This window comes from Mesorhizobium sp. CA7 (genome assembly GCF_020165015.1).
Lineage (GTDB): Bacteria > Pseudomonadota > Alphaproteobacteria > Rhizobiales > Rhizobiaceae > Mesorhizobium.
In genome coordinates this window covers 112,649-154,147 of sequence record NZ_JAIUHH010000014.1, presented here as the reverse complement: position 1 = coordinate 154,147, position 41,499 = coordinate 112,649, and the positions used below count along the sequence as shown (strand labels likewise).

The window sequence follows — 41,499 nt, the reverse complement described above, 5'->3', positions numbered from 1 at the left end:
CGACCAGGATTCATTCGGTCTCCTTCCCACTTCAACCATACACCAGAACCAACACACAGGATTCCAGGGTCTGCGCGACGGAGCTTCGCTCCTGCTTCGCCCTGGAATGACGACGTCAGCGCTTATCGCGCTACCTAACCAGAATCGCCCTCAGATCATTCACATTCGTGCCGGTCGGCCCGGGGACGAACAAATCTCCGACCGCATTGAACGCCGTCCAGGCATTGTTGCCGGCAAGCATCGCCTTGGCGTCGACGCCTGCCGCGCGCATGCGCGCCACGGTCGAGCCGTTGGCGAAGGCGCCGGCATTGTTCTCCGAGCCGTCGATGCCATCGGTGTCGGCAGCCAAGGCATCGATGCCGTTCACGCCGTCGATGCCGATGGCGAAGGCGAGCAGGAATTCGGAATTGCGGCCGCCCTTGCCTTTGGCGCGCAATGTCACCGTCGTCTCGCCGCCGGAGAGGATCAGCACCGGCTTGGCGAACGGGCGATTGCGCGTCGCCACCTCGCGTGCGATCGCGGCATGGACGCCGCCGACCTCACGCGCTTCGCCTTCGATCGCGTCCGAAAGGATGACGGCCTCGATGCCTTGCCGCTTCGCTTCGGCGGCGGCGGCTTCCAGAGAGACGCCGGCCGAGGCGGTCAGGTGCACCTCGTTGCCGGCAAAGCGCCGATCATCGGGACGCGGCGCGTCGGCGGCGGTCGAATTGATGTGGGCCATGACCGCGTCCGGCAGTTTCATGCCATAGGCGGCGATCGAGGCCAGCGCATCGGCGCGGCTGCCGGTGTCGGGAACGGTCGGTCCCGAGGCAACCAGCGCCGGATTGTCGCCGGGGATATCGGAGACGACCAGCGACACCACCCTCGCAGGATGGGCAGCGGCGGCCAGGCGCCCGCCCTTGATGGTCGAGACATGCTTGCGGATGGTGTTCATCGCCGCGATCGGCGCGCCGGAGGCAAGCAGCGCTTCATTGACGGCGATCTCATCGGCAAGCGTCAGCCCGGGAGCCGGCGACGGCAGCAAGGCCGAACCGCCGCCGGAAATCAGCGCCACCACCAGGTCGTCAGCGGTCAGGCCCCGCACCTTCTCCAGCAGCCGGCGCGACGCCTCGAGGCCAGCGGCATCCGGCACAGGGTGCGCCGCCTCGATGATCTCGATGCGCTCGCATCTGGCGCCATAGCCATAGCGGGTGACGACTAGGCCATCGATGGGACCGTCCCAGACCTTCTCGAAGGCCGCCGCCATCTGCGCCGACCCCTTGCCAGCGCCGATGACGACGGTGCGACCTTTCGGCTTCGCCGGCAAATGATTGCGGATCGTCTTTTCCGGGTCGGCGGCGGCGACGGCGGCGTCGAAGATCGAGGTGAGAAAGCTTTTCGGGTCAGTCATTTTTCTTCCTGCGGCAGCACGAGCGCGCTCGCATCGATGCCAAGATGCGCGCAAAGCGCGTCGACCACGACGCCATGATCCTCGCGCTCGGGCAGGCCCGAGACGGCGATGACGCCGATGACGCCGGCACCCTTGACGGTGACCGGAAAGCCGCCGCCGGCGAGCACATAATCGGCAATGTCGAGCGCTTCCCCGACCTTGAAAGTGCGGTCCGGGCGCTGCTGCTCAAGCACCAGGCGATAGGTGCTTCTGAGATAGCGCTTCACGACGTTGATCTTGCGCCGCGCCCAATCGGGATTGGAGGCGTTGGAACCCGGCATGGCCGCATAGAAGAGCGGCCGGTCGAAAGTCCTGATGTCGACGATGATCGGAAGATCTTCCTTCAGTGCCCGATCCCTGATGGCAGAGCCGATCTCGAAGGCGACGGCCTCGTCGAAGGCGGGGAAGACCAGCGTAGCTTCCTGTTTCTTGATCAGAGCGATGTCGTCGGCGGTGGCCATGTCTCTTTCTCCGAAAATCGACACCGTCGTTTGTACGACAAGCTCTGTCTGGTCAAGCACTCGTCGCGGGCGCGCCAGGGTCGACCCCCACTCCGTCGAGCTTCGCTCGACACCTCTCCCCCGATCGACGGGGGAGGAAAGGCGCGAAGCGATTCAAGCTGGCGCCTTTCCAGTTGGCCCCTTTCCTTTCCCTCCGGAGGGGGGAGAGGTGGCGCCGCGAAGCGGCGACGGAGTGGGGGAACCACTTGGCAACCAGGCGCAGTCATCATCTTGCCCTACTCGAAGATCTACCCCATTGTCGGGACTTATCCCGCCACAATCGCGCTCTTCGCCGGCCGCCCCGCCACATAGACCTCGCGCACGGCACGATCGTCGCCCAGCGTCTGCAGCAGGAAGAGCTCTTCCGCCAGCGTCTCCACAGTCTCCATCCTGAGCCGCATGCCCGGCGTCGCATGGGCGTCGAGCACGACGATGTCGGCGTCCGTGCCTTCGTCCAGCGTGCCGACCTTGTCGGCCACGGACAGCGCCTCGGCATTGCCGCGCGTCAGCTGCCAGAAGGACTGGAAGGGGTTCAGCTTCTCGCCGTTCAGCGCGATCACCTTGTAGCCCTCATCCATGGTGCGCAGCATCGAATAATTGGTGCCGCCGCCGACATCGGTGGCCGCGGCGATCCTGAGCGGCTTCTCGCGCCGGCGATAGCGCTGATAGTCGAACAGGCCGGAGCCCAGGAAGAGATTTGAGGTCGGGCAGAACACCGCGACCGAGCCGGATTGCGACAGCGCGTCCGCCTCGCGCTCCGACAGGTGGATGCAGTGGCCGAACAGGCTCTTCTTGCCGAGCAGGCCGTAATGCTCATAGACGTCGGTGTAGTCGCGCGACCAGGGATAGAGCTCCTGGGTGAAGGCGATCTCGGCGTGGTTTTCCGACAGATGCGTCTGCATGTGGAGATCGGGATGCTCGCGGCAGAGCACGCCGGCCATTTCCATCTGCTCGGGCGACGACGTGATGGCGAAGCGCGGCGTGATGGCATAGAGCTGGCGGCCCTTGCCGTGCCATTCGGCGATCAGCGCCTTGGTATCGTCATAGCCGGTCTGCGGCGTGTCGAGCACGCCGTCCGGGGCGTTGCGGTCCATCATCACCTTGCCAGCGATGTTGAGCATATTGCGCTCGTGCGACTCGGCAAAGAAAGCTTCGGCTGAACACTTGTGCACCGAGCAATAGGCGACGATGGTCGTCGTGCCCTGGCGCAGCATCTCGTCGAGGAAGACCCTGGCGATGCGGCGGCCATGCTGCGCGTTCTGGAATTTCGACTCTTCGGGAAAGGTGTATTTGTTCAGCCAGTCGAGCAGCTCGGCGCCGTAGGAGGCGATGATCTGCATCTGCGGCACATGCACATGCGCGTCGATGAAGCCGGGCAAGATGAGATGCGGACGATGGTCGATCGTCTCGACACCGGCAGCCGCCTTCTTCAAGACCTCCGCATAGGAGCCGGCGGCGACGATCCTGCCGTTCTCGATCAGCAGACCGCCATCCTCCTCGTAGCGCCAGGCGGAATGGTCGTCGATCGCTTCGGGCCAGCGCAGGAAGGAGAGTGTGCGGCCGCGCAGAATTTTCGCTGTCATGCTTACTTTCCGGCGCCTTCGAACCAGGCGACCAGAAGGGCCCGTTCCTGGTCGGTTATCTGGGTGACGTTGGCGGGCGGCATGGCATGCGCCCGGCCGGCCTGGATGTAGATCTCGCGCGCATGCTCGGCGATGCGCTCATCAGTGTCGAGCAGCACGCCCTTCGGCGCATGGTAGATGCCTTCATAGACCGGCTCCTCCGTATGGCACATCGAGCAGCGGCCCAGCACGGTGTCGCGCACGGCCGGGAAATGCGCCGAGGCGATGTAGACCTGCGCGGCGGCGGATGCGGCGGAGATCTTCGGCTCGCCGGTCAGCACCTTCGGTACCGTCGACAGCCAGATGATGATCATGAACAGCACGGCGGCACCCAACCAGGTCCAGGTCGGGTTGCCTTTCCTGGCATGCACCGTGTTGAAATAATGCCGGATCAGAACGCCGATGATGAAGACCAGCGAGGCTATGACCCAGTTGAACTGGGTGCCGAAAGCCAGCGGGTAGTGGTTCGACAGCATCAGGAACAGAACCGGCAAGGTCAGGTAGTTGTTGTGCAGCGAGCGCTGCTTGGCGATCTTGCCGTATTTCGGGTCCGGCTTGCGGCCGGCGATCAGGTCGGTGACGACGATCTTCTGGTTGGGGATGATGACCATGAAGACATTGGCCGACATGATCGTGGCGGTGATGGCGCCGAGATGCAGGAAGGCGGCGCGGCCGGTGAAAAGATGCGTCAGCCCCCAGGCGATGAACACCAGCACGCAATAAAGCACCAGCATCAGCCCGGTGTCGCTTTTGCCCAGCGGCGAGCGGCAGAGCAGGTCGTAGACGATCCAGCCGACGCCGATGGTGGCCAGCGACAAGAGAATGCCGACCGGCACCGAGATGTTGAGCACGTTGGGGTCGATCAGGAATAGATCGGCGCCGGCATAATAGACCACGCAGAGCATGGCGAAGCCCGACAACCAGGTGGCGTAGGATTCCCATTTGAACCAGGTGAGGTGCTCCGGCATCTCGGCCGGTGCCACCAGATATTTCTGGATGTGGTAGAAGCCGCCGCCATGCACCTGCCATTCCTCGCCGAAGGCGCCGGCGGGCAGGCCGGGCCGCTGGCGCAGGCCAAGGTCGAGCGCGACGAAATAGAAGGACGACCCGATCCAGGCGATGCCGGTGATGACATGCAGCCAGCGGACCGCGAAGCTCAGCCAGTCCCAGAAAATCGCGAAATCCATCATTGCACTCGTCCCTGCCGATGAGAGCGACTTTACGGTCTGGCGCGCAAACGAAAAGAGGCGAGGTGCGCGATGACTTTCAAAAAAAAATGGAAAATACTAAGGTTGCCCCGCTCAGCCTTTTGAGAGCCACACATGGCCTATCTCGACAACATCGCTGTCTTCGTCCGCGTCGTCGAGCTCGGCAATTTGTCGGCGGCGGGGCGCGACATGCGCATTTCGCCGGCGGTCGCCTCCAACCGCATCAAAGAGCTGGAGAAGCATCTTGGGGTGCGGCTGTTCAACCGTACGACAAGGCAGTTGATGCCGACCGAGCATGGCACCGTGTTCTACACCGGCGCCAAGCAGGTGCTGGACGCGATCACTGAGGCGGAAGCGGCGGTCGCGGCGCTCTCCGGCCAGCCACGCGGGACCATCAGGGTCACGGCGCCGCTCGGCCTCGGCCGGAGGCTGATCGCGTCAGGCATCCCGGATTTCCATGACAAATATCCCGATATCGAGGTGCGGCTTCGGCTCTCCGACCACAATGTCGATATCATGAAGGAAGGCATCGACGTCGCCTTCCGGCTCGGCATCATCGAGGATTCGAGCCTCAGGATGCGCGGCATCATGGAATGCGAGCGCGTGCTGGTGGCGGCACCGAAATATCTGGAAGCGCGCGGCGAGCCGACCGAGGCGCAGGAGCTGATCGGTAAAAAGCACGACTGCCTGATGCTGCGCTATGCCGGCGCGCGCGAATATGTCTGGACGCTGCAGACGCCGAACGGACCTCAGAAATTCGAGGTGCACGGTCCCTATGACACCGACGACGGCGACGTTCTGACCGGCTGGGCACTATCGGGGCGCGGCATCATCAACAAGCCGCGTTTCGAGGTCGAGCCGTTCATCCGCGACCGGCGGCTGAAGGTGATCCTGCCCCAGGCGCCACCGACGCCGGTGCAGTTCGCCGCCGTCTATCCGCACAAGAAGCTGCAGGATCCGAAGGTGCGGCTGCTGCTCGACTTCATGGCCGAGCGCTGCCAGCGGCTGATCAAGGACCTCCTGGCCGGGAAGTAACGGCCGGTGGCGTCGCCATTCCGGACGGAAGGCTACGGCGAAAAGCGCCGACCCTAACCGCGGCGCATTTTTCTGGAATTGCTTCGGATCAGTCCATTAGCCTGGCCGTTCCGGACACCCTGATCGAGCTGCCCGGCGCCGGCGGAATGTCGGCGTGAAGCCGCGAGCGCATACCCATATCCTCGCCTTGGACGATGTCGATGGCGCCGCCATGCGGCCAGCCGAGATCACGCAGATAGCCGGCAAAGGCAGCGGTCGCAGCGCCCGTCGCAGGATCCTCGTAGACGCCGCCGGACGCGAAGGGATTGCGCGTGTGAAAGAGGCGCGGTGTCTCGGCATAGGCGAGCAGGATGGTGACCAGGCCTTCGCGCCGCATGAAGGACTGGCCCTGCTTCAAGTCATAGGCCATGGCGGCCAACGCCGCGCGCGACTTCAGCGCCAGCACGAGATGATCGGCGCCGCCATGGATGAGCGCCGGTGGAATGGCGGGATCGAGATCGCCCGGCTGATAGCCAAACAAGGCGAGAGCCTCCTCGACGAGTTCGGCCGATGCAGGCCTGCTGCGCGTCGGTGGCGACTGCAAGGCGGCGGCAAAGTTGGCGCCATCGCGAAAGCCTTCGACGGTGATGTCCGCCTGGTTGAGGGTCAGCTTGAAGATGCCGTCGCCGAACTTTCCGACCAGCGCCGCGCCGAGCGCGATCGTGGCATGGCCGCAGAACGGCACTTCCGATTCAGGCGAAAAGTAGCGCACGCGCCAGCCGCCGCCCTCGGGCGCCGCGAAGGCAGTTTCGGAAAAACCGATTTCGGCCGCGACGCGCTGCATGTCGGCCGCATCCGGCAAGGCCCCGCCCATCATCACTCCGGCGGGGTTGCCGCCGGTGTTCCCGTCCGAAAAGGCTGCGATCTTCAATACGTCCATGTTCCTGACCCCGTTGTCCCGCGAGGCGCAACAAACACGTTTCGAGCCGCTTTGGGAAATGAAGAAAGCAGCAAACAGCGGTGAGCGCCAGTCACACCTGCAGTCGGGGATGGTGCCCCTCGATCCAACGCGGAACGAAATTCTGGTCATCGCCGTTCTGACGGTTGGCGGTCGTTCGGGCCGCCTTCAGCTTTCATCATGCGACGCAGCGGGACAGGAGCCGACCATGGACGCCATCGTCACCAAGAACGACCTCAAATCCGATGCCAAGAAGGAATCGATCGATCTGCTCAACGCCAGGCTTGCCGACGCCATCGACCTGGCGCTGATCACCAAGCAGGCGCATTGGAACGTCAAGGGCCCGCAATTCATCGCCATCCACGAGATGCTGGACGAATTCCGCGAGGAGATCGACGGCCATGTCGACATCATCGCCGAGCGCGCCGTGCAGCTCGGCGGCACCGCGCACGGCACCTCGCAGGAAGTGTCGAAGGCGACCAAGCTGAGGCCTTATCCGACCGACATCCACAAGACCAAGGATCATCTGGCGGCGTTGATCGACCGCTATGCCACGGCCGCCAAGCTGACCCGCGAAGCAATCGACGAGGCCGACGACGCCGGCGATCGCGATACGGCGGACATCTTCACCGCCTATTCGCGCTCGCTCGACAAATTGCTGTGGTTCCTCGAGGCGCACACGCAGGAAAAAGAATAGCCAGGCGCTTCCCGGCTTTCACAACATGGCCGGCAGGTTAGCCCGCCATCGTCTTTTCGGGCGTGGCCGAAGCAGCCGGCTGGGCGCCGTGCGACACCAGCGCCGTCATGATCTCTGCGGCGGCGAGCGCTGCAATCACCGGCGGGCGCTTGTCCTTCACCGCATTGCCGCCGATCGGTGAGATGAGCCGGGCGAACTGCGCTTCGCTGCCCTCGGCGGATTTCAGGAACCAGTTCCTGAAGGTCGCCTTCTTGGTCTTCGAGCCGATCATGCCGACATAGGCGCTGTCGTCGCGCTTCAGCGCCTCGGCGACGATCAAGAAATCCAGCGCATGATCATGGGTCAGGATCGCGAAGGCCGCGCCCGCCGGCGCATCGCGCACCACGGCTTCGGGCATTGGCGTCAGCCGCGTCTCCACCGTTTCCGGCATGCCTTCCAACGCCTCGGATCGGGTCTCGACGACGAAGACATGGATCGGCAGCAGCGCCAGCGACGCGGCCAGCGCCTGGCCGACATGGCCGCCGCCGAAGAGATAGACATGCGGCAGATGCGCCTCTTCCGATTCAGCCTTGGCGATCAGTTGCTGCTCCAGCGAAGCATCGACGAGGCGGATCGACACCTCGACCCGGCCGCCGCAGCATTGGCCGATTTCCGGACCGAGCGGGACGTCAAGCGTGGCGCAGATCTCATCGACCTCGGTACGGGCTTCACCGGCCGGAGATCGCGACCGCTGCCCTGCATTCAATACCTGCCGCGCCTTGTCGATCGCCATGTATTCGAGCTGACCGCCGCCGATGGTGCCGAAAATCGACGATGCCGAGACAAGCATGAAGGCACCGGCTTCGCGCGGCGTCGAACCCTTCGTCGCCGCCACCTCCACCAATGCAGCCCGGCCGACCCGGCCGAGGAATTCCTTCAGCTGTTGCGCCTTCGAGTTCATCGTCTGCATTTCCACTTGGGAAATATAGGGTTTTTCGGCCCGAATTGCACGTTTTAGGCCGGCTTCGCGGCTTCCCGCTTCAACCTCTCGATCGCCATCAGCACCCGTTCCGGCGTCGCCGGAGCATCGAGGCGTGGACAAATCTTATGATCCGCGACGCTGGCCACCGCGTCCGACAGCGCATGCAGCACCGACATGCCGTGCGGCAGCGGCGGCTCGCCTACAGCCTTGGAGCGGTGGATGGTCGGTTCATAGGCAGACGACCAGTCGGTCAGCTTAACGTTGAAGATCTTCGGACGGTCGGACGCGAGCGGAATCTTGTAAGTCGACGGCGCATGCGTGCGCAGCCGGCCGCTGTCATCCCACCACAGCTCCTCCGTCGTCAGCCAGCCCATGCCCTGGATGAAGCCGCCCTCGACCTGGCCGAGGTCGATAGCCCGGTTCAGCGAACGGCCGGCGTCATGCAGGATATCGGTGCGCTCGACGACGTATTCGCCGGTCAGCGTGTCGACCGAGACTTCCGAGCAGGCCGCGCCATAGGCGTAATAGTAGAAGGCATGGCCGCGGCCCTTGCTGCGGTCCCAATGGATCTTCGGCGTCTTGTAGAAGCCGGCCGCCGAGAGCTGGATGCGGTTGATATAGGCCTGCTTGACCAGATCGTTGAAGGCCACTTCCTGATTGCCGATGCGCACGCGGTTGGGCAGGAACACGACCTGGTCCAGGGGCACCTGATATTTGTCGGCTGCGAAATCGGTCAACCGCTTGCGGATCTGGCGGGCGGCGTCCTGCGCTGCCATGCCGTTGAGGTCGGCGCCGGAAGACGCGGCCGTCGGCGAGGTGTTCGGCACCTTGGCGGTGGTGGTGGCGGTGATCTTGACCCGGTCAAGATCGATCTGGAACTCTTCCGCCACGACCTGCGCCACCTTGAGATGCAAGCCCTGGCCCATCTCGGTGCCGCCATGGTTCATATGAACCGAGCCGTCGGCATAGACATGCACCAGCGCGCCGGCCTGATTGGCCTCCGTCTTGGTGAAGGAAATGCCGAACTTGACCGGCGTCAAGGCCAGGCCGCGCTTGATGAAACGGCTGTTGTTGTTGAAGGCGCTGATCTCGCGGCGTCGCCGCGCATAGTTCGCGCTTTCCTCCAGCTCGGCGACGATCCGCTGGATGATGCAATCCTCGACCTTCTGGTGGTAGGGCGTGACGCTTCGCTCGCCGATGGCCTCCATCGGGTCGTAGAAATTGAGCTTGCGGATTTCGAGCGGATCCTTGCCGACGGCGAAGGCCACCTCGTCAATCACGCGCTCCGCGCCGACCATGCCTTGCGGACCACCGAAGCCGCGGAAGGCGGTGTTGGAGACGGTGTTGGTGTAGAGCGGCGCCGACTTTGCATGCACCGCCGGATAGAAATAAGCGTTGTCGCAGTGGAACAGCGCGCGGTCGCCGACCGGACCGGAGAGGTCGGCGGAGAACCCGCAGCGCAACGCATAGGTGAAGTCGACGCCCAGGATATTACCCTCGTCGTCGAAGCCGACCTCGTAGTCGATGGCGAAGTCGTGCCGCTTGCCGGTGGCGGTCATGTCCTCGTCGCGGTCGAGCCGGATTTTCACCGCGCGCTTCAGCTTCTTGGCGGCGATGGCCGCGATGGCCGCGCACTGATTGGCCTGCGTCTCCTTGCCGCCGAAGCCGCCGCCCATGCGGCGCACTTCGACTGTCACCGCATGGCTCGGCACGCCGAGCGCATGGGCAACCAGATGCTGCGTCTCGCTCGGACCTTGCGTCGAGCAATAGACGACGACCTCGTCGTCCTCGCCGGGGATCGCCAGCGAGACCTGGCCTTCGAGATAGAAATGATCCTGGCCGCCGAGCCACATGCGGTTCTTGATGCGGCGCGGAGCGGCGGCAATCGCCGCGGCGGCATCGCCGCGCTTCAGGATCAACGGCGTGGTGACCTGCTTGTCGTTGACCGGGTCGAGGTTCCAGATGTCGATGACGGCCGGAAGCTCGTCATACTCGATTTTTGCGAAACGCGCCGCGCGGCGCGCTTCCTCACGCGTCTCGGCAACCACGGCGAAGATCGGCTGGCCATAAAACTCGACCTTGCCTTCGGCAAGCACCGGATCGTCATGCATGTTGCTCGGCGAAACATCGTTCTCGCCGGGCACGTCGGCATAGGTCAGCACATCCACCACGCCCGGCGCCGAGCGCACGGCAGACAGGTCGACGCTCTTCAGCGTGCCGTGTGCGACCTTCGACAGGCCGAGGCCGATATGCAGCGTGCCGGCAGGCTCCGGCATGTCGTCGATATAGACGGCGGCGCCGCTGACATGCTTGTGCGCGGAATCGTGCCGCTGGTCGGTGGCGACACCGCCGGCGATTTTTTCCGCCTTGAGGTTGGGAGTGGCGTGCTTGTTCATCAGGCCGCCTCGTCGCGCGAGACCTGGAACGGCGCTTTCGTTCCGGTCGTCTCGATATAGAAGCGCAGCAGAAGGTTCTTTGCCGCCAGCGCCCGGTATTCGGCGGTCGCGCGCATGTCGGTCAGCGGCGTGAAGTCGCTGGCGTATTGCGCCATCGCGGCCTCCACTGTCGCTTCACTCCAGGTTTTGCCAATAAGCGCCTTTTCGACTGCCGCGGCGCGCTTCGGCGTCGCCGCCATGCCGCCATAGGCGATGCGGATGTCGGCTACCGCGCCATCCTTGGCCAAGGTCAGGTTGAATGCCCCGAGCGTCGCAGTGATATCCTCGTCGCGGCGCTTGGTAACTTTGTAGACGGCAAACTTCGTGTCCTTTGCCGGCACCGGCACATGCACGGATTCGACGAATTCGCCGGGCTGACGGTCCTGCTTGCCATAGGCGATGAAGAAGGTTTCGAGCGGTATGGTGCGGCGGGCCTCGCCCTTGCGCAGCGTGAGCTGCGCGCCGAGCGCGATCAATGGCGGCGGCATGTCGCCGATCGGCGAGCCGTTGGCGATGTTGCCGCCGATGGTGCCCATGTTGCGCACCTGCTCGCCGCCGATGCGGTCGACGAGCGGCCCCAATGCCGGGACACGCTTCGACAGCGTCTCGAAGGCTTCGGTGTAGGTCACGCCGGCGCCGATGGTGATGACGCCGTCTTTTTCCGAGGTCGTACGCAAGCCGTCGAGGCCGCCGATGAAGATCGCCGGCGAGATGTCGCGCATATGCTTGGTGACCCACAGGCCGACATCGGTCGAGCCGGCGACAATGGTGGCGCCCGGTTCCTTCTCGAGCAAGGCTGCGAAATCGTCGACGCTGGCCGGCACGATCAGCCGCGCCTTGCCCGACCCGATCTCGACCCTGGCGCCATCGCGCAGTGCCTTCAGCCGCGCGGTGATGTCGTCGCGCTCCACGGCCAGCGGATCCTTAGCCGCCCTGCCGTAGCTCGAAATGGCGTGCGCGGCGCGCATGATCGCCTCATAGCCGGTGCAGCGGCACAGATTGCCCTGCAGAGCCTTTTCGATCGCCGCGTTGGACGGGTCGGGCGTCTTCATCCACAGTCCGTAGAGCGACATAATGAAGCCTGGCGTGCAGAAGCCGCATTGCGAGCCGTGGAAATCGACCATCGCCTGCTGCACCGGATGCAGTTTTTCACCGTCGCCGCGCAGATGCTCCACGGTGACGACATGGGTGCCGTCGAGCGAGCCCACGAAGCGGATGCAGGCATTGACGCTTTCATAGACGAGACCTTCGGTGGAGAGCTTGCCGACCAGCACCGTGCAGGCGCCGCAATCGCCCTCGGCGCAGCCTTCCTTGGTGCCGCGCAGCGAGCGGTTGAGCCGCAGCCAGTCCAGCAAGGTCACATCGGGCGCGACGTCTTTCAGCGCCACGTCGCTGCCGTTCAGGATGAAGCGTATTTCGTTGCGGGTCTCAGCCATGTCTCAGCTCCCCCGATAGGTCGAGTAGCCGTAAGGCGAAATCAAGAGCGGGACGTGGTAGTGCCGTGCTTCCGCCATGCCGAAGCGGATCGGCACGATGTCGAGGAAAGCAGGTTGCGGCAGGTCGATCCCCTGGCCGCGCAGATAGTCGCCGGCGGCGAAGACCAGTTCATATTCGCCGGTGCGGAAATCGGCGCCGGCAAGCAGCGGCGCGTCGCAGCGCCCGTCATCGTTGGTGGCGACGGTCTTGAGGTGCGTGCGGCCCTGGCCCTCGATGCGAAAAAGGCCGATCGACAGGCCCTTTGCAGGCCGGCCGGCCGCGGTGTCGAGCACATGGGTCGTCAGGCGCCCGCCATCGGCTTTCGACGTCTCTGCCACTGGCCGCCTCCCATCCCGGTTCAGTTTCAGGTCAATTGTGCGCCAATTAAAGGCTATGCATAAGCCCCGGTCGAGCGGAGCGTGGCAAAAAGCACTTTCAAAAATTTTCGGGGGAATGCATGCGCACTCCTTTCGATATCTTCATCTCGACCATCGGGCAGGAGCGGCAATGCGTTACGATCGGGACATGCGCGGTTACGGGGCAAATCCGCCGGATCCGAAATGGCCCGGCGGCGCGCATGTCGCGGTGCAGTTCGTCGTCAACTATGAAGAGGGCGGCGAGAACTGCGTGCTGCACGGCGACAAGGCTTCGGAGGCCTTCCTGTCGGAGATCGTCGGCGCCGCGCCATGGGTCGGCCAGCGCCACTGGAACATGGAATCGATCTATGAGTACGGCGCGCGGGCCGGCTTCTGGCGGCTCCACCGGCTGTTCACCGAAGCACAAGTGCCGGTGACCTGCTACGGCGTCGCGACCGCGCTCGCGCGCTCGCCCGACCAAGTGGCCGCCATGCAGGAGGCTGGCTGGGAGATCGCCTCGCATGGCCTGAAATGGATCGACTATCGCGACCACTCGGCCGCGGACGAGCGGCGCGATCTCGAAGAGACGATCAAGCTGCATTACGAGGTGACCGGCGCACGGCCGACCGGCTGGTACACGGGCCGCACTTCGGTGAACACGGTGCGGCTCGTCGCCGAGGAAGGCGGCTTCGACTACGTCTCCGATACTTATGACGACGAGCTGCCCTACTGGTTCGACCGCGACGGGCTGGAGAAGCCGCAGCTCATCATCCCCTACACGCTCGACGCCAACGACATGCGCTTCGCGACGCCGCAGGGCTTCAACTCCGGCGACCAGTTCTTCGCCTATCTGAAGGACAGTTTCGATACGCTCTATGCCGAGGGCAAGGCGGGTAGGCCGCGCATGATGAATATCGGCCTGCATTGCCGGCTGGTCGGCCGTCCCGGACGGGTCGCGGCGCTGAAGCGCTTCGTCGACTATGTGAAATCCCATGACAAGGTGTGGCTGACACGGCGCATCGACATCGCCAAACACTGGCGCGAAACGCATCCCTACGAGGCGCCGGCGCTGCGGCCGTCGCGGATGGGGTTCGAGGAATTCGTGCATGCCTTCGGCGGCGTGTTCGAGCATTCGCCCTGGATCGCCGAGCGCGCCTACGAACTGGAACTCGGGCCCGCGCATGACAGCGCGGGCGGCCTGCACAATGCGCTCTGCCGCGTCTTCCGCGCGGCGAGCGAGGCCGAACGGCTTTCCGTGCTCAACGCCCATCCGGACCTCGCCGGCAAGCTGGCGGCGGCCAAGCGGCTGACGCCGGAATCGACCAAGGAGCAGGCCTCCGCCGGGCTCGACGCGCTGACCGACAAGGAGCGCGAGCTGTTCTCGAAACTCAACGCCGCGTATGTCACCACCTTCGGCTTCCCTTTCATCATCGCGGTCAAGGACAAGACAAAGAACGAAATCCTGGCGGAGTTCGAGGCGCGGATCGGCAACAGCCGCGGCACCGAGTTCGAAACCGCCTGCAAACAGGTCGAGCGCATCGCACTGCTTCGCCTGAAAGACATGCTCCCACTCTAATGTTTGTTTTTCACGCAATTCCGTATGGAAGGCCACGGCGAAGCCGCCGACCTAACCGCTTCATACTTTTCCTGGAATTGCTCTGAGGGCCAGGACCGATGGATATGATCAAGACTGCCGAGCGAACCTATTACGCCCCGCATGGCGGCCATCCCGGCCAGAACGAGCTTCTGACCGGCCGCGCCGTCTTCACCGAGGCCTATGCGGTCATCCCCAGGGGCGTGATGCAGGACATCGTCACCAGCCCACTGCCGTTCTGGGACGAGACCCGGGCCTGGATCATCGCAAGGCCGCTCTCGGGCTTTGCCGAAACCTTTTCGCAATATATCGTCGAAGTCCTGCCGGGGGGCGGCAGCGACCGGCCCGAACTCGACGCCGGCGCCGAGGGCGTGCTGTTCGTCGTCGAGGGCGAGCTCACTGTTTCGCTTGCCGGCAAGAAACATGTGCTTGCCCCCGGCGGCTTCGCCTTCCTGCCGCCTTCGAGCGGCTGGAAGGTGCGTAACGAGAGCGGCAGCGCTGTCCGCTTCCACTGGATCCGCAAGGCCTATGAGGCGGTCGATGGGCTCGACGCGCCGGAAGCCTTCTTCTCGAGCGACCATGACGTGGCGCCAAGCCCGATGCCGGGCACGGAAGGGCGCTGGGCAACGACCCGCTTCGTCGATCCGGCCGACATGCGCCACGACATGCATGTCACCATCGTGACGCTGAAGCCGGGTGCGGTCATCCCCTTCGCAGAGACCCATGTCATGGAGCATGGGCTATATGTGCTGGAAGGCAAGGCGGTCTACCGCCTCAACCAGGACTGGGTCGAGGTCGAAGCCGGCGATTTCATGTGGCTGCGCGCCTTCTGCCCACAGGCCTGCTATGCCGGCGGCCCCGGCAATTTCCGTTATCTGCTCTACAAGGACGTCAACCGGCATGCCAGGCTAGGCGGCTATCTTGGGAGCAGGGCGCGGTGAGCCGTATCGTGGCCCAGCCGCTGACCCGCGAGAACTTCGCGCCGTTCGGTGACGTCATCGACATGGGCGGCGACAACCGCTACCCGATCAACGGCGGCAAGGCGATGCGCTATCACGACCTCGCCACGGCGGAAGCCGCAGGCCCGAATGCGCGCGTGCTGATCTCGATGGTGCGCGGCACGCCCTATGAGATGCCGCTGAAGCTCACCATGGTCGAGCGCCATCCGCTCGGCAGCCAGGCCTTCATCCCGCTGTCGCCGCGGCCGTTCCTGGTGGTCGTCTGCCATGACACGAAGGACGGCCCGGGTGAACCGCATGCCTTTCTCGCCGGCCCTGGACAAGGCATCAACTACCGCCGCAATCTCTGGCACGGCGTGCTGACGCCGATCGGCGAGGAACAGGATTTCCTCATCGTCGACCGGGGCGGCGACGGCTCCAATCTCGAAGAGTTCCATTTCTCGCATCCTTACGAGATCCACCTTCCCTGAAAGCTCGCGATTCCCATGACCGACATTTCGCTGATCGACCGCCTGCTCGATGTGATCGAGCACGACATCGTGCCGAAGACGGCGCAAGGCGTCGCCCATGGCAACAAGCTGTTCGGCGCCGCGATCCTGCGGAAAGACGACCGTTCGCTGGTGCTGGCCGAGACCAACAACGAGATGGAAAATCCGCTCTGGCATGGCGAGGTGCACTGCCTGAAGCGCTTCTACGAAATGCCCAAGGCCGAGCGCGTCGACACCAAGGATGCGCTGTTCGTCGCCACGCACGAGCCCTGCTCGCTCTGCCTGTCGGCGATCACCTGGACCGGTTTCGACAATTTCTACTACCTCTTCAGCCATGAGGATTCGCGCGACAGCTTCGCCATCCCGCACGATCTGAGAATCCTGAAAGAGGTCTTCACCCTAGATCCAGGCGGCTACAATGCCGAGAACGCCTATTGGAAGAGCTTTTCCATACGCAGGCTGGTCAGGGCTTTGCCCGACGCTGAGCGCAAGCGGCTGGAGGCTCGGATCGGCAGAATTTCGGCGCGCTATGACGAGCTGTCGGAGGCCTATCAGGCAAGCAAGGCCGACAACGACATTCCGCTGAACTGAGCAATTTTCGAATCTTGATTTGCCACCTTTATGGTGGCATATTGACGTATGGAGAAGCGCAGACCGACTTACGATCTTGATGCGATCAAGACGACGTTTGGGTCTGCCGATACGCTGGCAATCACGATATCAGCGCTGCGCGATGCCATTGGTCTCGGGTTCGATCGCACGAGTGTCGTCGAGGTGATTGGCACCATGACACCAAAGATGTTCGTAAAATCGATGACAACGTTCGCGAATCATCGGGTCTGGCAAGATGTTTACCATGTCCCAGCGCGCGACCTGATCCTCTATGTGAAATTTCAGGCGGATGTCGTGACTGAATTCACGGTTGTGGCATTCAAGGAGAAATAGCCATGGCAAAAAAAGAGAGGCCTGAAACGATGACCTCCCCGGAAACAGGAGAGACGCTGACGCGCGGGGTTCGTCCATTCGCCGTGACCTACAAGGGCGAGAGCATGACGGTCGACCTGCCCGGCTATTATCCAGCTTCGGATGGTGAGAGCGTGCATGTCGGGGATGACATGATTGCTGTCGATGCGGCGCTCCGCCTTCTCAAGGAGAAGACGGATGGTGTTCCTGCCCCGGCCACAATCCGGCGTATGCGCACCAAACTAAAGCTATCGCAGCGTGAAGCCGGGTCTCTGTTCAAGGTCGGCGAGAATGCCTTCGACAAATATGAAAGAGGCCTCATCGAGCCGAGCGGCCCGACCATTCAGCTGATGACGTTGCTGGAAAAGCACCCCGAATTGGTAGATGAATTGCGCTAACGACCCAGGTCGCATTTTTTGATGCTCCAGTCGCGAATGGCGATTGAAAGTCGGCGCACCGCGTAGCGTTATGCGCCCCATGAAAACCGTCACCGAATTCCCCCGCAAAGTCGTCGAATTTCCCGATATGGGCATCGTCATGCCGGATGGCTGCCGGCTGTCGGCGCGCGTCTGGATGCCGGAGGACGCGACTGACGATCCGGTGCCGGCGATCCTCGAGCACCTGCCCTACCGCAAGCGCGACGGCACCATCTTTCGCGATCAGCTCACCCATCCCTATTTCGCCGGCCACGGCTACGCCTCGATCCGCGTCGACATGCGCGGCAATGGTGATTCCGAAGGGCTGATGGACGACGAATATTCCGAGCAGGAATTGCAGGACGCCTGCGACGTCATCGCCTGGGCGGCCGCGCAGCCCTGGTGCAACGGCAATGTCGGCATGATGGGCATCTCGTGGGGCGGCTTCAACTGCCTGCAGGTGGCTGCCAAGCAGCCGCCGGCGCTGAAGGCGGTGATCAGCCTGTGCTCGACCGTCGACCGCTATGCCGACGACATCCACTACAAGGGCGGCTGCCTACTCTTGGAAAATTTCGGCTGGGCCTCAACGATGCTGTCCTATTCGTCGCGGCCGCCGGATCCGGCGATCGCCGGCGGCAACCGCTGGCGGGATTTGTGGCTTAACCGGCTGGAGAACCAGCCTTTCCTTCTGCCGCTCTGGCTCAGCCACCAGCATCGCGACGCCTATTGGAAACGCGGCTCGATCTGTGAGGATTTTTCGGCGGTGAAAGCGGCCGTGCTGTCGATCGGCGGGTGGCATGACGGTTACCGCAACACGATTTCCCATCTCGTCACCAACATCCGGTCGCCGGTCAAAGGTATCGTCGGTCCCTGGATCCACAAATACCCGCATTACGCCGGACCCAAGCCGGCGATCGGCTTCCTGCAGGAAGCGCTGCGCTGGTGGGACCGCTGGCTGAAGGGCGCTGAAACCGGCGTCGAGGCCGATCCGGCCTACCGCGCCTATGTGATGGACAGCGTGCGCCCGGCGCGCTGGCATCCCGAGCGGCCGGGCCGCTGGGTGGCCGAGCAGACCTGGCCGTCGGCCAACATCAAGCTTGAGACGATCGAGCTCATCCCCGACGGCGCCAAGCACGCGATCGTCGCGTCGCCGCAGACCTGCGGACTTGCCGGCGGCGAATATTTTCCCTTCACCTTCGGGCCGGAACTGCCGGGCGACCAACGCCCCGATGACGCGCTGTCGGTTTGTTTCGATCAACCCGAGCTCGGCGAAGCGATCGACATAGTCGGGGCGCCGGAGCTCGATGTCCAGCTTGCCTCCGACCGGCCGCAGGCCAACATCGCGGTGCGGCTCTGCGACGTGCATCCGGACGGCGCCTCGGAGCTGATCTCCTATGGCGTGCTCAATCTCACGCACCGCAACTCGCATGAATTCCCCGAATCGTTGGTTCCCGGGCAGACGGTTTCGGCGCGCGTCGTGCTCGACCAATGCGCCTATCGTGTGCCGGCCGGCCACAAATTGCGCATCGCCGTTTCGACCGCTTACTGGCCGATGATCTGGCCCTCACCGGAACCGGTACGGCTGGATCTCGTCAAGGCGACGCTGAAGCTGCCGCGGCGTCCGCTGGCAAGAGGGGATGAGGTTTCATTCCCTGAACCGGAAGGCGCGACGCCGTGGGCGACCGAGACGATCAGGCAGGCGAATTCCGAACGCCATGTCGATCGCGACGAGAAGACCGGGCTGGTTAGGCTTTCCATAACCGACGATTTCGGCGAGGTGCGCGACATCGACCATGGGCTGGCCAATGGCAGCGTCGTGCGCGAGATATGGACGATCCATCCCGACGACCCGCTGTCGGCCACAGGAGCCACGCATTGGACGCAGACATTGTCGCGCAATGAATGGTCGGTGCGGACCGAAACCTTTGCCGGGATGCGATCGGACGCCGCAAACTTCATCGTCAGCGCCAGAATCGAAGCCTACGAGGGCGAAAAGCTGGTCTTCGAACGCGACTTCGAGCAGACGATTCCCCGCTCCATGGTTTGAGCCGAAGCAAGATTGGTCCAAATGCGACGTACGATTTACGCCAAGGTATGTCGCATTCGGTCTTGCCTGCCGCTTTCCCTTACGGTCATTATCTCCTCCAATAGCAAGAAACGACCATAAGGTCGGATACCCAGAGTGAGGAACCATAATGTCTAACGAACTCGACTATCTCAGCCGGCGAGTCGCGGCCGGAAAACTTAGCCGTCGCGACTTTCTCGGTCGCGCCGCGGCGCTCGGCGTCACCGCCACCTTCGCCAACTCGCTGCTCTCCAGCGCCGTGCGCGCTGCCGGCCCGGTCAAGGGCGGCACGCTGAAGGCCGGCCTGGTCGGCGGTGAATCCACCAACAGCCTCGATCCGGCCCTGTTCATGACCCAGGTGCCCTTCGCCTTCGGCAAAATGTGGGGCGAATTGATCGTGGAGCTCTCGCCCGACGGCAAGCTGGAGAACCGCATCGCCGAGGAGATTGGCTCTTCGGACGACGCCAAGGTCTGGACGCTGAAAATCCGCGACGGCATCGAATTCCACAACGGCAAGACGGTTACCGCAGAAGACGTCGCGGCCACGCTCGAGCGTCATTCGGACGAGAAGTCCAAGTCCGGCGCGCTGGGCTACATGAAGGGCATCGACACCATCAAGGTCAACGGCAAGGAAGTGGTGCTGACGCTGAAGGAGCCCAACGCCGACCTCCCCTACCTCCTCAGCGACTATCACCTGATCGTGCAGCCGAACGGCGGCAAGGACAAGGCCGATGCGGGCATCGGCGCCGGTCCGTACAAGGTCAAGGTCAATGAGCCCGGAGTGCGCCATGGCGGCGAACGCTTCGCCAATTACTGGCAGGGCGACAAAATGGGCCATGCCGACCAGATCGAAATCATCGTCATCAACGATGCGACAGCGCGCACGGCGGCCCTGCAGGGCGGCCAGGTCAACATGATCAACCGCGTCGAGCCGAAGATCGTCGATCTGATCAAGCGCGTGCCTGGCGTCACCATCCGCAACCACTCCGGTCCGGGCCACTACGTGTTCATCATGCATTGCAACACGGCGCCGTTCGACAACAACGATCTCAGGATGGCGTTGAAGCTGGCGATCGACCGCGAGGAGATGTTGAAAAAAGTGCTGCGCGGCTACGGCTCGCTCGGCAACGATTTCCCGATCAACGCCTCCTACCCGCTATTCACCGAGATCGAGCAGCGCAAGTACGATCCGGACAAGGCCAAATTCCACTACAAGAAGTCCGGCCATGACGGCCCTGTGCTGCTTAGGACCTCGGACGTCGCCTTCCCGGGCGCTGTCGATGCATCCCAGCTTTTCCAGCAGAGCGCCGCCAAGGCCGGCATCAAGATCGAACTCAAGCGCGAGCCCGGCGACGGCTATTGGAACGAAGTCTGGAACAAGCAGCCCTTCTGCGCCTCCTATTGGGGCGGTCGCTCGACCCAGGACCAGATGTACTCGACGGCCTATCTGTCGACCGCCGATTGGAACGACACGCGTTTCAAGCGCCCGGACTTCGACAAGATGGTGCTGGCCGCGCGCGCCGAACTCGACGAGGCCAAGCGCAAGGCGATCTACCACGACATGGCCGTCATGGTGCGCGACGAAGGCGGCCTGATTCTGCCGATGTTCAATCAGTTCATCGACGCAACAGGCCCCAAGGTGGCGGGCTGGGTGGAGGATCCGCATCAGGAGCTTTGCAACGGCTACGCGCTGGCGAAGTGCTGGCTCGAAGCCTGAGCACGGCCTTGCGGAGATGTCCTCACCCATCGTGAAACTGGTGGCCCAGCGCATTGCGCTGGGCATCCTCCTTCTGCTGGCCGTTTCGGTCCTGATCTTCGCCGGTACGCAGATCCTGCCCGGCGACGTCGCGCAAGCCATCCTTGGACAATCGGCGACCCCGGAGTCGCTGGCCAATCTGCGCGAGCAGCTCGGGCTCAACCAGCCTGCCTATATCCGTTACTTCCACTGGCTGGGCGGCGTGCTGACCGGCGATCTCGGCACCGCCATGTCGAGCGGCCAGGACATCGCGACTTCGATCAAGGAACGGCTGTGGAATACGCTGTTCCTGGCCTTCTGGGCGGCCATCGTGGCTATCCCGCTGGCGATCACGCTTGGGTTGATCGCGGTGCGCTACCGCAATGGCTGGGTCGACAAGCTGATCTCCGGCGTGGCGCTTGCCTCGACCTCCTTCCCGGAGTTCTTCATCGGCTATCTGCTCGTCTTCTACTTCGCGGTCCAGCACCAATGGTTCCCGGCCATCTCGACCGTCTATGACGGAATGTCTTTGGGTGAGCGCCTGCAGGCTATCGCGCTGCCTGCGGCAGCGCTGACTCTGGTGGTGCTCGCCCATATGATGCGCATGACGCGCGCGGCGATCCTCAACGTCATGCAGTCGGCCTATGTCGAGACGGCGGAACTCAAGGGGCTGTCGGCCGCTGCCGTTATCCGCAAGCATGCCTTCCCGAACGCGATCGCGCCGATCATCAACGTCGTCATGCTCAACCTTGCCTATCTGGTGGTCGGCGTCGTCGTGGTCGAGGTGATCTTTGTCTATCCAGGCATGGGGCAATATCTGGTCGACCACGTCACCAAGCGCGACGTGCCGGTCGTGCAGGCGGTCGGCTTGATCTTCGCCGCCGTCTATATCACCCTCAACATCATCGCAGACATTGCGGCGATCGTCGCCAATCCGCGACTCAGGCATCCGAAGTAGGGGGCGGCCGATATGCTCGATATCAGACGCATCCCCTTGCCATCGCTGGCCGGCCTGGTGCTGACCGCGCTGTTCGTGCTGGCGGCAATCTTCGCGCCCTTGATCGCGCCGCACGGCAACGCCGAGATCGTCGGCGACGTGTGGGAGCCGATGTCGGCCGCGCACTGGCTGGGCACCGACAATCTCGGCCGCGATCTGTTGTCGCGCATGATCTACGGCGCCCGTATCACGCTGTTCATCGCAGTGCTGGCGACGGCGCTGTCGTTCTCGCTCGGCGCCATTCTCGGCTTTTCGGCGGCGGTATTCGGCGGCTGGTACGACACGATCCTGTCGCGGCTCGTCGACCTCCTCATGTCGATCCCGACGCTGATCATGGGCCTCGTCGTGCTTTCGGTGCTGCCGTCGAACCTGGTGACGCTGATCCTGGTCATGGGCATCCTCGATTCGACCCGCGTCTACCGACTGTCGCGCGCGGTCGCCGTCGACATCAACGTCATGGACTATGTCGAGGCAGCGAAGCTGCGCGGCGAAGGCAGCGGCTGGATCATCTTCCGCGAGATCCTTCCCAATGCGCTGTCGCCGCTGGTCTCGGAACTCGGACTGCGCTTCATCTATGCCGTGCTGTTCCTGTCGACGCTGTCCTTCCTCGGCCTCGGCGTGCAGCCGCCGGATGCCGACTGGGGCGGCATGGTGAAGGAGAACAAGGACGGCATCGTGTTCGGCATTCCGGCGGCGCTCATCCCGGCGGCGGCGATCGCGGCACTGGCGATCTCGGTCAATCTCGTCGCCGACTGGGTGCTCAATCGCACGACAAGCCTGAAGGGAGGACGCGGCTGATGGTTGACGGCAAAGCAAAGTCCGGTCCTCTCCTCGACATCCGAAACCTGCGCATCGAAGCGACGGTCTATCCGCCGGGTGAAGCACCGAGGACCATCACGCTTGTCCACGACGTTTCGCTGACGCTGGAGAAGGGCAAGGTGCTTGGGCTGATCGGCGAGTCCGGCGCCGGCAAGTCGACCATCGGCCTGTCGTCGATGGGCTATGGCCGCGGCGGCGTTCGGATTACCGGCGGCGAGGTCATCCTCAACGGCCGCGACATACTGAAAGGCGGCAAGGAAGGCCTGCGCAAGCTGCGCGGCCGCGAAGTCTGTTATGTCGCCCAGTCGGCTGCGGCGGCCTTCAATCCGGCGCACCGGCTGATGGACCAGGTGGTGGAGGCTACGCTCCTGCACGGCACCGCGACCCGCGCCGAAGCCGAGAAACGCGCCGTCGCCCTGTTCAGGAAGCTCAGCCTGCCCAATCCCGAAACGATCGGCCAACGCTTCCCGCACCAGGTATCGGGCGGCCAGCTGCAGCGCGTGATGACGGCGATGGCGTTGTGCTCGGAGCCGGACCTGATCGTCTTCGACGAGCCGACGACGGCCCTCGACGTGACGACGCAGATCGACGTGCTGTCAGCGATCAAGGATGCCATTCGCGACACCCATGTCGCGGCCCTTTACATCACCCACGATCTAGCCGTCGTGGCACAAGTGTCCGACGAGATCATGGTGCTGCGTCACGGCCGGCTGGTCGAATGGGGAGGCACCCGCCAGATCATCAAGGAGCCGCGCCAGGAATACACCAACGCCTTGGTCTCGGTGCATCAGATCGAACACCAGGAACAGCAGCCGGGCACGACGCCGATGCTATCGGTGAAGAACGTGACGGCCGCCTATGGCGGCGGCCACGTCAAGGTGCTGAAGAACGTTTCGGTCGACATCTTTCCGGGCCACACGCTGGCCGTGGTCGGCGAGAGCGGTTCCGGCAAATCGACGCTGGCGCGCGCCATCACCGGCCTGTTGCCGCCCGAGCAAGGTAGCGTCGTCTTTGACGGCCGCACGCTTGCCAACAGGCTCGCCGACCGGCCGAAGGAGGACCTTCGCCAGCTGCAGATGATCTACCAGATGGCCGACGTGGCGATGAATCCGCGCCAGACGGTAGGCACCATCATCGGCCGGCCGCTGGAGTTCTATTTCGGCATGAAGGGCCGCGAGCGCGACAAGCGCGTCGCCGAGCTGCTCGACGAGATCGAGATGGGCAAGGGCTTCGTCGACCGCTATCCGGCCGAGCTTTCCGGCGGCCAGAAGCAGCGCGTCTGCATCGCCCGCTCGCTCGCCGCCAAGCCGAAGCTGATCATCTGCGACGAGGTGACCTCGGCGCTCGATCCGCTGGTCGCCCACGGCATCCTCAAGCTGCTGCTCAACTTGCAGCAGATCGAGAAGGTGGCCTACCTTTTCATCACCCACGATCTGGCGACGGTTAAGTCGATCGCCGATTCGATCGCTGTGATGTATCGCGGCGAGGTGGTGCGCTACGGATCCAAAAGCAAGGTGCTGACGCCGCCCTTCGACGCCTACACCGACCTGCTCCTCTCCTCCGTTCCCGAAATGGAGATCGGCTGGCTAGAGAAGGCCATCAAGGGCCGGCGCATGGAAAGCGCCGGCAACTGACGCAATTCCCGCAGAGCTGTTAAGCGGCTTCCGCACGGAATTGCGGCGCCGCCAACACCAAGAAGGTCGGCGGCTGGGTGAAGAACCCGAATGGCGAGATGATGGACGGCTATGCGCTCAACGAGTGCTGGCTGAACGCCTGATATCAAGCTATCCAAAGCAGCGCCGCGTGTCCGCGCGACAGGCGGCGCCTCTGTTTTCGATGCATGGGAACTGCCGTGGCGCTCAAATCCAAACTGCTGCTCATCATCCTCGACGGCGTGCCCTATCGGAACTGGCGCCGGCTGATGGGCAATCTCGAAGGCTGGGCGCAATCGGGCGAGGCGCAGGTGTGGAAGATGCGCTCGGTGCTGCCGTCGACCTCCGCCTGTTGCTACGCCTCGATCCACACCGGCGTCGCGCCGCAGGTGCACGGCATCCTTTCCAACGAGAACCGCTTTCGCGTCACGCAGCCGGACATCTTCTCGGAAGTGAGCAAGGCCGGCGGCAAGACGGGCGCGGTGACCCATTCCTACTGGTCGGAATTCTTCCGTTCGTATCCGTTCGATCTTGTCGAGGACATGGAGTTCGACGAGCCGGGCGGGCCGATCACGCATGGCCGCTTCCACACCATGACCGGCTACAATCTCAAGAATCAGATGACGCCGAGCGATGTCGACCTGTTCGCGACGCTGACGATGCTGACCAAACGCCATCGCATCGACTACGGCATCCTGCACACCTGCACGCTGGATTCGATGGGTCACCGCTTCGGCCATGACTGCCACGAGATGGATCATGCCTGCTACGCGATGGACGGCACGTTGGCAGCCTTCCTGCCGCAATGGCGCCAGGCCGGCTATGAAGTGATCGTGACGGCCGACCATGGCCAGACCGGCCGCGGCCACCATGGCGGCCATGACGACGAGATGCAGGATTTCGCACTCTATTATTTCGGACCTGCGAAGGGGCCTGAGGCCGACACGCTGCTCGACCAGCTGCAGCTCGCGCCGACAGTGCTGAGCCGGCTTGGCGTGACGATACCGGAGACGATGAAGGCGAAGGCGTTTTTGGGGTAGCGCGGCCTTTCCTTCTCCCCTTGTGGGAGAAGGTGGATCGGCGCGCAGCGCCGAGACGGATGAGGGGTGCTCCAGCGGAGTGAGACGTCGGCATTCCCTGGAGCACCCCTCATCCGTCGCCTTCGGCGACACCTTCTCCCACAAGGGGAGAAGGAAAAGCGTCCCTACTGGCAACCTCGCCGCTCTTCAGTTAGCCTCCAAAGAATCCTTGGCGGAGGGTGAACCTTTTTGGACCGATCAGCGACAGAGCTTCGAGGAGCCAGGCGGCTCAACCGGCCATGAATGCGGCGACGGAAACCGATCGCGCGCTTGTGGACCGGGTCGCGAAGGGCGACCGAGCCGCCGTCCGGCTCCTGTTCATGCGTCACCACGCGCGGATCTACCGCTTCGTGGCGCGCCAGACGGGATCGGAAATGATGGCCGACGATATCACGAATGAGGTTTTTCTGGAGCTGTGGAAACAGGCGCCCAGTTTCGAGGGCCGCTCTGAAGTTTCCACGTGGCTGCTCGGCATCGCCCGCTTCAAGGCGCTATCTATGCTGCGCAAGAAGAAGGAAGACTGGATCGACGACGACGCGGCGCAAGTTCCCGACGGCGCCGACACGCCGGAAGTCGTGACCATGAAGGAAGACAAGGCCGCCGCCTTGCGCCGCTTCGTCGATGCGCTGCCGGAAGAACACCGCACGGTGATCGACCTTGCCTATTATCATGGCCAGTCGGTGAGCGAGATCGGCGAGGTGCTCGACATCCCGGTCGCGACCGTCAAGACCAGGATGTTCTACGCCCGCAAGAAACTCGGCGAAGCCCTCAAGGCCGCCGGTTACGACAGGGGTTGGCCATGAGCGCCGCTGAAAAGATGTCGCGTCGCGACGAGATGGAAACGCTGCTGCCGTTCTACCTGAACGGCTCATTGGAAGGCGCCGAGCTGGAGGCCGTCGAGGAGTGGCTGGCCACCGATCCGGCGGCGATGAATGCGCTTGGCGAAGCGGAGGCCGAGTTCTCCGGCACCGCAGCCGCCAACGAGGCGATCCGGCCGCCCGCCGACGCGTTCTCCCGCTTCTCCAAGGCGCTGGACGCCGAGGCCGGTCCGGTGCGAACGCCCGGCCAATCCTGGCTGGCAAGAGTCTTCGGCCGGGTGACGGCAATGCCTGCCGGTGTCGCCTGGGCGGCTGCCGCGGCGCTGCTTGCGCTGGTCATCGTGCAGTCCTTCGAACAGCCGGGCGGCAAGGGCAAGGACTTCGAGGTGGCCGGCGCTCAGGACGATCTGGCGAAGCTGCCTTTCGCGCTGGTCAAGTTCAAGGCGGATGCGAAGATGGCCGATATCGCCGCCTTCCTCGGCCAGAACGGGTTGAAGATCGCCGGCGGCCCGACCGCGGACGGCGTGTTCCACCTGACGATTCCGGCCAGCACGGCGGCCGATTACGACAAGCTCGTCGGCCTTATTGCCGCCCAGCCTTTCGCGGAGGCTGTGGTGCAGGGAAGGAAACCGGCCGATGGCGGCTAAGGCGGTCATTCTGCATGCGGCGCTCCTTGCGGCGGCGGCATTTGTCGCCGCGCCTGCCTCCGCGCAGACCAACGATCCGAACCTGACGCAAAAACAGCTCGATTGCCTGGACCGCACGACGGCGGCCGGTGGCGGCTGCGACAAGGAGGGCGGTGCCAGGAATGGCGGCGCGACGCCGGGCACGGCCATGGTCGGCGCGGTGGTCCTGCCGGCGCTCATCGTCGACCTGTTCCCGACCCCCCCGGCGGGCACCGCCCCGCAAACGCCGGCGAACGGAACATCGTCATCGAACGGTTCCAGCACCACGCCGCCGCCCGCGCCGGCGCCGAGCGGACCCGTCACGGTGCCTCAGGGCCTCAATCTGGCGGAGCCTCCGCGCGCGATCGCCGGTGAATTCGTGCCCGACGAGGTGCTGGTGACGGTCGCCGGCGATGCCGGCGTGGTGCAGCAGATCGCCAATTCCTTCGGCCTGCAGGTGCGCTCGCAGCGCCAGTCGCTGCTGCTCGGCACCACTTTGGCGCGCTTCGGCATCACCGACGGGCGGCCGGTCGGCGTCGTGCTGGCGCAGCTCGCAGCCGATGGGCGCACGCAGCGGCGCGAGCCGAACCATATCTATTCGCTGCAGCAGGCGGCGGGCATCGTCAACTACGCCTTCGAGCGCATCGCGCTCGATGCAAGCCAAGCGAGCGGCGAGAATGTGCGGGTCGCCGTCATCGACACCGGCATTGACGACAGCAACCCGGCGCTCGCCGGCGTGATTGCCGGCCAATACGACGCCATGCCCAACGTGCCGATCGAGAAGCGCGACCACGGCACCTCGGTCGACGGACTGATTGCCGGTGTCGGTCCGCTGGAAGGCATGGCGCCCGGCGCCAAAATCTATCACGCCCGCGCCTTCGAAGGCGGCAAGTCGACCATGGACGTCATCCTGTCGGCGCTCGACTGGGCGGCCGAGCAGAATGTGCGCATCATCAATATGAGCTTCGTCGGCCCGAAGAACGACCTGCTCGGCATCGCCTGCCAGAATGCGCGGGGGCTGGGCATGGTGCTGGTGGCGGCCGCCGGCAACAACGGCCCGAAAGCGCCCTATGGCTATCCCGCCGCTTTCGACGGCGTGATCGCCGTGACCGCCACCGACGCCACGGACGGGCTGATGCCGCAGGCCAATCGCGGCGCCTATGTCTTCATCTCGGCGCCGGGTGTCGAAATGGTGGCGCCGAGCGGCGCCGGCTCGGATGTGGTGACCGGCACCTCCTTCGCCGCCGCGATCGTATCCGGCGCCATCGCCAATCTGATCCACGCCGCGCCCGATCGCTCTGCCGACGATATCGAGAAGGCGCTGGCGGCGACGGCCAAGGATCTTGGGCCCAAGGGGCGGGACAATGACTTCGGCTACGGGTTGCTGGATATCAAGGCGGCCGGAGCGGCGAAGGAATGAATCCAGACAGTCGACTATGCGGATTGCCGCGATGGAACAACCAGTTCCCCGTTTAAAGAGCCGGACCTAGCCGGACAGGGCTTCCATCATAGAAACGCGACAGTCGAAAACGGCTGAGGTCGTGCCCGGTGTCATTTCCCTGGATCATGTCGCAGACGATGCGGCCGATGCCAGGTCCGATACCGAATCCGTGGCCGCTCATGCCCGTCGCGACGAAAAGACCGCCGATCGCCTGGACCCGATCCACGACGGGGACGACATCGGGCATGGCGTCGATCATGCCGCCCCAGCCGGCCTTCAGACGAACCGTCTCGAACCGGGGGAAAAGCTGTTTGAAATTGCGCTCGATCGAGCGAAGCTTTGCCGGCTCAGGGGTTGGGTTGAGCACGCGCATTCTTTCGAAAGGGCTTGAGGAATCCGGCGCCCAATCGCGTGGCGTCGACCAGCCATCCGGGTAGCCTGACGGAGCGAACGGGAAATAGCGCGTGCCGAACGGATTGTCCCTGAGGGCGGGAATATACTTGGTGAAGTGCCGGAATGCGTCAGGCCCCAGATAAAGCAAGTGGCTGCCGCCCGCAGCGAGCGTATATCCGCCATCCTGCCTGCGCCTGAAAGCGATGTGGTCGTCGGCGGCCGCGCCTCGATAGACCTCAGGCAAGGGTTCTGTGGCGGCCGCGGTAACGCGGACGCTGAGCTGGGGGATGGCTATGCCATGTCTCGCCAGGAACAGGGACGACCAGGCGCCGCCCGCGACCAGCACGGTTGAGGTCTCGATATATCCCGCCTCGGTCCAAACGCCCTTGATCCTGCCGGCTGCGATCTCGAGGGTGCGCGCCGCGCAATTCTCCACGATCCTGGCGCCTTTTCGCACGGCAAGCCTGGCTAACGCAGGCACCGCCAACCAAGGTTCCGCGCGCATATCGGAGGGCGTCGTCATCGCGCCCTTGAACCTGCGCGACATGCCGGTGATGAGTTTTGCGGTCTCGTCGGCGCCCAGGAGGCGTGTGTCGAGCTCATGGATCGCGGCGATCCTCATGAATTCTTCGAACTTGGCCATATCCTTGTCGGCGTTCGCCAGGTAGGTCACGCCTGTCTGGTTGAGCCCGATGTCCTCGCCGCATTCCTCGGCCAGTTGCCGCCATAGGCGAATGGCCTCGATGACGATCGGCAGCTCATCCGCGTCTCGTCCCTGCTTTCTGATCCACCCCCAATTGCGGGAGGACTGCTCGGCCGCAACGCGGCCTTTTTCCAGCAGCGTCACCGGAATGTTTCGGGAAGCAAGAAAGAGGGCCGTCGTTACGCCGATGATGCCGCCGCCGACGATCACCACCTCCGAAGCCTTCGGCAGAGGACCGGGGTACTGGACTGGATCCGCTTCGGTGAATGGGAATGTCGGCAAATGGCGCATCCGGAAGGACTGGTTGACGGTTCTGGCTTACCGGTTGTCACCGTCCAGCATCAGGAGCAGCCGAAGGCTGACCGTTGTCCCACGGCAGTCGCCCGGAATGAGCCAGTGGCGAAGCTGTTGGATTAGCCCTATACCGGCGCTCCGGCCACCGACCCTCGCACCACCAGATCCACTGGCCAGACCTCACCGCGAGCCCCCTCCTCCAACCCCGATATCCGCGCCGCGAGCCGCTCGGCGACACGCGCGCCGGCGAGGCGGATCGAGGAGCGTGTCGTCGACAGCGGCACCGGGAAATTCTCCGGCCGCAGCCAGGGGAAGACGTCGTCATGGGCGATCAGCGAGAGGTCGCCCGGAATGGTGAGACCGAGATCGCGCACGGCGCGCACCACACCCAGCGCCATGATCAGGCTGGAGCAGACGATCGCCGTCGGCGGCTCAACCTGCTCGAGCAGGCGGCGAGCGGCGCGGTAGCCGTTTTCCTCGGTCATCGCCACCGAACGGATGTGGCGCTCGCCGAGCGTCAGCCCGCTCGCGGCAAGCGCGCGGCGCATGCCGCGCTCGCGGTGGATGGCGAAGGTCTCGCGCTCGTTGCCGTTGATCAGCGCCAGGCGCTTGTGGCCGAGCTGGATCAACAGTCTCGACGCTTCGTGGAAGGCGCCCTCATTGTCGATGTCGAGATAGGGATAGTCGAAATCGAAGCCTTCGCTGCGGCCGTGGACGATGAAAGGGATGCCCAGCGTGTTGACCAGCGCCAGCCGCTTGTCGGCCGGCCGCGGCGAGGACAGGTAGACGGCGTCGACCTGGCGGTTGGCGACGATGCGGCGGTAGGTCGTTTCCTCATCGTCGGCGTCGGCGGGCGAAAGCACAAGGTCGAGCTCGTGCGCACGCGCATAGTCGCCGAGGCCGGAGAGGAATTCGACGAAGTGCGGATCGATGTCGACGGCGGCCCCGGTCGGCAGCACATAGCCGATCATTCCCGACTTGCCGGTGGCGAGCCGGCGCGCGCTGGGGTTGGGCCGGTAGCCATGGCGCTTGGCGGCGTCCATAACCCGGCGCCGGGTCTCCTCGTTGACCTCGGGGTAGCCGTTCAGCGCCCGGCTCACCGTGGTCTGCGAGAGCGACAGCATATGCGACAGCTGCTTGAGGTTCATTGGAGGCCCTCCAGCCTCAAAGCGCTTTCAATTTTGAATCGGTCTGACGATTGTTGGCGAGATCATCAAGCAGGACGACCTTAGAGGCCAGACAGCTTCGTTTGAAGCAAAATTGCTGCTGCAGCGCCAAAAAAGCATGCTGCGCTGCACTTTTTTCGCTTAATCTTCTCCTATTTAAATCGATTAATGACGTCGACCACTTGACTCCAGGGCGATTCAATGGCGAGATCAAAATAGCCAAAGCGCTTTGGAAGTCTCTTCGAAAGGTTGCGGTTACCCTTTCGCTGAGTCACAGTTCCGCGGCGTCGGCGGACGAAATGGAGGTTTCGTCCTTTTTGTGATCACTGGGAGGACTTGCGATGAAGAAAATGCTTCTCTTGGGTGCGGCGTTCGCGGCACTCACCCTCAGCCTGCCGGCGCAAGCCGAACTGAAGTTCAAGCCGGGCGAGGATTCGAAATTTCATTGGGCCAATTACGACGACCTCAAGAAGGTCGACCTCAAGGGCGAGACGCTGACGATCTTCGGACCGTGGCGCGGCGAGGACGAGGCGCTTGTCCGATCCGTTCTCGACTATTTCCAGGAAGCGACCGGCGCTGAGGTGAAATATTCCTCGTCCGAGAATTATGAGCAGCAGATCGTCATCGACACCCAGGCCGGCAGCCCGCCCAACATCGCCGTCCTGCCGCAGCCCGGCCTCATCCAGGATCTTGCTTCCAAGGGCGTGCTGACCCCGCTGGGCGACGACGTCGCGGCCTGGATCAAGGAAAATTACGCCGCCGGCGACTCCTGGGCCAAGCTCGGCACCTATACGGGCAAGGACGGCAAATCGGGCTTCTATGCCTTTCCCTACAAGATCGACGTGAAGGGGCTCGTCTGGTACTCGCCCGACAATTTCGACGAGGCCGGCTACAAGGTGCCGAAGACCCAGGAAGAACTCGCAGATCTGGAGAAGAAGATCGTCGCCGACGGCGGCAAGCCCTGGTGCATCGGGCTGGGTTCGGGCGGCGCCACCGGCTGGCCGGCGACCGACTGGGTCGAGGACATCATGCTGAGGACGCAGCCGCCGGAAGTCTACGACAAGTGGGTGAAGAACGAGATTCCGTTCACCGACCCGGCCGTTGTCAACGCCATCGACATCTTCGGCAAGATCGCCACCGACGACAAGATGGTGGACGGCGGCGCCAAGGCGGTCGCGGCGACCGACTTCCGCGACAGCCCGAAGGGCCTCTTCACCGTGCCGCCCAAGTGCTACATGCACCACCAGGCATCGTTCATCCCCTCCTTCTTCCCGGAAAACGTGAAGCTCGGTCAGGACGCCGACTTCTTCCCCTACCCGCCTTACGCCTCCAAGCCGGAACTGGGCACGCCGCTGGAAGTGGCCGGCACGCTGGTGATGATCACCAAGGATTCCAAGGCCTCCCGCGAGTTCATCAAGTTCCTCGAGATGCCGCTCGCGCATGAATTGTGGATGGCGCAGAAGAGCTTCGTCACCCCCTTCAAAGCGGCCAACAAGGAGGCCTATGGCAGCGACGCGCTGAAGAAGCAGGGCGAGATCCTGGTCGGCGCCACGACGGTCCGGTTCGACGGATCCGACCTGATGCCGGGCAAGATCGGCGCGGGTTCGTTCTGGACCGGCATGGTCGACCTGGTGGGCGGCAAGTCCGCGCAGGACGTCGCCGCCGACATCCAGAAAAGCTGGGACGGCATCAAATAGCATCCTGAAATCTTCCTAATCCTCCTACTGGACCCGGGCCACGGCCCGGGTCCGACCGGCGGTCCGCGCCGGAAGCCTTCGCGTTTCGATTGTTCCGAATAACCGAAAGTCGGTGCATCCGATCGCCAGCCTCGGCCGGCCGGTCATGCGCAGGGAGAGGGACCCATGGCGGCTCAGATTTTCTCGGCCATATTCGTCATCATCATCGGCGTCGGCGGCTGCGTCGCCTATTTCTGGGGCGCCAACAAACTGCTCGATCTCGTCTTCCCGTCACGCGGTGTCTCGGGCACCGCCGCCGTCGACAATTTGCGCCGGCAGGGTATGGTGCGGCCCTGGCTGTTCGTCGGGCCGGCGATGATCATCCTAGCCATCTACCTGATCTACCCGGTGATCGCGACGCTGTGGCTCTCCTTCTTCGACCGCGGCGGCACCAATTTCGTCGGGCTCGCCAATTATGAATGGGCGGTCAGCGATCATGATTTGCGCAATTCGATCTTCAACAACATCCTGTGGCTGGCCGTGGTGCCGGCTGCCTGCACCTTCCTCGGCCTGATCATCGCCGTGCTCACCGACAAGATCTGGTGGGGCACCATCGCCAAGAGCCTGATTTTCCTGCCGCTGGCGATCTCCTTCGTCGGCGCCAGCGTGATCTGGAAATTCATCTACGAGTATCGCGGCGAGGGCCAGGTGCAGATCGGCCTGCTCAACGCCATCATCCAATATTTCGGCGGCCAGCCGCAGGTTTGGATATCGCTGCCGTTCTGGAACAATTTCTTCCTGATGATCATCCTGATCTGGATCCAGACCGGCTTTGCGATGGTCATCCTGTCGTCGGCGCTGCGCGGCATTCCGGAAGAGACGCTGGAAGCGGCCGTGATCGACGGCGCCAACCCGTTCCAGATCTTCTGGAAGATCATGGTGCCGCAAATCTGGGGCACGATCGCCGTGGTGTGGACCACCATCACCATCCTGGTGCTGAAAGTGTTCGACATCGTGCTGACCATGACCAACGGCCAGTGGAATACACAGGTGCTTGCCAATCTGATGTTCGACTGGATGTTCCGCGGCGGCGGCGATTTCGGCCGCGGCGCCACCATCGCCATCATCATCATGATCGCGGTCATCCCGATCATGGTCTGGAACATCCGCCAGGCCAACAAAGAGACGGGAGGGCACTGAGATGGCGACCAAGACCGGAAAGTCCTTCGTCGGCCGCTTCGGCGTCCATATCGCCGTGCTCGTCTTCGTGGCGATCTGGACCATCCCTACCCTCGGCATCCTCGTCTCGTCGCTGCGCGACAAGGACCAGATCGTCGCCTCCGGCTGGTGGAACTCCTTCGCCAGCTCCAGCCAGAGCGAGGCGGGACGGCTGCCGGGCGCATCGGCGCAAACCCAGAAGGACGGCAAATACGTCATCGAAGGCAATATCTTCGGCGATGGCCCCAAGCGCGAGATCAGCGCCTTCGGCGTCAAGTCCTCCGCGCCGACGCAGTACAAGGCGGGATCGGTTGCCGACCTCGATGACGGCGTCACGCTGCAGATGAATGCCGACGGCGGCTTCGTGCTGTCGTCACCGAAGGCCTTCGAGGGCGACCGCGGCCAGCGCGTTTATTTCGCCTCCTCGGCGCCGCCGAAATTCACCACGGACAACTACGATGCGGTGCTGTTTTCCGAAGGCATCGGCCGCTCGTTCATGAACTCGCTGACGGTGACCATCCCGGCGACGATCATCCCAATCCTGATCGCAGCCTTCGCAGCCTACGCGCTGGCCTGGATGCGCTTTCCCGGACGGCCGCTGCTGATCGCGGTGATCATCGGCCTTCTGGTGGTTCCGTTGCAGATGTCGCTGATCCCGCTGCTCAGGCTCTATAACGGGGTCGGCGCCTTTTTCGGCGTGCCGTCCAAGACCTATCTCGGCATATGGCTGGCACATACCGGCTTCGGCCTGCCTTTCGCCATCTACCTGCTGAGGAGCTATATCGCCGGCCTGCCGCGCGAGATCATGGAATCGGCACGCATCGACGGCGCCAGCGACTTCGAGATCTTCGTCAAGATCGTGCTGCCGCTGTCCTTCCCGGTGCTTGCCTCCTTCGCCATCTTCCAGTTCCTGTGGGTATGGAACGATCTACTGGTGGCGATGGTTTTCCTCGGCACGGCGCCCGATCAGATCGTGCTGACGGCCAAGCTCAACGCGCTGCTCGGCTCGCGCGGCGGCAAGTGGGAGATCCTGACCACATCGGCGTTCATCACCATCATCGTGCCGCTGTTCGTGTTCTTCTCGCTGCAGCGCTATTTCGTCCGCGGGCTGCTTGCCGGCTCGGTGAAAGGAGGTTGAAGACATGCAATCGGCTTTGAAGGCGACGTCGCAGCCAGACCCGGCCGTGGACCGCGACTGGTGGCGGGGCGCGGTGATCTACCAGATTTACCCGCGCTCCTATCAGGACTCCAACGGCGACGGCATCGGCGACCTGAAGGGCATTGTTCAGCGCCTGCCCTATATCGCTTCGCTCGGCGTCGATGCCATCTGGATCTCGCCCTTCTTCAAATCGCCGATGAAGGATTTCGGCTACGACGTGTCGGACTATTGCGACGTCGACCCGATGTTCGGAACGCTCGCCGATTTCGACGCGCTGGTGACGGAAGCCCATCGGCTGGGGCTCAAGGTGATGATCGACGAGGTGCTGTCGCATACCGCCGATATCCACCCCTGGTTCAAGGAGAGCCGTTCCAGCCGCAACAATCCGAAAGCCGACTGGTATGTGTGGGCGGACGCAAAGCCCGACGGCACGCCGCCCAACAACTGGCTGTCGATCTTCGGCGGCTCGGCCTGGCAGTGGGACACCAGCCGCCAGCAGTATTACATGCACAATTTCCTGGCCGAGCAGCCCGACCTCAACTTCCACAACGCAGAAGTTCAGGACGCGCTGCTCGACATCACCCGCTTCTGGCTGGAGCGCGGCGTTGACGGCTTCCGCCTCGACACGATCAATTTCTACTTCCACAGCCAGGGGCTGGAGGACAATCCGCCGCTGCCGCCGGAACTGCGCAACGACCAGACGGCGCCCGCGGTCAATCCCTACAATTATCAGGACCATATCTACGACAAGAGCCGGCCCGAGAATCTCGGCTTCCTGGAGCGCTTCCGCGCGCTTCTCGACGAATATCCGGCGCAGGCGGCCGTCGGCGAGGTGGGCGATTCCCAGCGCGGCCTGGAGGTGGTCGCCGCTTACACCGCCGACGGCAAGCGCGTGCATATGTGCTATTCCTTCGACTTCCTGGCGCCGGAGAAGATCAGCGCGGCGAAAGCGCGCGCGGTGCTGGAGGCCTTCGGTACGGTCGCCAGCGACGGCTGGTCGTGCTGGGCCTTCTCCAACCATGACGTGATGCGGGTCGCCTCGCGCTGGGCCGCCAACGAGGCGGATCCGACCGCCTATCTGAAGGTGATCTCGGCGCTTTTGATGTCGCTGCGCGGCTCGGTCTGCATCTATCAAGGCGAAGAGCTCGGCCTTGGCGAGGCGGAGCTGAAGTTCGAGGACCTGCAGGATCCCTACGGCATCCGGTTCTGGCCGGAGTTCAAGGGTCGCGACGGCTGCCGCACGCCGATGGTTTGGGACGCGGCCGCCAAGAATGGCGGTTTCTCGACCGCCAAGCCGTGGCTGCCGGTGCCGGGCAAGCACCTGTCGCAGGCGGTCAACGCGCAGCAAGGCGACGCAAGCTCGCTGCTCGAACATTACCGCCGCTTCCTAGCCTTCCGGCGCCAGCATCCGGCGCTGACCAAGGGCGACATCGACTTTATCGAAAGCGATGGCGACACCGTCGCCTTCACGCGCCGCGAGGGCAATGAGCGGATCGTTTGCGCCTTCAATCTCGGCAGCAAGCCCTCCGAGGTCGATCTCGGCAAAGGTGCGCTGCAACCCTTGCCCGGGCACGGCTTTTCGGGACAGACTGGCAGCGGGCCGGTCCGCCTCGGCGGCTACGGCGCCTGGTTCGGACGCATCGACTGAACTTCTAAAACAGGGATCAACGGGAGAAGAAAAACATGGCCGATGTCACGCTCAACCAGGTGAAGAAATCATACGGCAACCTCAACATTCTCCACGGCATCGACCTCGATATCAAATCAGGCGAGTTCATCGTCTTCGTCGGGCCGTCGGGTTGCGGCAAGTCGACCTTGCTGAGGTCGATCGCCGGCCTCGAGGAGATCACGTCGGGCGAGTTGAAGATCGACGGCGAGGTGGTGAACGACGTGCCGCCGTCGAAGCGGGGCATCGCCATGGTGTTCCAGTCCTATGCGCTCTATCCGCATATGACGGTTTACGACAACATGGCCTTCTCGATGAAGATCGGCAAGGAAAGCAAGGCCGAGATCGACAAGCGCGTGCGCCAGGCGGCGGAGATCCTGCAACTGACCAAATATCTCGACCGCCTGCCCAAGGCGATGTCGGGCGGCCAGCGCCAGCGCGTCGCCATCGGCCGCGCCATCGTGCGAAACCCGAAGGTGTTCCTGTTCGACGAGCCGTTGTCGAATCTCGACGCAGCACTGCGCGTCGCCACCCGCATCGAGATCGCCAAGCTCAAGGAATCGATGCCGAACACCACCATGATCTACGTCACGCACGACCAGGTCGAGGCGATGACGCTGGCGGACCGCATCGTGGTCTTGAAGGAAGGCGTTATCGAGCAGGTCGGCACGCCGATGGAACTCTACAAGCGGCCCGGCAACCTGTTCGTCGCCCAGTTCATCGGCTCACCGGCCATGAACATATTGCCTGCGAAGATCGAGAAGGCCGGCAATCCGACCGTGGTCAGCCATGTCGGCGGCCGCAAGGCGACGGTGCCGATCGCGACGCCGGCCTCGGCCAATGGCGCGGCGGTCAGCTTCGGCGTGCGGCCGGAGGATCTCGCGATTGCCTCAGGCGCGGACTTTCTGTTCGAGGGCAAGGTCGACTATATCGAGCAGCTCGGCGAGGTTCAGCTCGTCTATATCGATATCGGCCGCGCCGACCTGCCGCTGGTTGCCAAGCTGCCGGGCAATGTCGACGTCAAGCGCGGCGAGACGCTGCGGCTCAACGCAGGCGCCGGCGATCTGCACATCTTTGACGCCGACGGCCATTCCTTCACGCTGCATCGCGAGGAAGCAAAGGCTGCCTGACGCTAGCGAGTTTCACCGTTTCACCGAAACGGCGAAACTCTCTATCTCTTTGTTTTCACGCAATTCCGGATGGAAAACCGCTTACACTTTTCCTGGAATTGCTTTATCGGCAGGCTGGCGTTCCCAGCAAAAAGAGAGAGCGGCGGGCCTGGCCCGCCGCTCTCTCTTTCAAATCACAGTCGGCTGTCAACGGTTGCCGAAGTGGTCGCGGTCGGCACCCTGAGGCGCCGACTTCTGCACGTCGCGCGACGAGTTCAGCAGCTTGTAGACAGGCGAGTCAGTGCCGATCGACGACGTAGGGGTGGTATCGACCGCCGGGGCCGGCTGGTTGACGCCACTGTTGTTGTAATTGTCGCTGCCCGCAAAAGCAGCGCCGGAAACGGCCAGCAGGGCGGCCGTGGCAAGAACGATCTTCTTCATTTCAGTGCTCCTGAATCTTGTGGTCCGACCGATGCGGCGGGCGAGCCCGCCGCCGGTTCAAGTCGACCGTTAGTTGTTGCCGAAAAGGTTGTGGTCGGCGCCCGTCGTGGCAGGCTGCTGAGTGGCCGGCGCAGACTGGCGGACCGCAGCCGTGTAGGACGAGTCGACCTTGGCCGCCGCCTGATTGGCTTCATTCGGGTTGTAATGGTCGCTACCAGCAAAGGCGCTGCCAGAAATTGCCAGAAGGGCTGCGGCAGTGAGAACAATCTTTTTCATTTTTGCTACTCCAGTATCTTTATTCAGTCCGTCTAGCGGCGTGTCTTGGGAATGAAATCGCGTCGTCCGGACAGCGCTGATTTGGGTGAGCCGAGGGCGGGATTCCAATCACGAAGTTTTTCCGTCTGGACCATGATTGCGCATCTTGAAGTTTTGATAAGCATGCCTACGACTTTATTTTTATCGCATTTAATCAATGACTTATGCAGATTTTACCGTTGGCTCACCAAATGTATCGGAGCGCCACCGTTCACACCATCCTGCACGCACCGTCAACAGAAACGAACCGTTCAGTTCGATTTTAGAATCTCCTAATAGTCACTTTTCGATACTATTAACCATCATACCCCGGTTCCACAGGCCGATTCGGCCCGCTCCATGACCATGTTCAGACTGCAGGCCAGCGGGTATTCGCGCCGGGAGGGTCGCGGTCGCCCTGCTTGTCGGCGCCCAAAAATCGGGGCTCGAACCGCGAATTGAACGCCAAATGGTCGAGATGGCGCCGTTATGCCCTGCCTTGCCAAGCAAGGATCGAGTGTTTACAGGCGTTGTCCTGGGGTCAGGGCAACGATTACGACCGGCGCAGCCGCCGGCCGGAATTGTAGAGTGGGGGTCAAGGACATGCCTCTTTCCGACGTCTACGCCGTCACGAGCCGGGACATCGTTTTCGAATCTTTCGACGGCGAAGCTGTCGTGCTCGACCTCTCAAACGGCAAATATTTCGGCTTCTCCGATTCCGGCAGCAAAGTGTGGCAGGCGCTGTCCTCGGGTGTCGGCACCGAAGCGCTGATCCGATCGGCCGCTGGCAGAATCGACGCCGCCGCGATCGAGGCATTCATTACGCAGCTGGTCGAGTTCGGGCTGCTGGCGCCTTCCAGCGCAACGCCGCTACCGTCATCCGACGATTTGCCGGCGGCGCTGGCGGCGGCGAGCGAACCGCTCCACGTCAGCGTCCATGACGACCTTGCCGACTTGATCATCGTCGACCCAATCCACGAAGTCGAGGAGCTGCTCGGCTGGCCGGCTGTCAAGCAGGTTTCCTGAACCGGCGAAGGGTCAGGGCGGCCGGAACAGACCATGCCACATGTGACGCTCGAGACCCTGCCGGACTATGCCCGCTTTCTCATCGCCGCTGCCGAAGGCGCGGCGGTGCAGTTTCCGGTCCGGCGTGCTGTCCGCCTGCCAGGGCTGGAATTGATCGCGCATCTCGATCCCGGCGCGCTCGCTGATGCCCTTGGCCAGGCCTTCATCGAAGCCGAAGGCGATCCGCGGGACTCCCGCCAATGCCGTATCTTCATCGGCCATCCAGGCATCGGCGACATGCCGGAACCGGCAAGCTGGGGCGATGCGCATTTCACCGAGCACGGCTTTGCCCGGAAACTTGCCGAGGCAGGGCTGCGCGGCCATCATTACCACGATCTGGATTTCTGGCAGGTCTACGATCCCGCCCGACGGATCGGCGTCCAGTTGATGCGGTCTCCCGACGCGTTTCCGCCTTGGGAGCAGGGGTCGCCGCTGCGCGCCTTCCTGCACTGGGAATACGCCGCGCGCGGCATGCGCCTTGCCCATGCCGGCACGCTGGGCCTCGACGGCAGGGGCGTGCTGCTGGCAGGCGCCGGGGGTGCGGGAAAATCCGGAACCGTCGTAGCAGGACTGCTCAACGGGCTGGACAGCGTCGGCGACGATTACGTGCTGATCGACCTTTCCGGCGGCGTGACGGCGCGACCGCTGTTTTCGATCCTGAAGCAGGATCCGCCGGGTTTCGCCCGGCTCGGGCTGGAAAGGCGGCTGGGAACCGGCCGCCCGCTCAACTGGCAAGGCAAGCATGCCTTCCACATTCACGAGATCGCGCCCCGGCCAGTAGGTGAGAGTCTGGACATTTGCGCGTTGCTGGTGCCACATGTCAGCGGCGGAAAGACAAGTTCGATCGCACCGATTTCGCGCAAGGATGCCATCATCGCGCTGGCGCCGTCCGGCATCGCCCAGATGCCTGGCGAACGCGAAAGCGGTTTTCGCTTCTTCAGCGATCTGACCCGGCTACTGCCATGCTACCGGATTTCACTTGGGTCACGCCCAGGAGAAATCGCCGCTACGATTGCGGATTTCCTTGTCCGGAGCGCCCGGTGAAGTTGAGCGTGATCATGCCTGTCTACAACCGCGAGCGCTATGTCGTTGCGGCATTGCGTTCGCTCATCAGGCAGCGCGACGCCGCCGATCTCGACATCATCGTCATCGATGACGGCTCGACCGACGGTTCGGCCCAAGCGGTGCGCGCGATGATGGACGAAGCATCTTGCATCCGGCTGTTTCGGCAGGAAAACATGGGCGTGACCCGGGCGCGCAACAGCGGGCTCAGCCGGCTCAAGCCGGAGACGGAACTGGTGTCTTTTCTCGATTCGGACGACATCTCGCCAGCCGGGCGCTTCGCGGCGGATCTGGACCTTTTCAGGCGCGATCCCTCTCTCGAGCTCACCTATTCCAGGATGATGCTTGTCGACAGGATCGACGACGAGACGCTGGAGCCGACCCGCGACAGCGACCGCATCACGGTTCGCGGCATCCATCTCTCGGCGGCGATCTTCTCGCGCCGTCTGGTCGACCGGATCGGCGCTTTCGACGAGGACTTCGTCCAGGCCGAGGATACGGACTTCCTGCTGCGCAGCTTCGAGGTCGGCCCCCGATGCGCGCTTCCGGACACGCTGGCGCTTTATTACCGGCGGCACGCCGGCAACATGACAAGGCAGCAAGATGTCCAGTCGCGCGAGTTCATGCGCGCGATCTACAAGTCGATGAAGCGGCGCAGGGCCAACCCTTCGCTCAAGCCGATCGAAGGCATCTTCGAACTGAAGAAACTCGCGGACTGGCAGTTCATGTGATGAGCGCATACGGCGTCGTCATTCCGGCCTACAACGCCAGCGCCACGATCGCGGAGACGCTGCGCTCGGTGGCGGCGCAGACGTTGCGGCCCGAACTGGTCGTGGTGGTCGACGACGGCTCGACCGACGATCTCGCCGGCGCGATCGGCGGCATCGACCTGCCGCTCAGGCTTTT

At 63.4% G+C, this 41,499-nt stretch carries 40 protein-coding genes (1 of these 40 running past the window's edge); 26 read left to right on the top strand and 14 right to left on the bottom strand.

The genetic code is table 11. From position 1 onward, the window contains the following. Positions 1–130: 130 nt before the first annotated feature. From LB552_RS22045 to LB552_RS22030, 4 genes are all read right to left on the bottom strand, one after another. On the bottom strand, positions 131–1,390 hold the full coding sequence (locus LB552_RS22045) for a glycerate kinase (protein WP_224610214.1): 1,260 nt from the start codon (positions 1,388–1,390) through the stop codon (positions 131–133). After that, positions 1,387–1,890: a heme-degrading domain-containing protein gene (locus tag LB552_RS22040; protein ID WP_224610211.1), complete on the bottom strand. Its 504-nt coding sequence runs from the start codon at positions 1,888–1,890 to the stop codon at positions 1,387–1,389. The genes LB552_RS22045 and LB552_RS22040 overlap by 4 nt, the downstream gene beginning before the upstream one ends. Positions 1,891–2,195: 305 nt before the next feature. Further along, positions 2,196–3,512 carry a guanine deaminase gene (gene guaD / locus LB552_RS22035; RefSeq protein ID WP_224604239.1) on the bottom strand — a complete coding sequence of 439 codons (1,317 nt, stop codon included), beginning with the start codon at positions 3,510–3,512 and terminating at the stop codon, positions 2,196–2,198. A 2-nt stretch (positions 3,513–3,514) separates the two neighbouring features. Continuing rightward, positions 3,515–4,741 carry a urate hydroxylase PuuD gene (locus LB552_RS22030; protein ID WP_224604252.1) on the bottom strand — a complete coding sequence of 409 codons (1,227 nt, stop codon included), beginning with the start codon at positions 4,739–4,741 and terminating at the stop codon, positions 3,515–3,517. Positions 4,742–4,873: 132 nt separating this feature from the next. On the opposite strand from LB552_RS22030, the gene LB552_RS22025 reads away from it, so the two are divergent. Next, positions 4,874–5,794: a LysR family transcriptional regulator gene (locus LB552_RS22025; protein WP_140844725.1), complete on the top strand. Its 921-nt coding sequence runs from the start codon at positions 4,874–4,876 to the stop codon at positions 5,792–5,794. Between the two features lie 88 nt (positions 5,795–5,882). Here the strand turns inward: LB552_RS22025 and LB552_RS22020 are convergent, their stop codons facing one another. Then, on the bottom strand, positions 5,883–6,713 hold the full coding sequence (locus LB552_RS22020; protein WP_224604255.1) for a PhzF family phenazine biosynthesis protein: 831 nt from the start codon (positions 6,711–6,713) through the stop codon (positions 5,883–5,885). A gap of 226 nt (positions 6,714–6,939) precedes the next feature. Between LB552_RS22020 and dps the strand changes: the two genes are divergently transcribed. Further along, on the top strand, positions 6,940–7,428 hold the full coding sequence (gene dps / locus LB552_RS22015; protein WP_140628686.1) for a DNA starvation/stationary phase protection protein Dps: 489 nt from the start codon (positions 6,940–6,942) through the stop codon (positions 7,426–7,428). A gap of 37 nt (positions 7,429–7,465) precedes the next feature. On the opposite strand, the gene xdhC is transcribed toward dps, so the two are convergent. From xdhC to uraH, 4 genes are read right to left on the bottom strand one after another with little or no spacing between them, the layout of a single operon-like run. Continuing rightward, complete coding sequence (xdhC, locus tag LB552_RS22010; RefSeq protein ID WP_224604258.1) at positions 7,466–8,368, bottom strand: xanthine dehydrogenase accessory protein XdhC; 903 nt, start codon at positions 8,366–8,368, stop codon at positions 7,466–7,468. 53 nt (positions 8,369–8,421) lie between these two features. Then, positions 8,422–10,785 carry a xanthine dehydrogenase molybdopterin binding subunit gene (xdhB, locus tag LB552_RS22005; protein WP_224604262.1) on the bottom strand — a complete coding sequence of 788 codons (2,364 nt, stop codon included), beginning with the start codon at positions 10,783–10,785 and terminating at the stop codon, positions 8,422–8,424. Next, entirely contained in the window at positions 10,785–12,260 is a 1,476-nt protein-coding gene (xdhA, locus tag LB552_RS22000) for a xanthine dehydrogenase small subunit (protein WP_224604265.1), read from the bottom strand. Before xdhA ends, xdhB begins: the two co-directional genes overlap by 1 nt. 3 nt (positions 12,261–12,263) lie before the next feature. Next, positions 12,264–12,638, bottom strand: coding sequence for a hydroxyisourate hydrolase (gene uraH / locus LB552_RS21995; protein WP_224532603.1), 375 nt, complete (start codon positions 12,636–12,638; stop codon positions 12,264–12,266). Positions 12,639–12,807: 169 nt separating this feature from the next. Between uraH and puuE the strand changes: the two genes are divergently transcribed. The 15 genes from puuE to LB552_RS21920 all read left to right on the top strand — a co-directional run bounded on the left by puuE (position 12,808) and on the right by LB552_RS21920 (position 28,326). After that, positions 12,808–14,232 carry an allantoinase PuuE gene (gene puuE, locus LB552_RS21990; RefSeq protein ID WP_224610207.1) on the top strand — a complete coding sequence of 475 codons (1,425 nt, stop codon included), beginning with the start codon at positions 12,808–12,810 and terminating at the stop codon, positions 14,230–14,232. A gap of 98 nt (positions 14,233–14,330) precedes the next feature. Continuing rightward, positions 14,331–15,191 (top strand): bifunctional allantoicase/(S)-ureidoglycine aminohydrolase, encoded by an 861-nt coding sequence (locus LB552_RS21985; protein WP_224610205.1) that lies wholly within the window; start codon positions 14,331–14,333, stop codon positions 15,189–15,191. Further along, a complete protein-coding gene (locus LB552_RS21980) occupies positions 15,188–15,679 on the top strand; it encodes an ureidoglycolate lyase (protein WP_224610203.1) in 492 nt (163 codons plus the stop codon). Before LB552_RS21985 ends, LB552_RS21980 begins: the two co-directional genes overlap by 4 nt. Before the next feature lie 15 nt (positions 15,680–15,694). Then, on the top strand, positions 15,695–16,288 hold the full coding sequence (locus LB552_RS21975; RefSeq protein ID WP_224610201.1) for a nucleoside deaminase: 594 nt from the start codon (positions 15,695–15,697) through the stop codon (positions 16,286–16,288). A gap of 48 nt (positions 16,289–16,336) precedes the next feature. After that, entirely contained in the window at positions 16,337–16,642 is a 306-nt protein-coding gene (locus tag LB552_RS21970) for a type II toxin-antitoxin system MqsR family toxin (RefSeq protein ID WP_224610198.1), read from the top strand. Positions 16,643–16,644: 2 nt separating this feature from the next. Continuing rightward, positions 16,645–17,058: a type II toxin-antitoxin system MqsA family antitoxin gene (locus LB552_RS21965; protein ID WP_224610196.1), complete on the top strand. Its 414-nt coding sequence runs from the start codon at positions 16,645–16,647 to the stop codon at positions 17,056–17,058. Positions 17,059–17,137: 79 nt separating this feature from the next. Further along, positions 17,138–19,123, top strand: a complete 1,986-nt coding sequence (locus LB552_RS21960) for a CocE/NonD family hydrolase (protein WP_224610195.1) — start codon at positions 17,138–17,140, stop codon at positions 19,121–19,123. 148 nt (positions 19,124–19,271) lie between these two features. Next, positions 19,272–20,858, top strand: a complete 1,587-nt coding sequence (locus LB552_RS21955; protein WP_095769414.1) for an ABC transporter substrate-binding protein — start codon at positions 19,272–19,274, stop codon at positions 20,856–20,858. A gap of 16 nt (positions 20,859–20,874) precedes the next feature. Beyond that, positions 20,875–21,834: an ABC transporter permease gene (locus LB552_RS21950; protein ID WP_224532595.1), complete on the top strand. Its 960-nt coding sequence runs from the start codon at positions 20,875–20,877 to the stop codon at positions 21,832–21,834. A 12-nt stretch (positions 21,835–21,846) separates the two neighbouring features. Then, complete coding sequence (locus tag LB552_RS21945; RefSeq protein WP_224511772.1) at positions 21,847–22,671, top strand: ABC transporter permease; 825 nt, start codon at positions 21,847–21,849, stop codon at positions 22,669–22,671. Further along, positions 22,671–24,326 carry an ABC transporter ATP-binding protein gene (locus LB552_RS21940; RefSeq protein ID WP_224610193.1) on the top strand — a complete coding sequence of 552 codons (1,656 nt, stop codon included), beginning with the start codon at positions 22,671–22,673 and terminating at the stop codon, positions 24,324–24,326. The genes LB552_RS21945 and LB552_RS21940 overlap by 1 nt, the downstream gene beginning before the upstream one ends. A gap of 218 nt (positions 24,327–24,544) precedes the next feature. Continuing rightward, a complete protein-coding gene (locus LB552_RS21935) occupies positions 24,545–25,384 on the top strand; it encodes an alkaline phosphatase family protein (RefSeq protein WP_224610192.1) in 840 nt (279 codons plus the stop codon). 278 nt (positions 25,385–25,662) lie between these two features. Beyond that, positions 25,663–26,226 carry a sigma-70 family RNA polymerase sigma factor gene (locus tag LB552_RS21930; protein WP_224610190.1) on the top strand — a complete coding sequence of 188 codons (564 nt, stop codon included), beginning with the start codon at positions 25,663–25,665 and terminating at the stop codon, positions 26,224–26,226. After that, a complete protein-coding gene (locus tag LB552_RS21925) occupies positions 26,223–26,888 on the top strand; it encodes an anti-sigma factor (protein WP_224610188.1) in 666 nt (221 codons plus the stop codon). Before LB552_RS21930 ends, LB552_RS21925 begins: the two co-directional genes overlap by 4 nt. Continuing rightward, a complete protein-coding gene (locus tag LB552_RS21920; protein WP_224610186.1) occupies positions 26,878–28,326 on the top strand; it encodes a S8 family serine peptidase in 1,449 nt (482 codons plus the stop codon). Before LB552_RS21925 ends, LB552_RS21920 begins: the two co-directional genes overlap by 11 nt. A 52-nt stretch (positions 28,327–28,378) precedes the next feature. Here the strand turns inward: LB552_RS21920 and LB552_RS21915 are convergent, their stop codons facing one another. The 3 genes from LB552_RS21915 to LB552_RS21905 form a co-directional block, all read right to left on the bottom strand. Continuing rightward, on the bottom strand, positions 28,379–29,725 hold the full coding sequence (locus tag LB552_RS21915) for an NAD(P)/FAD-dependent oxidoreductase (protein WP_224610185.1): 1,347 nt from the start codon (positions 29,723–29,725) through the stop codon (positions 28,379–28,381). 137 nt (positions 29,726–29,862) lie between these two features. Further along, on the bottom strand, positions 29,863–30,885 hold the full coding sequence (locus LB552_RS21910; RefSeq protein ID WP_224610183.1) for a substrate-binding domain-containing protein: 1,023 nt from the start codon (positions 30,883–30,885) through the stop codon (positions 29,863–29,865). A 16-nt stretch (positions 30,886–30,901) separates the two neighbouring features. Further along, a complete protein-coding gene (locus tag LB552_RS21905) occupies positions 30,902–31,126 on the bottom strand; it encodes a hypothetical protein (protein WP_224610181.1) in 225 nt (74 codons plus the stop codon). A 118-nt stretch (positions 31,127–31,244) separates the two neighbouring features. On the opposite strand from LB552_RS21905, the gene LB552_RS21900 reads away from it, so the two are divergent. The 5 genes from LB552_RS21900 to LB552_RS21880 all read left to right on the top strand — a co-directional run bounded on the left by LB552_RS21900 (position 31,245) and on the right by LB552_RS21880 (position 37,752). Then, complete coding sequence (locus LB552_RS21900) at positions 31,245–32,600, top strand: ABC transporter substrate-binding protein (RefSeq protein ID WP_095768191.1); 1,356 nt, start codon at positions 31,245–31,247, stop codon at positions 32,598–32,600. Positions 32,601–32,765: 165 nt separating this feature from the next. Beyond that, positions 32,766–33,779: a carbohydrate ABC transporter permease gene (locus tag LB552_RS21895; protein WP_095768190.1), complete on the top strand. Its 1,014-nt coding sequence runs from the start codon at positions 32,766–32,768 to the stop codon at positions 33,777–33,779. A 1-nt stretch (position 33,780) separates the two neighbouring features. Further along, positions 33,781–34,935 (top strand): carbohydrate ABC transporter permease, encoded by a 1,155-nt coding sequence (locus LB552_RS21890; protein ID WP_095768189.1) that lies wholly within the window; start codon positions 33,781–33,783, stop codon positions 34,933–34,935. Between the two features lie 4 nt (positions 34,936–34,939). Then, complete coding sequence (locus LB552_RS21885) at positions 34,940–36,604, top strand: alpha-glucosidase (protein ID WP_224610179.1); 1,665 nt, start codon at positions 34,940–34,942, stop codon at positions 36,602–36,604. A gap of 35 nt (positions 36,605–36,639) precedes the next feature. After that, the gene (locus LB552_RS21880) at positions 36,640–37,752 is read left to right on the top strand and encodes an ABC transporter ATP-binding protein (RefSeq protein WP_224531767.1); all 1,113 of its coding nucleotides are present in this window, start codon (positions 36,640–36,642) and stop codon (positions 37,750–37,752) included. Between the two features lie 186 nt (positions 37,753–37,938). Here the strand turns inward: LB552_RS21880 and LB552_RS21875 are convergent, their stop codons facing one another. Both LB552_RS21875 and LB552_RS21870 read right to left on the bottom strand, forming a co-directional pair. Continuing rightward, on the bottom strand, positions 37,939–38,172 hold the full coding sequence (locus LB552_RS21875; protein WP_095768186.1) for a DUF680 domain-containing protein: 234 nt from the start codon (positions 38,170–38,172) through the stop codon (positions 37,939–37,941). 69 nt (positions 38,173–38,241) lie between these two features. After that, positions 38,242–38,448, bottom strand: a complete 207-nt coding sequence (locus tag LB552_RS21870) for a DUF680 domain-containing protein (RefSeq protein WP_095768185.1) — start codon at positions 38,446–38,448, stop codon at positions 38,242–38,244. A 621-nt stretch (positions 38,449–39,069) separates the two neighbouring features. Between LB552_RS21870 and LB552_RS21865 the strand changes: the two genes are divergently transcribed. The 4 genes in view from LB552_RS21865 to LB552_RS21850 are tightly spaced (at most 33 nt apart) and all read left to right on the top strand, a layout consistent with a single transcriptional unit that may run on beyond the window. Beyond that, on the top strand, positions 39,070–39,492 hold the full coding sequence (locus LB552_RS21865) for a PqqD family protein (RefSeq protein WP_224610177.1): 423 nt from the start codon (positions 39,070–39,072) through the stop codon (positions 39,490–39,492). Between the two features lie 33 nt (positions 39,493–39,525). Continuing rightward, complete coding sequence (locus LB552_RS21860) at positions 39,526–40,575, top strand: serine kinase (RefSeq protein WP_224610175.1); 1,050 nt, start codon at positions 39,526–39,528, stop codon at positions 40,573–40,575. Next, entirely contained in the window at positions 40,572–41,324 is a 753-nt protein-coding gene (locus LB552_RS21855; protein WP_224604320.1) for a glycosyltransferase family 2 protein, read from the top strand. Before LB552_RS21860 ends, LB552_RS21855 begins: the two co-directional genes overlap by 4 nt. After that, positions 41,324–41,499 carry the start of a glycosyltransferase family 2 protein gene (locus tag LB552_RS21850; protein ID WP_224604322.1) on the top strand. Its footprint extends 502 nt past the window's final position, so 176 of the gene's 678 nt are visible here — the first part of the coding sequence; its start codon is at positions 41,324–41,326; its stop codon lies beyond the right edge, outside the window. Before LB552_RS21855 ends, LB552_RS21850 begins: the two co-directional genes overlap by 1 nt.

Coding starts and splice junctions, on each gene's coding strand:
- LB552_RS21960 (WP_224610195.1), top strand. CDS start 17,138: ATGAAAACCGTCACCGAATTCCCCCGCAAAGTCGTCGAATTTCCCGAT.
- puuE (WP_224610207.1), top strand. CDS start 12,808: ATGCGTTACGATCGGGACATGCGCGGTTACGGGGCAAATCCGCCGGAT.
- LB552_RS21900 (WP_095768191.1), top strand. CDS start 31,245: ATGAAGAAAATGCTTCTCTTGGGTGCGGCGTTCGCGGCACTCACCCTC.
- LB552_RS21870 (WP_095768185.1), bottom strand. CDS start 38,448: ATGAAAAAGATTGTTCTCACTGCCGCAGCCCTTCTGGCAATTTCTGGC.
- dps (WP_140628686.1), top strand. CDS start 6,940: ATGGACGCCATCGTCACCAAGAACGACCTCAAATCCGATGCCAAGAAG.
- xdhA (WP_224604265.1), bottom strand. CDS start 12,260: ATGGCTGAGACCCGCAACGAAATACGCTTCATCCTGAACGGCAGCGAC.
- LB552_RS21910 (WP_224610183.1), bottom strand. CDS start 30,885: ATGAACCTCAAGCAGCTGTCGCATATGCTGTCGCTCTCGCAGACCACG.
- LB552_RS21970 (WP_224610198.1), top strand. CDS start 16,337: ATGGAGAAGCGCAGACCGACTTACGATCTTGATGCGATCAAGACGACG.
- LB552_RS22040 (WP_224610211.1), bottom strand. CDS start 1,890: ATGGCCACCGCCGACGACATCGCTCTGATCAAGAAACAGGAAGCTACG.
- LB552_RS22025 (WP_140844725.1), top strand. CDS start 4,874: ATGGCCTATCTCGACAACATCGCTGTCTTCGTCCGCGTCGTCGAGCTC.
- guaD (WP_224604239.1), bottom strand. CDS start 3,512: ATGACAGCGAAAATTCTGCGCGGCCGCACACTCTCCTTCCTGCGCTGG.
- LB552_RS21885 (WP_224610179.1), top strand. CDS start 34,940: ATGCAATCGGCTTTGAAGGCGACGTCGCAGCCAGACCCGGCCGTGGAC.
- LB552_RS22030 (WP_224604252.1), bottom strand. CDS start 4,741: ATGATGGATTTCGCGATTTTCTGGGACTGGCTGAGCTTCGCGGTCCGC.
- LB552_RS21925 (WP_224610188.1), top strand. CDS start 26,223: ATGAGCGCCGCTGAAAAGATGTCGCGTCGCGACGAGATGGAAACGCTG.
- LB552_RS21920 (WP_224610186.1), top strand. CDS start 26,878: ATGGCGGCTAAGGCGGTCATTCTGCATGCGGCGCTCCTTGCGGCGGCG.
- LB552_RS21890 (WP_095768189.1), top strand. CDS start 33,781: ATGGCGACCAAGACCGGAAAGTCCTTCGTCGGCCGCTTCGGCGTCCAT.
- xdhC (WP_224604258.1), bottom strand. CDS start 8,368: ATGAACTCGAAGGCGCAACAGCTGAAGGAATTCCTCGGCCGGGTCGGC.
- LB552_RS21940 (WP_224610193.1), top strand. CDS start 22,671: ATGGTTGACGGCAAAGCAAAGTCCGGTCCTCTCCTCGACATCCGAAAC.
- LB552_RS21955 (WP_095769414.1), top strand. CDS start 19,272: ATGTCTAACGAACTCGACTATCTCAGCCGGCGAGTCGCGGCCGGAAAA.
- LB552_RS21930 (WP_224610190.1), top strand. CDS start 25,663: ATGAATGCGGCGACGGAAACCGATCGCGCGCTTGTGGACCGGGTCGCG.
- LB552_RS21875 (WP_095768186.1), bottom strand. CDS start 38,172: ATGAAGAAGATCGTTCTTGCCACGGCCGCCCTGCTGGCCGTTTCCGGC.
- LB552_RS21880 (WP_224531767.1), top strand. CDS start 36,640: ATGGCCGATGTCACGCTCAACCAGGTGAAGAAATCATACGGCAACCTC.
- LB552_RS21865 (WP_224610177.1), top strand. CDS start 39,070: ATGCCTCTTTCCGACGTCTACGCCGTCACGAGCCGGGACATCGTTTTC.
- LB552_RS21965 (WP_224610196.1), top strand. CDS start 16,645: ATGGCAAAAAAAGAGAGGCCTGAAACGATGACCTCCCCGGAAACAGGA.
- LB552_RS21860 (WP_224610175.1), top strand. CDS start 39,526: ATGCCACATGTGACGCTCGAGACCCTGCCGGACTATGCCCGCTTTCTC.
- LB552_RS21945 (WP_224511772.1), top strand. CDS start 21,847: ATGCTCGATATCAGACGCATCCCCTTGCCATCGCTGGCCGGCCTGGTG.
- LB552_RS21985 (WP_224610205.1), top strand. CDS start 14,331: ATGGATATGATCAAGACTGCCGAGCGAACCTATTACGCCCCGCATGGC.
- LB552_RS21950 (WP_224532595.1), top strand. CDS start 20,875: ATGTCCTCACCCATCGTGAAACTGGTGGCCCAGCGCATTGCGCTGGGC.
- LB552_RS21975 (WP_224610201.1), top strand. CDS start 15,695: ATGACCGACATTTCGCTGATCGACCGCCTGCTCGATGTGATCGAGCAC.
- LB552_RS21895 (WP_095768190.1), top strand. CDS start 32,766: ATGGCGGCTCAGATTTTCTCGGCCATATTCGTCATCATCATCGGCGTC.
- LB552_RS22045 (WP_224610214.1), bottom strand. CDS start 1,390: ATGACTGACCCGAAAAGCTTTCTCACCTCGATCTTCGACGCCGCCGTC.
- LB552_RS22020 (WP_224604255.1), bottom strand. CDS start 6,713: ATGGACGTATTGAAGATCGCAGCCTTTTCGGACGGGAACACCGGCGGC.
- xdhB (WP_224604262.1), bottom strand. CDS start 10,785: ATGAACAAGCACGCCACTCCCAACCTCAAGGCGGAAAAAATCGCCGGC.